The sequence below is a fragment of the Amphritea atlantica genome, assembly GCF_018860855.1.
GTDB lineage: Bacteria > Pseudomonadota > Gammaproteobacteria > Pseudomonadales > Balneatricaceae > Amphritea > Amphritea atlantica_A.
The window spans coordinates 21369-79039 of record NZ_JAHKQE010000041.1 but is presented as its reverse complement, the minus strand read 5'-3'; the positions used below and the strand labels follow the sequence as shown (position 1 = coordinate 79039).

Below are 57671 nucleotides of genomic sequence, written 5' to 3'. Positions count from 1 at the left end.
TTACCGTACAACAGGAAGAACGCGACAACGGGATAAACGACCAGCAACAGCGTTGCAACCAGTCCCTTCTTCGGCGTCTTCGGCAACACTAGCCAGATGATTGAGCCAATCAAAATAATAAAAGCGATTTGCACCCGCCAATGTTCCGCTTCTGGGTAAAACCCATAGAGAAACTGATCCAATCGATTGGCAATAAACACCCAGCATGCACCACCGCTGGTACAGGCATCACGGCTATCGCCGACCCAATCGGAATCGATAAAGATCCACTGAATCGTTGGCACCAGAAAACTGATCAGAAAATATCCGACCACTATCGTTGCTATCGAATTAACGGGGCCGTTAAACAAATTTTTCCGCAGCCAGCCGATAACACCAATCATGTTAGCAGGCGGGGGCAACGTGGGTTGTAGTTCGTATTTCATAGCATCCCCTCCTAACGTTCCGACAACTGAATTCTGGCGTTATACCAGTTCATAAAGAATGAGGTCATCAAACTCAGAGCTAAGTAGACAGCCATCGTCATGGAAATAACCTCAATAGCCTGCCCCGTCTGATTCAAAGTCGTCCCAGCAAAGACGTTAACCAAGTCGGGATAACCGATGGCGGTCGCCAGTGAGGAGTTCTTAGTCAAATTAAGATACTGGCTGGTCAGTGGAGGGATCACCACTCGCAGTGCTTGAGGGATCACAATCAGACGCAGGGTTTTCGCTTTTGACATACCCAGTGCGGTTGCCGCTTCCGTTTGACCATGAGATACAGCCAGAATACCTGCGCGAACCGTTTCAGCAATAAAGGCAGCCGTATAGATACTCAACGCCAGCCAGAGCGCAATAAGCTCAGGTATAACGGTGATACCACCCTTAAAGTTAAAGCCTTTCAGCTCCGGATGATCAAGCCCCAATGGCATTCCACTAAACAGGAATAGCACCAGAGGCACACCGATAATCAAACCAATGGTGGTCAGAGCTACCGGAAACTGCTGCCCGGTCAGCTCTTGCCGTTTTCTTGCCCAACGGGCAATCAACCAACTGGCTACAATCGCAGCGAAAAAACCGAAGGTAACCCAACCAAAACCTGCTTCAGGCACGGGCGCTGGGAAAATAAAACCTCGGTTATTAATAAATGAGCCGAAAAATTCGATACTTTGACGCGGTTGCGGCAGTGTTCGCAGTACCGCGTAGTACCAGAAGAATATTTGCAGCAGCAGAGGAATATTACGGAAAACTTCGATATATAGCGCAGAAAACTTAGCGACTAACCAGTTATCTGATAACCGCGCCACACCCAGAATAAAGCCAAGAATAGTCGCCGCAATAATACCCAGAACAGCGATCAATATGGTATTTAATAGGCCGACAATAAAGGTCATACCGTAGCTTGACGCTTCAGTATAATCGATAAGACTCATGGCAATACCGAAACCGGCTTCACGGCTTAAGAAGTCGAAGCCTGTCGTAATACCACGTTGTTCAAGATTGGTCAGTGTATTGTCAATTATGGTGTAAAAGACAAAACCCAAGATGGACAGTAACAGCACCTGAAACAGTAACGATCGTTTTTTCGGATCGTTCCAGAATTTTGGCTGACTCACCGGTGGTGCTTTTTGTTTGGCTGAGCCATCAGGCTTGTGACCTGAATTCGAAATGTCTGAGGACATTGTTAACTCCAGAAATCAGTACACAGATCTTTCTGCCCCAGGCAATACGCCTAGGGACAGAAACAAAAACGGCCAACCCTTAGGCCAGCCGTTGATCAGCATGTTTAACGCATTGGTGGAGCGTACTGCAGTCCCCCTTGGTTCCACAACGCGTTCAAGCCGCGATCCAGACCCAGTGGAGAATCTTTACCTACGTTACGCTCATAAGCTTCACCGTAGTTACCTACCTGCTTAACAATCTGGTATGCCCAGTCGTCAGCCAGATCTAGGCCTTTACCTTTAGGTCCGTCGATACCAACCAAACGTTTAACGTTTGGATCAGTGCTTTCAGCCTTCATCTTATCAACATTAGCAGATGTTAAACCTAGCTCTTCAGCGTTTAGCATCGCATTGTGTGTCCACTTGACGATATTAAACCAAGTATCATCACCCTGACGAACAACGGGTCCCAGTGGCTCTTTAGAGATAACCTCTGGCAGCGCGCCAACGCTTGATGGATCTTGCATACGGGTACGCAGGCCTGCCGCTTGCGACAAGTCAGTGGTGAACGAATCACAACGGCCACTATCAAACGCCTGTGCTGCCTGATCATTGGTATCAAAAACCACTGGCGTATATGAAATACCATTAGCACGGAAGTAATCGGCCATATTCAACTCAGTCGTTGTACCGGACTGAACACAAACAGTTGCACCATCCAACTCTTTAACGCTTTTCAAGCCCAGATCTTTCTTCACAAGAAAGCCTTGACCATCGTAGTAGTTAACGCCTGCAAAGTTGATACCTAGCTGTGTATCACGAGTCTGTGTCCAAGTTGTTACACGGGACAATACATCAATTTCACCAGACACTAGCGCGGTAAAACGCTCTTTCGCATTAAGCGGAATGAATTTAACTTTTGTAGCATCGCCCAGTACTGCAGCAGCAACCGCTCGACATAAATCAACGTCCAGACCTTTCCAGTTACCTTTATCATCAGGCACTGAGAAGCCAGGGACACCACTTGTCACACCACACTGAACAGCTCCACGTTCCTTCACTGTTTCTAAAGTACCTGCCGTAGCAGCACCAGTCATTGCGGTCATCAGGATGGCAGCAGAGATCAGGGTTTTCTTCATTGGATGCTTCCTCTCTTTGTAACAAATGAATGAATAATAAAAGTAGCGCCGTGTTGGCAACCTTGCCATACATCTAATCTAAGCAAGTAACATTCCACTTTTTATTCTTATATTCCAAATATTTAACTATAAGTGTAGCAACAGTTCCTCATCTGTACAGGAGATCGCTGCTACCGGCTGTAGTACTCTTTCATCATGTTGAAATAAATCTACAAAATAACTATCAAAAACGCTCGTTTTTTATAACATTTCCAATCAATGCTCTTTTTCCGCACCAAAAAAAACCACCCATGCGGGTGGTTTGTATATTTTTGACCAACTTTAGCGCTTTACTCAGCTGGGTTGATCTCTAACAATTCAACTTCAAAAACCAGTGTTTCATTAGGGCCGATCGCATCACCCATACCACCCGGTCCATATGCCAGTTCAGCTGGCAGCACTAGGCGCGCTTTGCCACCTGCTTTCATCAACTGCAGACCTTCTGTCCAACCGGGTATAACACCATTCAGCGGGAAAGAAACCGGCTCGCCACGGCTATACGAGCTATCAAAATCGGTACCGTCGATTAATGAACCACGGTAGTGCACTTTAACGGTATCTTCCGCTTTTGGACTATCGCCCTCGCCAGCGGTTAACTCTTCATACTGAAGACCAGACTCGGTAGTAACAACCCCATCTTTCTTAGCATTCTCAGCTTGATAGTCTTGACCTTTTTTCAGATTGCCTTCTGATATTTTGGCAAACTGAGCTTGCTGTTCAGCCATTTTAGCCTGTTGGAAAGCCATCATGGTCGCTTCAACCTCTTCAGGTTTCAGCAGCGGCTCATCACCGGAATAAACAGTTTCAACCGCGCGGCGCAGGGCATCGACATCCAACTCTTCAACATCCGCTTTCAGACGCTCTCCCAGCATCAGACCTAAGCTATACCCCAGTTTCTGCTGATCTGTTTCCAGAGTATAAGGCTTCTCTACCTCTGCCACGGCCTGCTCTTTATCAGGGCCACAACCGACCAATACGATACTTGCTACGGCCACGGCCACCAGCGTCTTCTTCATTGTCATTCCTTAAATTCTGGGATCATTTATGTGCTGTTAGTAAGCCATTAAACTGAAAAGTTCAGCCGATTACTACCGCACCTGCGGCTTTATCGCTTAATTGCCGTAAAAGAGCCGGTAAATCCCCTAAATTTTCTGCTGTTTTAGTCGTCACCTTAGCGGCTGCACAGAGATTCAGGTAACTCAGTTGAGTCAAAGCTTCGGCCCCATCCGCTCGCTCGACATCAGGACACAGATCTCGAAGATCATAGAGCAGTCCGATCTCTACCTTTTCGGCACTCAATTCTGCTTTTTTCAAGGCTTCATAGCAGTGCTGCTCGTCCTCTGATTGTTTTGATTGGCGCAGATCAAAACGTAATTTACGCAACGGTTCAAGCATCTTGCCACGCCACTGCCGGACCGACGGATCATCCAGTTCTTGCGGTAATCGCTTACCCTCCCGCGCCAGCCATAAACCAAAGAGCAGATCATTAACACTCAATTGATATTGATTTTGTAATGTTAGGCAAAGATCCGCCACCTCTGGGGTAGAATAGGTCTGTACTGCGTAGTTCCAAAACACATTATTATCTAACATCTGTGATAAAATCCGCCGCCATGATTCAGTTAAACCAGTTAAGCTTACAACGTGGACCCCTGCGCCTGCTAGACAGAGCGCAATTAACGATCCACGCCAATCAGAAAGTGGGCATTGTCGGCGCCAATGGTGTCGGTAAATCCTCGCTTTTCAAACTTATTCTTGGCCAGCTACAGCCTGATGAAGGTGACCTGCAACTGCCCGGTAATCTTACCATTGCCCACATGGCACAAGAAGTTGCCGACAGTGATGGTCGGGCGATTGACTATGTGCTCGATGGCGATCACCGCTTACGGGCGGTGCAGCAAGGGCTGGCCGACGCAGAGCAGTCCGGCAACCATCACCGTATTGGCGAGCTACATGCCCAGCTGGATGCTATCGATGGCTATAGTGCTGAAGCTCGCGCACACCAGCTATTAAATGGCCTGAGTTTCTCGACCGCTGATGCCCAGCGCCCCGTGAATACCTTTTCCGGCGGCTGGCGGATTCGACTCAATCTAGCCCAAGCGCTGATGAGCCACTCCGATATTCTCCTGCTTGATGAGCCCACCAACCACCTCGACCTCGATGCGACAATCTGGTTAGAGCAATGGTTACGTAATTACCAGGGTACACTGCTGCTGATCTCCCATGACCGAGATTTCCTCGATGCGGTCAGCACCCATATCGTGCACATGGCTCAGCAGAAAACGGAACTGTATAAAGGCGGTTACAGCGATTTTGAGAAACGTCGCGCCGAACGGCTCGCCCAGCAACAATCCCAGTTTGAAAAACAACAGGTGAGAATCGCTGAGATTGAGAGTTTTGTTAACCGCTTTAAAGCCAAAGCCACGAAAGCCAAACAGGCCCAAAGCCGAGTGAAAGAGTTAGAACGCATGGAGCTGATCGCCCCAGCACATGTCGACAGCCCATTCAGTTTTACCTTTCAATCATCGGATAAAATATCCTTCCCGTTAATGAGTCTTAACAACGCTCAGCTCGGCTACAGCCAAGCGATTCTGAAGGATGTAAAACTGACCCTGTCTCCAGGCGATCGTATTGGCCTGCTCGGGCCGAATGGCGCGGGTAAATCAACACTGATTAAAACCCTGACCCAAGACCTTCCCTTAATTGATGGCGTCTATCATGCGGGTGAGCATCTAAAAATTGGCTATTTCGCCCAGCATCAGCTTGAAGCGCTGGATCTAGAAGCCTCCCCCGCCCTGCATATTCAGCGTATCTCGCCGAAAGCCAGTGACCAAGAGATTCGAAATTATTTAGGCAGTTTTGATTTTAACGGTGACCGCGCCCTAGAACCGGTAAAACGCTTCTCCGGCGGTGAAAAAGCGCGCGTCGCACTGGCATTGATCGCTTGGCAACGGCCCAACCTGCTACTGCTCGATGAGCCAACCAACCACCTCGACTTAGAAGTTCGTCATGCTCTCACGCTGGCACTACAAAACTTCGACGGCGCCCTAATTCTAGTCTCCCACGATCGTCACTTGCTACGTAATACGGTAGATCAGTTCTGGCTGGTTGCTAATGGCCGTGTATCGCCTTTTGATGGCGATATGGATGATTATCAACAATGGCTGGCGGCGCAACGTCGAACACAAAATCAAACCGTAGAAGAACCAAAAGAGAACCGCTCACTTAGCGCCGCTGAAAAGAAAGAGCAAAAACGACTTGAAGCGGAAAGGCGCAACGCACTTCGGCCCCTACGCAAAGCGATTGATAAGCTTGAAGCGACACTCGACAAGGTGACTCAAGAACTACAGCAGGTAGAAACGTCACTGGCAGATGTCAGCTTGTATGAAGAGGGCAATAAAGAGCAGCTTAAACGTCAGCTACAACAACAGGGCGAGCTACAACAAAAAGCAGATGCGATTGAATCTGAATGGATGGAAAAACTCGAAGAATTAGAGCAGCTAGAAAGCGAAACCTCGCTTTAACGCCCGATAAGAACGCATCAAAAAGCCGTTGATACGCATCATCATTACGCGCATTCAACGGCTTTAAACAAACCAAGATTCAATCAACCTTCTGCAGCCCTAATGGCCACGCATGAAAGTATGCACCAAGGCATCCAACTCATCGGTATTATCTGCAATCAGAGCAACGGCTTTATCAACCTCCGCCCGATTTAACCCTAACTGTTGCAGCAAACTATCGGCAACCTCCTCAATCGGACCGTCAGCCAAACCGCGTCGACGCAATTCTCGGTTGACAATATAGATCAGCTTCGCCTCATGGCTCGCAATACCATCATAGCTAAGGTCATTATGATGACGTACCGCTTCCACCACGACTTCTGGCAACCCCCAATCATCTAACAACCATGCACCAATCTGCTCACGGGTAACATTCATCACTTGCTTTTCAACATACTCCAACGGCATATGAGGATTCGCCTCAATATAACGTGACAGCAGTGCGAAGTGCGGCGGAAACAGATGCGCCAACACCAGATAACCAAAGTTTTGCAGCAACCCAGCCAGATATACCAAACCCGCCTTCGGTCGGCTCTCAGCAGGGATTTTCTTGCAGATCAACTCCGCAGTCGCGGCGACATAAACAGACTGCTGCCAATAAGGCACGCCATCCCGCGGGGTATCATCAGGAATCGTTAGGGTTTTGCCCATCGCCACGCCCAACGCCAAATTGACCACCAGATCAAAACCCAGCACGCGAATCACCGCGTCTTCCACCGAATGAACTTCACCCGGCGCAGCATAGTAAGGAGATGCTGCCCAGCTCATCACCTGAGATGCCAACGAAGCATCACTGCACACCAACGGCACTAAATCATCAATACCCGCAATCGGATCAGAGCGCAGCTCAAGCAAACGTTTCATCGTCATCGGCAAGGGCGGCAAGCCGAGGGTATCTTCCAAGCGCTGCTGTATTCGCAACGTGGTAAAACGCTCAACCGCTCGTGTAATCACCTGCTCATCGCTACCGGCCGGCTGATACTGCTCAATCGTATGAGGTGTCAGCCCCAACGAGCAGTGGGACAGATGATCCCTAAACCACTCTTTATGTGCCTCAAAAGAGAGTCCGGTATATGCCTCAACTACATTGAAGTGTTCATACCCCTCAATCGAGCTATCAATGAAAACCGGCAGCTGAAATAGCTGTTCTTGGCCGTGCTCAATGCTTAAAGCTGTTTGACTAAAAAATTTAGTGGCATCCGAGCCTCTCACCGGTTGCAAATGCCGCCCCGAATGTTTCCAGATGCTAACCAAATTCAACAACATATTGGCCGGCAACAAGACCAGTGCTTTACCTTCATGGTCATTTAAGAGCACCATTCTAATGGTTTTAGCATCATCATCCGCGCTAGAAATAGATTTTACCGCTATGGACAAAGTGAATCTCCTAGTTGCTAGTGAGTCCTTAACTTAAGGGTATCGGCCTCAAACGCCTCATCTTTAACCAATGTTAGTATAAGGCCGTCAACAATTAGCCAACACAACTACACTACTCATTCCGAGCCGCCCCTGAAGAGACGCTTAGCCTCTGTTTATTCGCCGTTAACACCCTCAGATGCGCACTCCCCAGCCGATATACATTTCAATATAGACAGCGATAAAACGATGAACGAACTTTCAGCATAAATTTATGCTCGATAAACCGGCTTTATTCAAAAACCTGCGCCAATATCTGCTTTAATAACAACTCATATTATCTTCAACTATCCGCGATAGGCGCTTCAGGAATTGAATTATGCGAACACCTTATCTCTCTATTATTTTCGCCACACTCGCCTTCGTTTCATCATTAACCTATGCGGTTAATGAAGACCTAGCACCGGAATCAGCCACAGGCACGCTCCAGCAAAAAGTTATTACAGCACAGCAGCAGATGGTGGTTACGGCTCACCCACTCGCCACTCAGGCAGGCTATAACGTCTTACAACAAGGGGGGAGTGCCGTCGACGCCGCGGTAGCGGTTCAGGCGATGCTCACACTGGTAGAGCCGCAATCTTCCGGCATCGGCGGCGGTGCCTTTATGCTCTATTGGGATAACAGTACTCAACGCTTAACCGCCTTTGATGGCCGAGAAACAGCCCCAGCCTCCGCCGATGAAAACCTTTTTTTAACCGAAGAGGGAACGCCGATGAACTGGTGGGATGCGATGGTTGGCGGTCGCTCGGTGGGCACACCAGGCGTGCTCGCGATGCTCGAATTTAGCCACAAGCAGTATGGTAAGAAACCTTGGACTTCGTTATTTAGTGAAGCAATTAAAACCTCTGAATCAGGCTTCAGTGTCGGTGCCAGACTCCATCAACTATTGGCTTCAAAAATCAATCCGGGGCTGGGACGTTATCCCGAAGCTCGTGATTATTTCTTTACGCCCGAAGGAGAACCGCTACCTGAAGGATACCGACGGACCAACCCAGCACTCGCGCACTCACTGCAACAGATTGCACAACAGGGCGCTACTGCTTTTTATCAGGGGGAACTCAGCCAGAAAATTGTCGCCGCCGTGAAGCAAGCCACCGATAACCCCGGCAGGCTGCAACTGAGTGATCTACAAAACTATCGCCCGGTCGCACGGCAAGCGATCTGCCGACCCTTTCGGCAATATCGCGTTTGCGGTTTTCCTCCACCAACCTCCGGCGGTGTGACGACCCTACAAATAATTAAACTCATGGAATTGGCGGAGTCACAGCCACAACAACCGGACAGCGTAGCCTTTTATCATCTGCTAACTCAAGCGAGTCGACTGGCCTATGCCGATCGCGCCCGTTATCTAGCCGACAGCGACTTTATCGATGTACCGGTTGATGCCCTGCTAGACGAAGCCTATTTGCAACAGCGTAGCCAACTGATCAGCCCACTGAAAGATATGGGCCAAGCCAGCCCCGGTGAGTTGCCAAAAATCATCAGCCAGGCCGACGACCGCTCCCCTGAGCTCCCCTCCACCAGCCACTTTGTCATTGTCGATAAATGGGGCAATGCCGTATCGATCACCAGCAGTATCGAAATGGCCTTCGGCTCAACCCTGATGGCCGGTGGCTTCTTACTCAATAATCAACTCACCGACTTTTCCTTTATTGCCGAGAAAGATGGCAAACCGGTCGCCAACCGAGTGCAAGCCAATAAACGCCCGCGCAGTTCGATGTCCCCCATGATGGTGTTTGATCAGGATAACCAATTGGTTGCGGCGCTGGGCTCCCCCGGTGGCAGCCGTATCATCAGCTATGTTGCAAAAAACCTGTACCTTAAACTCAGCACAGACCTCAGCCTACAAGAGGCCTTCAATAGCCCTCATGTGGTTAACCGCAACGGCGTGACTGAACTGGAAGCGGGCACCTTTGCAGAAACACTCGCGGCCCCCTTACAAGCTCTGGGGCACCAAACCAAAGTCAAAGACCAAAACAGCGGCCTACATGGCTTTTTCCGGCAGCCTGATGGCTCATGGAGAAGCGCCGTCGATCCCCGCCGAGAGGGCACGGCGATGGGCGATTAATACCGCACACGGTTACGTCAGATTCTTTTCAACTAATCACTCGACCTAACACACACAAAAACACCGCGATCAACGCGGTGTTTTATTGGCCAATATCACTCAAGGCCGAGTATTTAGTCGACCTGTGCAGCGCTCAAATCGCTAACCGTCGCCGCTTCAGCAACCGCTTCCTTTTCGCCCAGTTCCTCTGGCAAAAGCAAACTTAGAATAATCGCTGCCATACCGCCGGTCGTAATCGGCGAACCAAATACGCTTTGCACCATCTTCGGCAGTTGATCCAGCAGACCTGGCGTCATGCTAACACCTAGCCCCATACCAAATGCCACAGCCATAATCAGAAGCTTACGGCGATCGAGGTGTTCCGATGCAATAATCTTGATCCCAGCAGCAGCCACTGTACCAAACATCACCAAGGTCGCACCGCCCAAAACGGGCTTAGGGATCTGCTGTAAGATACCGCCAATCATCGGAAACAATCCGAGCAACAACAAAATAGCGCCGATATACAACGCGATATGCTTACTGGCAACGCCGGTTAATTGAATCACACCGTTGTTCTGACTAAAGGTAGTGTTAGGAAAGGTGTTAAACACCGCCGCCAACAGAGAGTTAAAACCATCGGCAAACACGCCACCGCGAACACGAGCGATATACTCATCCCCTTTAATCGGCTGTTTAGACACCATACAGTTAGCCGTGATGTCACCTGTAGATTCAATGGCGGTAATCATATAGATCAACGCAATCGGTAAGAAAGCGCTCCAATCAAACGAGAAACCATATTTAAACGGCACTGGAATACTGATAACGGGCAAACTACTCAGGTTGGCAAAACTGATTTTGCCCATAAATCCGGCAATGACCATCCCGATCACTAGCCCTAACACGATCGATGACAGACGAATCCAGCTATTGCTAGAACGGTTTAGGGCAATAATACTGATCAGAACAATACCGCCCAGCATTAGATTGGCAGGATCGCCAAAGTCTTTCGCTTTAAAGCCACCCGCTAAGTCGGTCATGCCTACTTTAATCAGGCTGGCACCGATAATCGTAATCACAATACCGGTAACTAACGGGGTAATAATACGCTTGAGCTTATGAATAAACTGGCTCAGGAAAATCTCAATAAAAGCACCGAGCAAACACACGCCAAAAATAAGGGAGAGAATCTCTTCTGGACCACCGCCCTGCCCTTTGGCAATAAAACCTGCTGCGAGCACCGAGCTTAGAAAGGCAAAGCTGGTCCCCTGCACGCAGATCATCCCTGCGCCCATGCCTAATGGACGCCGGGCCTGAATAATTGTCCCCACACCGGATACCATCAACGCCATGCTAATCAGATAGGGCACATGCTCACCTAATCCAAGCACACCACCGATAATCAGTGTTGGCGTGATAATACCAATAAAACTGGCCAGCACATGCTGCAACGCAGCGAAACCTGATTCTAAAACACCGGGCTTAGCGTCCAGTGCATAGATCAAATCATTTGAGTTATGTATAGACATAAGACCTCCTTATGCGTTGCGGGACATGCCGCCCGCAACAATCCAATGAACGATCAGAAATGCCATTTCAGCAGTAATGACGCGTTACGCTCATCGATAGTGCTACCGTATTTATTGTTCCAATAGGCATACTCAATACCGACATAAAGAGGCGATTTCAGCCCCATATTTTTTCCGGCATTCCATTTTATCTGCGGCGTGAAGTTCATCTCAGATTCGTTAGTATCGCTGCTCGTGCTCCAGTCAAGGAAGCCATCAATCAGAAACTCTTGACTGCCCGCTTCGATAGGGTATGCCCAGGTCAGCGTCAGCTGCTCATCGTTATCCGCAAACTCGTTATTAGCCTTGTACACACTAGCGGTGAAATAACGGAACCCAGGAATATCGAGGTCAACACTCACACCGTAGAGATGATTATCAAAGCCATCGCCCGCCTCCCAAGTACCCGCCAAGTAGACATCCTTAACGAGGCCAAAAGAGAGATCGCTACCGGAGGCATAACCCAAGCTCAAACGGGGAGAGAACTCACCATAGAAACTACTATCGCCATCTTCAGGCATGGTGCGGTCAATAAATAGGAAGGTGTCGCCCCAGTTATGGCCGGTAGCATTTTCCAGTGTTACCACATCCATATTACCGGTGGGGGTGAACTTATAATCATCACCTTTCAAGTAACTCAGGCTGGTATTGGTCCAAAGCATCTCGGCGGACGCTGGAGTAGCGATAAAAGCACTTGCGGTTAGAGCGGCCAATGCGAGTTTACGTTTCATAGTGATCATCATCCCATTCTTTCATTATTTAATTATCAGGCTGTCTTACAGAGCCCTTTACTCTACTTGAGCAAAAAGCTGGCCAAGTGGTCAGAAAAATTAAAAGACAGGATAGATAGTGTTTTAAAACAGCGTGTTAAATAGGATAAATTTTATTAAAACGATTGTTTACGAGAAAAAACCTCTGCCTCATTACAAGGCACCCCCTTCAACCTATCTTCAAAAACGATTACTTTTAGTGCAAAAGTTAACACAATAATTAACCGTTATTGTATACAACTAGTCATGATCTCGCGGATAACCCTAGATCATCAAATAGTCCTGCACTTAACGTTAGAGCTTTAAACGAATGATCTTCAGACAAGGATCGACCGCCGCAGGCCATAACAACATCGTTGCTCTTTGACGATGACCCGAAGGGTGAGGAGCGTATTGAGTATCAAACCTGCTTGTCTATGAGTGTTCTCCGCTACAGTAAATACCAGAAAGAGGAAAGCGCTCTACTTCTGACCGATTTCGCCTATGGATTCAGAGGAACGTCACATCACTGATTTGTAATGATTGATTTCGATCACCCCTTGGAGTCCATCTATTGCTTGTTATCGGCGCCTTTAGCACGCCTTCACTTAAACTCCTTAACCTACTGATTTAGTACTCATTTTCCTCACTGACTCTAATAAACAATAAAGCTGGTTATTTTTTGAGCTTGACAACTCAACTACTTTTAACAATACTTTAAATATATTCTAAATATATTTAAGAAATATAGTGTGACTACCATGACATATACAGAGAACCTTCCATCCGAATTTAAGAACCAACTATCTTGCTTTGGCCTCTTTGATGTCATTGTCGTCGGCGGTGGACCTGCAGGTATTGCAGCAGCAGTAACTGCCAGCGAATGCGGCCGTAGTGTACTCCTGATCGAACGACTCGGTTTTTGTGGTGGTGCTGCTGTGGCAGGACTGTCCGGCACTATCTGCGGCCTGTATATGACCGTTGAAGACCCTCAAAAAAGGACACCGGAGCAAATCATATTTGGCTTTGCCGAACGATTTCGTGACGCACTATATCGTGAAGGTGGACTGACTGAACCACAGGTCTACGGCAACACATGGGTGGCCACCCATGACTGCGCAAAATACAAAAAAGTAGCCACGAATATGCTCCGTGCAGCCAACATCACCGTGCTATACCACACCCAGATGATTGATGTGATAGCGGAAGACGATGAACTGAAAGGAATGGTTTTGCATACCAAATCAGGCTTTACATCCGTCTATGCCAAGAAAGTAATCGATGCCAGTGGCGATGCTGATGTTGTTTACAAAATGGGCCTGAAGACCAGCAAGGGCAATAACGGCGTTATCCAGAATCCAACCATGATGTTCAAAGTTGGCAACGTACATATGGAGAAGTATCTGGCTTATTGGGGTGAGAACACGATATCCCCACCTAAAGTCGTCAGCATGTTAGAAGCTCATGATGATTTATTGCGTAAGAAAGTCTGGTTATTCCCGACAGTGAATCCAGGCGAACTACTGGTTAATGCAACTAAAATCACCGGTTTTGATAAACGCGCACTGGACGTTACCGACCCTGTTGATCATACCGAAGCTGAACAGTTCTCTATCTATCAGGCAGAAGCTTTCTTTAACTTTATGAAAGCAAACGTGCCCGGCTGTGAAGATAGCTACTTCATTGACTACGCCACTGAAGTAGGTGTTCGTCAAACTCGTACGATCGATGGTATGGCAACACTTAAAAATGATGATGTTATCAACAAGCGAAAGTTTAACGACGGCATTGTCAAAACATCATGGCCGATCGAGTTGCACTACGGTGCCAAGCCGAAAACCGAATGGTTGGTTAATGACTACTACGAAGTTCCGTTTCACACCCTAGTACCTAAAGTCGGTAAGAACATCATTGTCGCAGGTCGCTGCTTGAGTAGTGAGCACGAAGCCTTAGCCAGCTGTCGTGTAACCGCGCAGTGCTTCGAATACGGCAGAGCGGCAGCGCTGGCAGCAGATATTGCTATCAGCGAAGAAAAACCTTTTCAGATGATTGAAGGGACACACATCGCACAGCTGATGAAAAACAACTAATAACGCTTTCGGCCATTAATCATTGGCTGACTTCTAAACCTTAGATAATAAATATTACAGGTAACTCCATGAATATAAAAACTAAAGAGATTCCTAAGGATACAGAAATAACAGATACACCCGTGAAAACCGTTGAAACAAATCACAGGATGCAGGTTATCAGTCTGTTGATAATTGCTTCTGTGGCCATCCCCATCATTGCCTTCCCGGAAGCGGCAAAGGTAAATATAAACGTGGTCTTCAAGTGGATGACCAATACCTTTGATTTTGCTTTTCTAAGTATAGGTCTTGCCGCCCTTATTTTCCTGCTTTCTTTAGCTTTCTCTCGTCATGGAAGCATCAAACTAAGTGCCGATAAAGATGCGGCTCCGGAGTTTTCCAAAGGCGCTTGGGGGGCGATGGTATTTCTTGCAGGCATAGCCTCGGGTCTTGTTCTATGGGGTGGCACTGAATGGGGTTATCACTATGCATGGACGCCATTCGGACTGGAAGCAAAGTCTCTGGAAATGTACACAGTGGCTCAAGGCTATGGCATCTTCCACTGGGGGCCGACTGCATGGGCGCTTTACTGTGTACCCACCATCGCAATCTCTTACATTTACTATGTTCGGAAGAAGCACATCTACAAAGTCAGTGAGTCATGCCGTGGTGCATTGGGTAATCTGGTCGATGGTCCGTTAGGCACGATCATTAACTATACGTTTATTTTTGGTGTGCTGGGTGCTGCAGCAACCTCTCTGGGACTGGGTACACCAATGATAAGTGGCGCTCTAGCTGAAGTACTCGGTGTCAGTAGCGGTATCTATATGGATATGACCGTTATCCTGGTTTGTACTGCAATATTCTCTGTCAGCAGTGGTTTAGGGCTGTCTCAGGGTATTAAGCGTCTAAGTACATTTTCTACGCTATTAACACTGGCAATTGTTGCTTATATTCTTGTTGTCGGACCAACCAAATTCATTATCGGTCTCGGCATGGACTCCCTAGGTTATGCGCTTGAAAACTACATCAAGATGAGTACCTGGACAGATAGCGTAAACAAGAGTGGTTTCCCACAGGCGTGGACCGTTTTCTATTGGGCATGGTGGGTTGCTTATGCACCGTTCATGGGGATGTTTGTAACGCGAATTTCCCGTGGCCGTACGATTCGTGAAGTAATTACCGGCATGCTGACCTATGGTTCTCTCGGTTGCGCCTTATTCTATATGGTACTGGGCGGCTACGGTATTAACTTGCAGATGACCGACGTTTTACAGGTATCAGAACTTGTGAATAGCGAAGGCGTTGCCACTGCGATTATTGAGATATTCAAAACCTTGCCTGCCAGTGGTCTGATATTGCTCTGCGTTGCGGCATCAGGAATCGTTCTACTAGCAACAACTTTCGACTCTGCGGCCTATGTTATGGCCTGCACTACAACAAAAGAGTTGGATGAAGGTCAGGAACCGGAGCGCTCAAATCGTCTGTTCTGGTGTTTTGCCATCGCTATCCTGCCGCTGACCCTGATGTTCCTAGGTGGTTTGAAGAGCATGCAAACCGCTTCTGTACTTGTGGGTCTGCCGGTGATGGCCATTTTGGTACTGATGATGATCACTACTATCAAATACATCAATGAGGATAACGCTTAAATGACTCAACCTATTGTGAAGAAAATCGATCTTTTCGCAATAGGCCCTGATGGAAAGAAGGTCAGCTGGTCTTCTTTCCTAGGGCCGATGTGTGAAGCGATGATTGTCACCCGCATCACCTTTGATAATGGTCTGCAAGGCATTGCTGGCCTGACCACCTATACCGAGCATGAATTCGATCAAACCGCCTTTCACAGCGCAGCCTTAATGGCACCCTTTCTATTGGGCAAGAGGCTCTATGACATCCCTCAGATTTCTGCTGATATGGCTAGCAGATATGTTCCGCTGAAGCACCTTTCTATGTCGTTATTCGATATCGCTCTACACGATGCCAAGGCAAAATCACTGAACCTGCCAATCTATCAGATGCTCGGAGCCGCACAGGATAAAGTTCGGGCATATGCGTCCAGCCCGTTACTCGAGACTATCGAAGACTATGTCGAATATTGTCACCGCATGCTCGATCAGGGCTTTAATGCGATTAAGATTCACCCGCGCTGTATATTTGCAGAAGATGTGGTGTTGGTGAAAACCTTACAGACCGAATTTGCGGATAAAAATATCGGCTGGAGCCTTGATGTAGACTCCAATTACTCCTATCAGCAAGCCTTACAAATGGGCCGTCTTCTGGATCAGTACAAGTGGGATTTTTTCGAAGAACCCCTATCCGATTCCAACTTGGACGGTTATCAACAGCTGGCAAGTGCACTGGATATCGACGTGGTCAGTGGGGGCAACTCATTACCAAATCTGAACCTGATCAAATACGGTTTACAGAACCATTGCTGGGACCGCAGCCGTTTCGATGTCACTAGTATTGGCGGCTATACCGGTGCTACTCAAGTGATGGGGGTTACCCGTGCTCAAGGCCTTAATGCTGAAGTACAATCTTGGGGCTATACCCTAACTCAAGCAGCTAATCTGCATCTTATGCTGGCGTACGATAACTGTGAGTACTTTGAACAAGCAGCGCCCTATGAAAAGTATGAAGTAGGCGCAAAGCAAGTGTTCCGACCGGACAACGAGGGTTATATTCACCCAACCGATTTGCCCGGTTTAGGAATAGAACTGGACTGGGATCAACTTGAGCCTTTCGTTTATCAACACCGACAGTTTACAATCTAAGAGGCGACCATGAGCGTAAAAATAGAAGCCATTGAAGTATACTGCCTGCAAGACCCACAAGCAGATTTTGTTCGCTTTGAGGGAAGCTATCAAAACGTACTAGTCGTGGTCCGCGGAGACAACGGTCTGTACGGTATAGGTGAAAGTGACTCACCACCTCAGATCATCAAAGCGCTGATTGAATCAGCACCATATAATCACCTATCCAGCGGCCTCTCCAGCGTACTGGAAGGTGAAACCTTGGATGACCCCCGCCGTCTATGGCACAAAATGTACCAGAGCACTAACTGGCATGGCCGACACGGTATCGCAATCCATGCTATCAGCGCTCTGGATATTGCCCTCTGGGACCTGTTTGCACGTACCGAGCAACGCCCACTGTACGACTACTTTGGTGGAATGAAGCATCAGCAGATCCCGACTTACGCTACCATCTATCCAATGGCGGAAGAACGTGAAGCATTCCGGCAGCAAGTTATCCCGTACCTAGAACAGGGCTTTAAGCGAATAAAAATATGTGTTGAACCCTGGTGGGCTGACAAGGAAAAAACCATCCAGAACCTATACGACTTGCGGGCATTGGTCGGTAGTGAAACACACTTAATGCTGGATGTTGCGATGGAGTTTACACAACTATCCCAGTTAGAACCATTTATCGAGACTCTGCAAAAATTAAACTTTAAGTGGATTGAAGCACCCTTCGATCTAGATAATTTGCATGATCACCGGCAACTCCGATCCTTGACACAGATTCCCGTCGGGGTAGGTGATCTTGGCTTTACCACCTGCAAAGAATTTCTGCCGTATATTGAGGCAAATGCATTTGATATAGCACAACCGGATATCACCATGTTTGGTGGCGTCAGCGAGACGATAAAACTGCAACAACTGTTAATGCATAGCGGCAAGCGTATTATTCCCCATGCCTACAATACTGATTTGACCATCGGCGTAAATGCTCACTTTCTGTGCGCCCAGCAGGCAATTGAACCTTTAGAATACTCTACTAGTCCTTCGACTCTACGCCAGAAACTAATAACAAATCCTATCAGAGTCAAAGAAAACGGTATGATTTCAATAGAAAAAGATCAATACGGGCTCGGATTAGAGTTGAATTGGGATATAATCCGCGAATGCACAATTCCATAGAGAAAAAAACCAAAGCCGAAATTGCCGCCGAAAAACTTGAAGCGGCAATTGTCGATTGCAGGATCGCCCCAGGCGCTGTGATGACTGAAACGGAAGTCAGCGAGTATCTGGACATTGGCCGCACGCCGGTACGTGAAGCACTGATGAAACTTGCCAACGAAAACTTAGTTCGCCTGTCACGCGCCGGAGTGGTGATTCCTGAGTTAAATCCGCTAACAATGCTGAAGTTGCTAGAACCTCGCGCCCTGATTGAACAGCTGTGTATTGAAAAAGCAGTAGAACGGATCACCGTTGAAGATAAAGTTCAGATCAATATCATTATCGATGCACTACAAGGGCTGTCAAACGAAGACCGCAAGGGGTTTATGGCCGTCCTTCAGCAGATCCACGACATTCTCGCCCAATCATCCAAAAATGAGTTTATTCTTGCATCGATCAAAACTACCCAGGGGCTTTCGCGCCGTTTTTGGTGCTACTACGCCACCGACAAAGATCAGAACTATTGTATTAAACTCTATATAAGACAGATGCAAGCACTCCTTAATCAGGATGAGAAAGAAGCTCTAGGTGCATCAGCTGAGTTAGTCAAGTATTTGCAAGACTTCACTAAAGCACAGTTAGAACCTTTCAAATGAAGAAGCTGGTTCCTGTGATTAAGCGATATCGATAATCAAAGCCATTCGACCGCATAATCGTCAGCATTTGTTCGCTTTTTAATCATCTGCACACCGTTTTCGGACATTCAGACGGAAATACCGATCGATGGCGACGCTCTAGGTAAGCGTTCCATATCGAATTATAGGGGTTTACAGCACTACGTATTTTAATGTGCCTAACGATCAGAACTGTCGTTGCTGAAAAATTGTCTTCGCACGGTGCTGTTACCAGTTCCGCACGTACGAGTAGGAAACGGTTGGTGAAACAATCCGTTTCGTCAGGTAAACATACCCTGCGAAACAGTAATACATGCGACTTTCAGATCGCACAGCCAAAGAGCTATTGATTACCTTTTTTAACCTGATGCATCTCTGGTCACGCCACCCGCTTTATTTTTGGTTGAGCTGGGCGTCTCGATGATAGTGGCATCCATCAGGATACCCTCTTTGATCAGCACGCTAACTTCAGTCAGCCAGTTGCTTACTTCAGAAAAGACCTTTCTGGTAATGAGGCTCGATCACCGACTCCAGCCTCAGCCAAGGAATCAGCAATTCCATACGCTCCCGAAAGGTGTTCGATGGCGTTTAAAATTGAATCCACTGCCGGAGAAAATGAACGGCTGATCCATCAAACCCACCTCAAGTCATGAGGGTTAATATTATCTCATGCTGTGGACTTAATCACAGGATCCCTTGCGAACAGGGTTATCCACAGAATTTAGGGGCAATTAAATAATGATGTTTGCACCAGCTGTACAACAAAGAGTGAAAAATACTTTAAAGCAGAGTACAAAAAACTAATGCTGGAGGGGAATAACAAAAAATGGAGTAATGTAAATTGCAGCAAAGAATAGGAGACAGTGAGAAGGAGTTTGATCCCAGCCAGAACCCAAAAAAAGCCCTGCATTTGACTGCAAGGCTTAAAAGTATAAATGGTGCCCGGACTTGGAGCGATGGCCGCAGGCCATAACAACATCGTCGCTCTTTGACGATGACCCGAAGGGTGAGGAGCGTAGCGACGAATAATCGTGTGATCTAGTGACTGTATTGGCATATATAAGCGGGATTAACCGGGAAGAGACGGGAAATAGCGGGACGCCCATGAGCTGGGGGATTGAGGAAGATATCGCCGTTTGATTAAGCCCGTTAGACATTACGCGCTTAGCGATTTGAATAAGCGCGTTATCAAGAATTAGGCGCTGTTTTTGTCACCACGGACAAAAACAGCGCTAATCGCAACACTTCACTGCTAAATATCCTTTCCTATCCAGACTACCTTTCCAATCACCTCTAAGTCATTTAGCTGCCATGGACTCAGCGTCTCTGGGTGGTAGGCGGTATTATCACTTATCAGCATGATATCGCGATTTAGTAATGTCTGAACCCGTTTGACAACCAAGTGCGAATTAACACGAATAACATAGATAGCGCCGTCACTCAGCTCACGCTGGCCGGTATCAATCATCAGCGTATTATTATCGCTAATGGTTGGCTCCATACTATCTCCGCGAGCGAAAACCAATACCAGGTTCTTTTCGTTTAGCCCTTTGAATCTTAGCCACTTATGACGGAACGCTAAGCGGCGCGATGGAGCCTCATTGCTAGGAAACGCACCACTACCGGCCGCAACTTCTACGTTATAGCCAGGAATTAGCGCAAACTCATTAGCTAGCTCCGCCTGGGAACTAATCAACGATGCTAAATCCTTTATATGCTGTTCTTCAAACTCATATTTTGACACCCAGCTAGCAATCATTTGTCTCCAGTGCCTATCAATACCAACCCCGGCACTAGATAAAGCCTCATCAACAATGGGCATCGCCTCTTCAATACTGTCCATTCCCTGCTTTACGCGCTCTTCTCTTTGCGTATCAACGCTAGAATCGCCAGCTATCGATCTAACTGCCAACTCATTTGGCTGATTATCATCCGCTAACATAGAAACTTCACGCCCCGCCAACCAGGCGACAGAAACACCGGCAGCATCGGCCAAAGCGAGTAGCTTCGACAAATTCGGCTCAGACTCTCCCTGCCTCCACTTTCGGACAACAGACTCAGAAACGCCCGCCATTCGTGCGAGTGCAGCACCGCCTCCGGCCTTGTCACACAGCACGTTCATACGATCAGGAAACGAGTCACACTTGTTTTCCTGTGAGTGTGACCCATGTTGTGCTTCGTTTTTATGCATTTAAATATAACCTAACCTTTTAATATTTAAGAAACTTTAAAGCAAGCCGCATATTCAGACGATTATTTGCAAGCGTGACCGCATAAATGTGTTGATTTATCGTATATTCGTGCGTTATATTTAATGCAGACATAACGCATCGCACGAATAGGCGAAAATATCACAAAATAGGGGCAAAAAAATGAGCAACAACGCTACTCATCTAAAGCAAGACTGGCACCCAGCTGACATCAAAGCGGCCATTGAGAAAAAAGGCACGACTTTGGCAGAACTTGCTCGTCAGCACGGCTATAACCGTCCTACATCTTTCTATAACGCGCTCAAAATTCGATACCCGAAAGTAGAGCGCATCATCGCCGCTTTTCTTGAAGTCGAGCCAGAAGAGATATGGCCCTCTCGTTATGAAAAGAAGCAGATTGATTTTAAAACAAATCTGACCCACCCGCACTCGCGTCGTGTTGCTTGATGCCATTTAAACCACCTTTTCAATCAATGTATACAGCGTATCGCTCAGATTGAATAAGGAATAGAGGCAGAAAACCTTTTTATTTGGATGGTTAGTTAGTCGAGGTGGCACAAATGGCCCGTAAAGATTGGAAACACTTAAGAGCGCGAAGCATACCGCACGCGATGGAGCTATGCGTCGAGTACGCCCGTAGCAAGCAAAACCGCAGTGTGGAGCATCTAGCCGAACTGATGGGCGAAGCAAGTCATAACACGCTCTATAAATGGCTCGCGACCGGACGCATGCCCGCGATCAAAGTACGTGCTTTTGAAATGGCCTGCGGTATCGATTACGTGTCGCAGTATCTAGCTCATAGCGCCAATAAATTAATCGTTGAAATGCCGACAGGTCGAAAAGCTGAACACCGTCAGCTCAATGAACTTAGCTCATATAGCAATAAAGTTATCGCAATGCTCATCGATTTTTATGAAGACAGAAGCGAGCAAGAAGAAGTCTTAGACGCTATCACCGTACTGATCGAAGACTTAGCCCATCAGCGCGGCAATATTGAGAGATACCAGCAGCCTGAGCTGCTGTAAGGGTTTAATTATGAAACAGTGGTTTACAGCTAAGGAAATAGCCGAACATAAATTACCCGGCATCCCCGAGACAAAAAGCGGAGTCATACGCTTTGCTAAGTCTAAAAACTGGGAATCCCAAACGTCAATCGGTATTGGTGGTGAGTCCAATGAATACCATATTAGCAACCTTCCTACCGAGGCCCGTAACGCATTAGAAGCCCAACAGATACAAGGCATGCTACCTCGGTTGCACGAATCGACAGCCGCGATAGTCAAGCCAGCATCAACACTCCAAGCAGATACGGATTTAACCCATCGGCAGCGCAGCACCGCAGACGCCCGAGGCACCGTTATCAATGCAGTGAGCGCCATGTGCGAGAACGGCGTAACAAAAGAAGCCGCAATCACGACTTTATTGACACAAGCGCGTACTGGGCAGTTAGAAATACTCAATCCAGTGTTAGACGCAGCTTTACGTCTCGCAAAAGACCCGCGCGGCCGATCATCAGAGGCATACCCTAGCGCCCGCAGCATTAAACGCTGGTTTGCTAAAGATGTTAAAGCGCTAGCCCCAAAATCAAAACAGGAATTAAAAATCCCGACCTGGGCCAATGCCTTCCTGTTATGTTGGCAGCGTCCTGAAAAGCCGAGCGTTGAACATGCTTATCGGCAGTTTGTTAGCCAATACGAAGGGCAAGATCAACTGCCCAGCATTCATGCCGTGCGCCGTTTCATCAAAAAGATGGGCAGCGTCTCTCGGCAGAAAGGCCGAATGGGTGCCCGCGAATTAAAGAACATCCTCCCATTTGTTCGCCGTGACTTTAGCCAGCTGCTACCCGCTGACATCTACAGCGCCGACGGCCACACCCATGACGGAGAAGTACAGCATCCATTACATGGTCGGCCATTTCGCCCTGAGATCACCACCTTTATCGACATAGCAACACGCCGAGTAGTCGGCGTCTCGGTTGACCTAGCCGAAAGCAGTATCGCGGTACTTGATGCCCTCATCAGCTCATGCACCCAGGCGGTGCCCGCGTTGATCTATGTCGATAACGGTGGCGGCTATGCCAATGCGATGTTGAAAGATACTGCGACCGGCGTGTTAGCGCGCTTGGGCAGCACAATGACCCATTCACTGCCATATAGCTCACAGGCCCGAGGCGTCATTGAACGAGTTCACCAAACGTTATGGGTTGATGCCGCAAAATCGATGATCGGCTTTGTAGGCAAAGATATGGACCCAGAAGCCCGGCACGATCAATTCAAGCTCAGCCGCGCGGCAATAAAGCAGGATGGCGCGATGCCCCTGATGGGTTGGGAATCTTTTATGGCCTTCGTTAATGAACGCATCAACTGGTACAACGCTCGCCCTCACAGCAGCCTACCAAAGATCACCGACACCAGCGGTAAGCGCCGCCATATAACTCCGGATGAACTTTGGCAACAACACCAAGCAAACGGCTGGTCGCCCATGTTGCTCAGCAGTGATGAAGCCGCTCAAGTTTTCCGTCCTCGCACCAGCCGCACGGTAAACCGAGGCGAGATTAAGTTCATGAACAACATCTATTTCAGCCATGACTTAACCGAGTGGCACCGCGAGCAAGTACATATCGCCTACGACATTAACGATCCCGACGCCATCTGGGTGTATGAGCCAGAAACGGGAACGCTAATTTGCAAAGCCGAATGGAACGCCAACAAGGTCGATTACATGCCTAAGAGCGTAATGGACAACGCCCGCGAACAGCGCGCAATGGGCCGTAAACGACGCTTAGAAGTAAAACTGAATGAGGTTGAAGCGGAGCTGCGCGGTCGCCCAGCGCTCGAGCAAGAAGACCCTACTTACATCCCAGGCATTGGCGCTATCACCCCCGATTTGCTTAGCAATCGGATGAAACCCATCGCCGAAGAACCAGAGCCAATAACCACATCAGACCGCTCACCCGCAGAGATGACAACGCAAGAACGCATCGCCTTATATCAAGCTTACCAACAGGGGCTACCGGTACCAGAGGCACATCAATTTTGGTTTAAGAAATATAGCAGCAGCAAAGAATTTACCGCCTGGGCACGGCGAGAAGAAGAAATGGGACCAGAGGCTCGCACCCTCTGATCCCGGTGCCCATTCAAACACGCTAAAGGAGCAATATAAGCATGACAAGCATCAATCCACACGTCAACGGCGGCATCGCCAATATAGCCAACATCGGTCTGTGTGATGTGGCGTTAGAAAAAGCCATTGAACGCACCAGCAGCCTGCCCGGCATGGTGTGCCTTTACGGGCCATCAGGCTTCGGTAAATCAGTCGCCGCTACCTACGTCGCTAATCGTCGCCGCGCCTATTACGTCCAAGCCAAGAGCGTCTGGACGAAAAAGCATACCCTCGCCGCCATCCTCGCGGAAATGGGAATCAGGCCATTAGCAACAATCCCTGAAATGCTGGATCAGGCGGCGCAAGAACTCGCCATGAGCGGCCGCCCGTTGATTGTCGATGAGATGGATCATCTAGTCGATAAGAACGCGGTCGAACTAATCCGCGACCTATACGAAGCCAGCCAATCCCCCATCTTGCTGATCGGTGAAGAGCAACTGCCGAGCAAACTGAAACGCTGGGAACGCTTTCACGGCCGAGTGCTCAGCTGGGTGCCCGCACAACCCGTCACCCTCGCCGATGCCCGCAAGCTCGTGCCGTTATACGCCGGTGAAGTGCAAATCGAAGATGACCTACTCGAACACCTCGTTGAATTATCCGGCGGCAGTGTACGCCGGGTAGCGGTTAATCTCGAAATGATCCAAGACACCGCCCTCACCAGCGGCTGGGAATCGGTTGACCGCGCAGTCTGGGGCAAAACCGCGCTTTACACCGGCGAAGCTCCAAAGCGGCGACTATAAGGAGAACAGCATAATGACAGCCACTGCAGTAATCGAACGCGAAGGCCACCGCAAGCCCGCTCAACTAGAAATGATTGGCGGTAAATGTGCCCGTCAACGCATCTGGGAACAATTGCGTATTCAACGTGATGGGTTTCAGGTGCTGCCGATCGCACAGCACGCCAATGCCGAGATCGCCACGGTGCAAACCTATCTTCTGTGCTTAAAGGCTGGCGGCTACGTTGAAACCGTATCACGGGGTCATCTCAAAAAAGCGGTCTATCGATTGGTAAAAGATGACGGCTTAGAAGCCCCTCGGCTCACTCGCAACGGCGAACCAGTGAAGCAAGGACGGGTATCAGAGGCGATGTGGCGAACCCTGCGCATTCTCGACGTATTGGACGCCCGACAGATAGAAAATCACGTATCGGCTAGCGGGCTAGATGTGAAGTTGGCCTATGTAAAAACTTACCTGTCGATGCTTAAGAAAGCCGGTTATCTGCAAGTTGTACAAAAGGGTACACCGCACCGCTTAGAGCGTGTCCGTCTTAAAGCAGCCATGAATACCGGCCCACGGGCGCCCCAAGTGCAGCGCGTTAAAACAGTGTACGACCCGAACATTAACAAAGTGATGTTCGCCGAAGATCCGGAGGAACTTCAATGAATAACGTATCCGCGTGGGGTGATAACCCTCCCGAATTTATCCGCGTGCTAGCCCAACTGGTACGTGAAACCGGCAGCAAAAAAGCAGCCGCCGCCTGTATCGGTATCGATCGGGCCTCGGTCAGCACCCTGCTAGCGAATAAATATCCAGCCAATATCCGCCGGATGGAACAAAAAATAATGGCTTACCGCACCGCCGTTGAGTGCCCAATTTTAGGCACGATCGATAGCGGCGAATGCCAAAAACAGCGCCAAATGCCGTTTATCAGTAGCAACCCGCAGCGCATTGCACTCTATCGCGCCTGCAGAAGCTGCCCACGCAATCCAGAAAGTCAGGAGAACAGCCATGACTAACGCTCAGGTTGATTTACAAAATGCCTTTATTAAAGAACGGCTGGCCAAGGTGAACTTGGCGGTCAATACGTTGGCGGCTCTCGGGCTGACGGTTTGCTCGGTCAATATTGAAGCTACATCACCGCAAATAAAAGTGCGCACCGGCCGCGCTTGCGAGCAGCTTGAAAGCGCCATTACCCGTTATTACAGCGACGGAGGGAGCCGCCGCACCGAACGCGTCGCCTTTGTCGCCGATTGCCAAGTCCGTTGGGAGGAATATGCATGAACTATTTGATTATTAATCTGCCGATGACGCAGCAAGCACAGCAGCTGATCTTCTGGGGAGCTCGTAGCCACTTCGACACCCCAGACCCGCATAAAGCGATGGTGATCAATGAGGAATACGTGAACATCAACCTAGAGCGTTACGACAACGGTTCGACCACTCGCGCAGTGTCACAAAACGACGCGATTAACCGCCCTAACGAAATATTTAATGCGCTAGGCATCCCTAAATCAAACGCAGGAGAAGCGGCATGAGTAACCCTGAACAGCGCCACATTCCGGATGGCTACCTTGAAGATCAAGCGGGCCGGTTAGTGCCGGTGGCTAAAGTAAAACAGATAGATCTCACCCGTAATGAGTTGGTGAATAAGCTCGTTATTCGGGCGAAAGAGACCCAAACCCTACTGGCTAAATTCAAGCTAGATGCACTGGATGAACTCAACGCCTTTGTTGACCTTAGCGCGATGGAGTACGACATCGCTCTAGGGGGCAAAAAAGGCAATGTAACGCTCACCACCTATGACGGTCGCTATAAGGTCCAGCGCTCAATTGCGGATCATCTGCTGTTTGACGAGCGGCTGCAGGTCGCTAAAGAGCTGATTGATGATTGTATTCATCGTTGGGCTAAAGATTCTGCCGCCGAGATCCGAGTGCTTGTTGATCACGCCTTTCAGGTGGATAAAGAGGGCAAGATCAGCACCGGTCGTGTGCTAGGTCTGCGCCGCTTGGATATCAAAGATCGCGAATGGCTCAAAGCGATGGAAGCGATCGCCGACAGTATTCAAATTACCGGCAGCAAAACCTATATCCGCTTATATGAACGCATCGGCCAAAGCGATAGCTGGAAGCCGATTCCACTCGATATAGCCGCACTTTAGGAGACCGTTATGGGTATTCAAGTAGATCGATCTGACGCAGAGATATTCGACCTAGCGAATTGGGCAGAAGAACGCGTCATGCACGGTGAAACCGATCACGACGACGGCACCTATGAAGAAGGCGTCCGCGATGCCGTCCGCTGGTTACTCGGTGAAACAGACACCCGGCCTGATGAATAAAGCGAAACGCCTCACCGAGGCGTCTATCCAGCGTAGCGGCTGGGTACTGATGAGCAGCTAACAACTAAAGGAAACCATGATGAACAAAGCAGAACTTGTTAACGCTATTGCCAATGCCAGCAATTGCACTAAAACCCTGGCCGATCACATGCTCGTTGCGTTGGGCAACATCACCACCGCCGAACTTATACACGGCGGTGAGGTGACATTACCAGGGCTAGGTAAGTTAGCCGTAGGCGATCGTGCAGCCCGCACGGGCCGCAACCCGCAAACGGGTGCCCCGATGGATATTCCAGCCGCTAAAGTGGCGAAGTTTAAACCGCTGAAAGCACTGAAAGACGCGTTGAATTAAAAGAAAGAGTGCCGCCCCTTGCGGGGCGGCTGGATCGGCCTTCCGTGGCCAGGACTTAAACATGGAAAGTTATATTAAAAATCTAGTATTCAGATGCAATTAGATAAATAGGAAAAAGTCTTAATTTCTTATTGATATAAATACGAAGGATGCAACAGAAGCCAATGCCAAAAGACCCACGAAAAGCAGCCATAGTTCAGATCCACATCGCTAAAAAACAGCTGGGTCTAGATGACGAAACCTACCGACAGATGCTGGCCGTATTAACCGGTAAAAACAGCTGCGCTCAAATGACCATCAACGAACTGAAATGGGTCATCAGTCACCTCAAAAAATGCGGCTTTAAAAATAAACCACAAACTTATGGGCAGCGGCCTAATCCAGGCGCAAGCCGCCGAGCCTTGATGAATAAAGTAGAAGCCCTACTAGCAGATAACGGCCTACACTGGAACTACGCCCACAGCATGGCCGCCCACATGTTTAAGGTCGAAAAGGTCGACTGGCTAGACCCTCACCAGTTACATAAATTGGTCGCCGCGTTAGAAATTAACGCCCGACGCCAGGCGGCAAAACAGAGAGCATCAACCGATGAGTGAAGAACAGCGCGATTTGCTAGGTGATGAATCATTCTCCAGCGACCTACTCAACCATCTAGATGCGATCCCGCCCGAAGTGCAAAAAAAATGGCCACGCGATTTGTCCGCCCTCGTTGATATCTACAGCGCGGCACTGGAACGGCTAGGCTATACCGGTGAAGAGGCTCAGAAAATCAGCCACACCCTTCTCGCAGAACAATCGATGTATTGCGGCGGCCGCTACTTCTACCTGCCCAAGTTAGACGCGCTCAAAAAGGCAATACGCGATGTCGAACTGCACCGAGATTGGAGCGAGCGAGGCGTTCAGCCCGACGAACTGGCAGACAAGTACAAGATTTCCGCAACGCACGTCTATCGAATTATCAAAGAACAGCAGGCATACTATCGCAAACGGATACAGCCAGAACTATTTTGAATCCCCCAGTTTCTAGCTCCATTCAATAGAGCCTCACCAATACATGTTCTGTAGCAATCAACACGTTTACTGCGGTATAGTTAAATTCGATGGGTAACTGGAGTACCCGTATAGTAGTCTGTAATTTTGATTAACCTGCGCAGCTCAGGTAACTCAGGCGGATATTCAGGATGAATACCATTGATCCTTTTTCCTCTCTGTCAGCCCTTGCCTTTGCATATTTAGTCACATATTCCTGATACTTACGGCTTCTGCGATACATCTTTTACTCGTCTCTAGGTATAAATGTACCTTACAAGGTAGCAGAGCTTGCAAGCTTTGCTACCTTGTATGGGCGCAATAATAAATTGTTACACGTCAGTCACAACATGAAGTATCAACTAAAAAATGGATGTCATAGATGAATAGACTTTCCCAAAAAGAAAGGGTCGTATCACTAGGGATAGATCTTCTTCTGCTTTTAATCATTTGCGCCATAGCATTCGGTAATATATACCCACCAGTAGGGGATAGTGGTTTCTGGTTTTATGCCGCATTGCTGAGCGTTCTTGTTGGCTCGAAGATAGTAACCCCATTTTATGTAAAACCTGTTGATGCTATCTCATATTCAGTCCCTGCATTTGTATCACTAATGCTTGTGAATAGTTGGGCTACGTGGTCTATAGAAACAAAGGTTGCTTTTTTTGCAGTATCATTTTTATCTGCATCAGTTTTAGTCTTTGCCTTGCTAGCTGTCATTCTGAATAATTGGGGTGATGAGAAGATACAAGAGGTCTCAAATAAAATACGGATATTCCTTGAGGTATTTGCAAAACCTCAAGTTATTTATACTCCAATTATTATATTTGCTATGTATTCCTATCACATAGGAAAGCCAAATGAACTAATTCTAATATCTATTGCCATGTTACTCACGGTAGCTATGTCGGCGGGTGATGTTGTAGTTAAGACATTCAACAGGATTAGAAAAACAACTAAGATTGGTCAGCGCGTATCTAGCGTTGCAGAAATTGCTGCTTACCAGCAGCCAAATATCATTCTACTTCGTCAAGTTAAAGACAACGATTTACCACTTAAGAAGATCGTCTACGTAAAAGACAAACATTCTAATTCTAAGTTGGCTCTTACACTTGATTTAGTCGGGCGAGATAATGGCGTACTGACTCGGTCAGTTGAAATAGCAAGCCTCCAAGCGGGTAAATATAAAGAACTAGAATCAGTTGTTGCAAACGACTCTGTCGCGGTAATTGAGGATGAATATCTTCAAGAAATCTGTGCATCAGAAAACATAGATTTAACGCAGCGAGATAGTGTAGTCGGAATTGTCGCACCGGACTCCTCAATTGAAAGGTTGTTCTTTGAGGTCGTTGATAATTCTAATGTTGAAGAGGGGCGCCTTGTTACAGTAATTGTGCAAAATCAAAAAGTTCTCTATCAAATCGTTGGAGGTTTGACCAAAGAAGAGGTTGTTCATCAAAAAAATACTTACGGATATTTGCGAGCTCAAGCTCAGCAGGTGGGTATTTGGAACGAAGATCGGAGAAAGTTTACTCAGTTTAGTTGGCTGCCTAACATAAATGAACCAGTATACCTTGAGGCACAAGAAAACTACGCTATCGAACCAGACACCGTAGGCCACTTTCCTAATAGCAATTACCAAGTGAAAATTGGAAATATCAACCATTTAGTAACTCATAATACTGCGATCCTTGGGATTCTTGGTGTGGGAAAGTCTATGCTTGCCATAGAGTTGCTAGAAAGGATGATGTCAGAAGGAATAAAAGTTGTATGCCTAGATCTAACAGATCAATATTCATCAGAATTATCGGATTATTATAATGCCCCCTATGAAGAAGCATGTCTTCAAAGACTAAGAGCAGCTACTGATCAAGATCGAGATGAGTGGCAAGAAAATCCGGAGCAAGGCGGTAGTTTACCTAATTTGAAGAATGCATTTTTCGAAGATTTAAATGGGTTCATTAACAATGCAGATGGGCATCTTCTAAAAATATATAACCCAGCAGAGTTTGTTGCAACACGTCAAGATCGAGCGCCAGGCAGCTTTCAAGCTGCTGGTCAGTGGCAGCGAGGCGCAGCACTATTTAGTGTAACTCCCGTAGAAATAACAAAAATTGTATCAGAGGCTGTTCTTGATATTCTATCAGCCGAAATGTCAGATAATGCTAAGGTTTGTTTAGTTTATGAAGAGGCTCATTCGCTTGTTCCTGAATGGAACTCCGTTGTTGCAGAAGGTGACAAGCACGCAACCAGTGGAACAGCTAGAGCAATTCTCCAAGGAAGAAAGTTTGGACTTGGCTGCTTGCTCATTACGCAAAGAACCGCCAATGTTACGAAAACTATTCTCAACCAATGCAACACTATATTTGCTATGCGTACATTTGATGATACTGGAAAGGACTTTCTAGGTAATTATATCGGAAAAGATTATGCTCAGTCTTTGTCTTCAGTTAAAGAGCGCCACGCAGTGTTCTTTGGTAGAGGGTCTAGTTGTGAAAACCCAGTTTTGATGAAAGTAAATAATAGAGATGACTTTTTGAGATCATACAGAGAAGAGCATCACCCGCCTGAATTCCCTCAAGCGGACGCTATTCCTGTTCCAGAAGAGCAACAGCCAGAACCTGCATTCGATGACGATGTGCCGTTCTGAAAAAACGTGTAACAAGTCAAAGCACTCGGACTTGGTAAAGCTGCCCCCTTTTTTGTTTCAAAAAAGCCGCCAACTTCACCAATCCGGTGTTTGAGGCGTTAATGTCTGCTTTGTGTCAAAAAATGCTTCTCAAGGCTACTGATGTAAGAGCAGAGTCTGGGCCATTATAAACATCTAACCTAGGTTAAACCCGCCCTCGCTAGATCCCCGTTAATCTGGAGTCCTACGAAATCAATGGACTTCAGGTTAACGGGGATTTTTTATGTCTGAAAATACTAGCGGTGGCCCATTCGTGTTGGGACACCGTTCCAACCAGCGGTTGGAAGACGCCCATCCCGATTTACGCGCCGTTGTCGCAGCGGCAATAAAGCTCAGCAGTGTTGACTTCACCGTTATTGAAACCCTGCGCACAGAACAGCGTCAGCGCCATATGGTCCGCCAAGGGAAATCGCAAACTAAAAACTCACGTCACCTTCCACGGGTGCCAAAAAACGCGCCAGAATTGGGTGCCATCGCCCACGCGGTTGATCTTGGGGCGTGGGTGAATAACACCGTTAGTTGGGACTGGCAGTATTACTTTGCCATTGCTGATGCGATGAAGGCGGCGGCTGAAGCCCTGCGGGTGCGCATTAAGTGGGGCGGCTGCTGGGATTATCTCGACCATTACAACAACGCCGAGCAAGCCTATCACGCCTATATACAGCGCAAGAAGGACGCGGATGAGAAACCGTTTCCTGACGGCCCTCACTTCGAGTTGTGCTGGGAGGCCTATCCCGTATGAACGCTTGGAGCTTATTAACAGGCTTAATCGAGCCTGTTACTCATCTCATTGATGAGCTGCACACCTCAGAAGAAGAACGCCTACAGATTAAATCCGGTCTGTTTAAAGTTCAGTCCGAAATGGCGATGAAGGTAATGGATTATGAAGCCCGGCTGGTGGAAGCCCAAGCCAAGATAATTACTGCCGAAGCACAGGGGGCTAGCTGGCTACAGCGCAATTGGCGACCCATTACCATGCTGACCTTTTTAGTATTAGTTGTTGCCGATACTTTTGGGTTGACGGCGTTTCGTTTAGCAGACCAAGCATGGACGCTGCTGCAGATCGGTCTGGGTGGGTATGTGATAGGCCGTAGCGCAGAAAAGGTGGTGCCTAAAATTACCGAAGTCATGAGGAAAGATTAGTGCCCGATATTCTCGATGAAGCCAAAGAGCTGGAAATACGGCATCGCCAAGCGGCGCTAGATAACGCCCTGCAGCGCACCGAACCCGAACAGCAAACACTAGACGGCCGAATTATTTGTATCGATTGTGACAGCCCTATCGCTCACGCCCGATTAGCCGCCAAACCTAATGCCGCCCGCTGCGTTCATTGCCAGCTAATAGAGGAACAAAAACATGGACGTTAACTGGGACGCCGCCAAATTTTGGCTCGACGTTATGCAATGGATTGTCACCATCAGCATCGGCGTGGCGGTTTGGATTCGCACCGGCCGCAACCAAAACCGCAGCGATATTAAAGCGCTAGATGACCGCCAAGATGAACTAGAGCGGCGCGTACTGTCCGCCGAAGAGAACCTAAAACACGCGCCCACCCATGAAGATATCGCCAAGCTGCAATCTCAATATTCAGCACTCGATAGCAAGCTCGACAGGGTAACCAACACTGTCGATCGAATTCACGATTACCTAATGAATAACAAGGGGTAAACCATGCCATTTGCCAAGTTTGAACAAGAAGACCGGCGGCTGGTATTGCTGCGACTGTTAGCCGAAGACACCGATTACAAAATCAACAGCAGCATTCTACAACAAGGGCTAGGAATGTACGGCCACAGTATCAGCCGCGACAAGCTTCATTCAGAAATAGCCTGGTTAACCGAGCAAGATCTCGTTAGCTATGAAGAGCTAAACAGCGTTCAAGTAGTCACCCTCACCCAACGCGGCCTCGATGTCGCCCAAGGGCGCGCCGTGGTACCGGGCGTCAAGCGCCCAGGACCGGGAGCCTAATGATGGCGCGTAAATCCTCAATAGACCGACTACCCGCCGAAATCCGTGATGCCCTGCACGCTTTATTGCGCGACCCCGCCGTCGGCCAAGTCGAAACGGCGCAACGGGTCAACGAACTGCTCGCCGCTGAAGGGATTGAACAGCGGGTCAGTAAATCGGCGGTTAACCGTTACAGCATGCGCATGGACGCGATCGGAGCCAAGATGCGCCAGTCCCGCGAGATCGCTGACATGTGGATAGGTAAACTCGGCAACCAACCCCAGGGGCAAGTCGGCAAGCTGCTAAATGAATTCACCCGCACCATGGCCTTTGAAACCTCCCTCGCTCTCAGTGAAGGTGAAGAGCCGGTGCCGCCGAAAATGCTCAAAGAGCTGTCGCTAGCCATTAAGCACCTAGAACAAGCCGCCAGCGTTAACGAAAAACGCGAGCAAGAGATCCGCAAGCGCGCCACCGAAGAGGCGGCCGATGCCATCGATGCGGTTGCTAAGCAACAGGGGCTAACCCGCGAGGGTGTGAAAGCGATTAAAGATCAGATTCTAGGGATCGCCTAATGAGCATTCACCAGCAACCCCTCGGTGCTATCGCCGAAAGCGACTTTCAGACGTTACAGCAATTTGATGCCTCAGCGGTATTACTGGGCTATCAGAAACGCTGGATCGCCGATGAGTCGATGCTCAAGATTGCCGAGAAGTCACGGCGAACCGGCCTCACCTGGGCGGAGGCCGCCGACGCCACACTGTGCGCCGCCACCGCCAAACCAGAAGGCGGTTGTAACCACTTTTATGTTGGCTCGAATAAAGAGATGGCGCGGGAATTCATCGAAGCTGCCGCCATGTGGGCGCGCGCGTTTGATAAAGCCGCCGGGGATATCCAAGAAGAGCTGTTTATTGAAGATGGTAAAGACGGCAAAGAGATTCTTACCTTCACCATCTACTTCGCCAGTGGTTTCAAAATACAGGCGCTCTCCAGTAACCCATCTAACCTGCGGGGTATGCAGGGCAACGTCACCATTGATGAGGCCGCTTTCCATGAGCGCCTAGCCGAGCTATTAAAAGCCGCGCTTGCTCTCACCATGTGGGGCAGTAAAGTACGCATCATCAGCACCCACAACGGTATTGAAAACCTCTTCAATCAGCTGATTATTGATAGTCGAGCGGGTAAAAAGCGTTATAGCGTGCACACCATCACGTTAGACGACGCCTGCCGCGAAGGGCTTTATCAGCGGATATGCCAAATAACCCGCAAAGAGTGGAGTCAAACCGCCGAGGATGAGTGGAAAGCCGGTCTATTAAAAGACACTGCTACTGAAGAAGACGCCCTAGAAGAATATTATTGCGTGCCCAAAGCCGGTAGCGGTATCTATATCAAACGCACCCTGGTTGAACGGGCGATGGTATCCGACCGTTCTATCCCCATCATTCGCTGGACCGCCCCCAAAGACTTTGAATTAAAGCCCGAAGGCGAGCGCACCCGCCTCATTACCGAATGGTGTGAAAACGGATTACAGCCGTTGCTCGATAAGCTCAACAGCAACTATCGACACGTTTTCGGGGAAGACTTCGCCCGCAAAGGCGATTTGTCCGTCTTTTGCCCGTTAACCATCCGGCCAGATCTCACCAAGCGGGTGCCGTTCGTTGTCGAACTATCAAACGCCCCCTATGAAACCCAGCGCGCGGTGCTCTTTTACCTGCTCACCCGTTTGCCCCGATTTACCGCCGCCGCATTCGATGCCACCGGTAACGGCGGCTATCTCGCCGAAGCCGCTCGGCTTAAATGGGGTACAGAGATTGTCGATGCCGTGATGCTAAATCAGCCGTGGTATCGCGAATGGATGCCCAAACTGAAAGCCGAATTTGAAGACGGCAATTTAGAGATCCCTCGGCACGAAGATATCCAATCGGATATGAATAAGATCCAGGTTAAAAACGGCATTCCTCAAATAGAGAAAGGCAGCGGTACCGGCAGCGATGGCCAACAGCGCCACGGCGATTTTGCGGTGGCTTTAGCCATGGCGATCCGCGCTAGTTGGATGGAAGGCGGCAGCATCGATTTTACCCCGCTGCCCGGTAAATCCGACCCGTGGGGCGGTGCCGATGATGACGACAATGATTATCCCCGTATTTCAGAACAAGGAGCCTGGTAATGGCTAAATCCTCCATTGTTGATATTAACGGGCAGCCCTTTAGTCTGTCCGATCTTGTCGAGCCGCAAACCAGTGCCGATGCTAAGTTAGCGCAGCTGCACCGGCACTATGGCGATCACCCCTCTAGCGGGCTAACCCCCGCCAAGCTGGCCACCATTATGCGCGAGGCAGAGCAAGGTAACCTGATTCGTCAATGCGAGCTGGCCGAAGATATCGAAGAGAAAGACGCGCACGTACAAAGCGAACTCGGCAAGCGTCGCTTAGCCATGCAGGGGCCAGACTGGAATATTATCCCACCAGCCAACGCCAGCGCCGCCGAACAGCGCGATGCTGAAATGATCGAAGAGCAGCTGCGTTCGGCCACTTGGCTGGATGAGGCTATTTTTGATTGCGGCGATGCCATCCTTAAAAGTTTTTCTAATCTTGAGCTATCCTGGGCATTTGAAGATAAAACCCACTTTATTGCTGATGTTGAATGGCGCGACCCGAGCTGGTTTCAGGTTAACCCCAATCAGCGCGATCAGCTGACGTTGCGCGACGGTAGTTATGAGGGCGAGCCGCTACGCCCGTTCGGTTGGATAAGCCATCAGGCAAAGGCTAAATCTGGCTATCTGGCGCGCCGGGGTTTAGTGCGTGTTTTGGCATGGCCGTTTCTATTTAAAAACTATTCTGTGCGCGATCTCGCCGAGTTCTTAGAGATCTACGGCTTACCGTTGCGATTAGGTAAATACCCCGAAGGGGCCAGCGAACGGGAAAAGCTCACCCTGTTGCGGGCGGTCATGAGCATCGGCCATAACGCCGGTGGCATCATCCCTAAAGGGATGGAAATTGAGTTTGAGAAAGCCGCCGATGGGGCCAGTGATCCGTTCATGGCAATGATAGCCTGGTGCGAAAAGAGCCAATCTAAAGCGATATTAGGCGGTACGCTTACCAGTCAGGCCGACGGTAAAAGCTCAACCAACGCGCTAGGTAATGTGCATAACGAAGTGCGCCAAGAGATCCGCGATGCCGATTTGAAGTCACTGGCGGCTACCCTCACTCGTGATGTCGTCTACCCGATGTATGTGCTTAACGGCACCTCGTTCCGTAACCCCCGCCGTATTCCTCGGCTTGAGTTCGATCTAAACGAGCCGGAAGATCTGCAGCAGTTCGCCCAGCCATTAAGCGGGTTGGTTTCTCTAGGTATGAAAATCCCCACAAGCTGGGTCTATGAAAAGACCAAAATTCCGCAACCCAGTGAAGGCGAAGAGGTGTTGCAGCTATCTCAAAGCGCCGGGCCAGCGTTAGGGGCGCAAGCGCAAGGTGCTGAAGAGGTCGCGCTCGCCGCACTAAAAGCAGAGCCCTCAAGCAACGATGAGATCGATACGCTGGTTGATAACGTGCAAGCTCAGGCCGACCAGCACACCGACGACCTGTTAGATACGCTGCGCCAGCTGGTCGACAACGCCGACAGCCTAACGCAGCTGCGCGAACAGCTGATGGCGCTACAACTGGATAACGCCGACCTGACTGAGGTAATGAGTCAGGCGCTCACCGTCGCCGCGCTGGCGGGCCGTTATGAACTATTGCAGGATGCCGAATAATGCCCGCCTACGGCAGCAAGCCTTTTAAAGAGGCGATCGATTATCTGCAGCAGAAGGTGCCCCTGCCCACTAGCGGCTGGGCCGACGTTTACGGCCAGCAACATGATCACGCCTTTATGGTGGCAGGTGCCAAAAAGACCGCCATTGTTGAAGACTTTCTAACGGGCGTTCAGGCCGCAATTAACGACGGTGAAACCCTTCGCGACTTTCAAAAACGCTTTGACACCATCGTTGAAAAGCATGGCTGGGATTATAACGGCAGCCGAGGTTGGCGCTCACGTTTGATCTATGAGACCAATATTCGCCAAGCCTACAACGCCGGGCGCGAAGCCCTGGCGGAAGAGCCGGGGTTTAAAAAACTGTTCCCCTATATGGAGTATCGTCACTCGGGGGCCGAGAACTTCAGGCCGCAGCATAAAGCCTGGGATCATCTGGTGTTAGCGTCCGACGATCCTTTCTGGGGTGCGCATAGCCCGTCGAACGGCTACGGCTGCAAGTGTAAGAAATTTCCTAAGTCTGAACGAGCCATGCGTCGAATGGGTAAGGCTGGGCCAGATACGGCCCCCATCGACCAATATAAAGAACATTTAGATAAGCGCACCGGCGAAGTACGGCAGATCCCTTTAGGTATTGACCCCGGCTTTGAGCACACGCCGGGTAAAAGCTGGCTTAGGCAAGCTACGCCTCAAGTACAAGAACAATGGCCCGCGACGATAAAGCCGGTGCCGATTGGCCCCGTGGCTAAACCGCCACTGCCTCCGGCAACGGCTGTGTTAGCAGAGTCTGTGATGCCTGAAGGGCTGACCGATGCACAATATGTTCAGGCATTTTTGGGCGAATTTGGCGGCACTGAACGAGTGTTTCGTGATGTATTGGGGGAGCCGCTGGTGATTAATGACTATCTGTTTAGGAAGGCTGACGGCCAATACGCCATACCCAAGAATAATGACTACCGTCGACATATAAAGCTGCTAGCGCGGGCGCTAATCGAGCCGGACGAGATCTGGTCGATTTTAGAACCCGACCACGCCAGAGCAGGCAAATATCGTTTAAAGCGCCGTTATATTAAGTGTTGGGTGATAAGCGGTGAACAAGCGACACAAGGCGTCAGCACTTTTGAGCACGGTCAGGGATTGTGGACGGGCCAAATAGCACTAACACCTAAGCTAGGGCCACAAAGCAACGACCCCCTTTTAAAACAGCTGCGGCAAGGCGTGTTGCTATATCAGCGAGACGAACACTAATGGCCGGAACTCAAGACATTATCAGCATCGACTATGACAGTCAGCCCGTGGCAGATCTGCTAGACAAGCTGTTAACCAAAGTAGATGACCCCAAGCCAGCCATGATGGAGATCGCCACCTTCCTAGAAGAGCGAACCCGTGACCACTTCGATAATGAAGAAGACCCCGACGGTAATGCCTGGGCACCACTCACCGCCACCACTTTAAAACGTAAGGTGGCCAAGAGCACTCCGACAGATAAGATCCTGCATGGTCTGAGTCTGCACCTACGCGATACCATCTACCCCTTCTGGTCTGCCGATCAAGCGGGGGTCAGCACCGGCCCAGGCACAGAAGCCTACGCCGCCACTCATCAATTCGGCGATGATGATCGTAATATCGATGCGCGCCCATACCTAGGGCTCAGTGACGATGACGAGGCGGAAGTGGTCGATATTCTAAACGAGTATTTAGCGGGTGATATCTAAGGTGGGCCGAGCGCCTTAGCCGCGCTGTAAGGGATTGCAACGGCTATGGGCTATGATGGGGCGTGGAAAATTGATATGTTGTTTCTAACGCGGGTCTAACGCCTAGGGGGAGGTTAATAACTTGCTATAGTCAAAATAATTATATTTGATGTCGAATAGAAGAATTTATCGTAAGGGAATACTCATGCACTTAAAAATTCAACCGCCAAATCCGAAAGCAACCTTCCAGAAAGAGGATATCTTCCAGAGGAAGAATTTTGCAAATACTTTAACTAAGATCATTTGCAGTAGTTCAGATCCACTCGTTATTTCTTTAGAAGCCCAGTGGGGTGATGGAAAAACCAGCTTTATCTATAAATGGTGTAATGAATTAAAAGAGGCAAGTGTATCAGTACCTCACATCTATATCGATGCATACAAAGGAGACTTTCATAGTGATGCTTTTTTGTTTCTGGCATCTGAAATCTATGCTTTTGCTAAGGAAAAATTAGTAAACGATGATGAATTACTTACAAGCTTAAAAGACAATATCAAAGCTGTTGGCGGCGCTCTGTTAAAAGGTGCGTCGAAAACCGCTCTACAAGTGCTGACTGGTGGTATGTTTGATAGTAAAGCCATGGATAATTTGGAAGCTAATATTTCAGATGAAATGTCCAAAGCTACTGATTTATTTATTTCTGATTCCCTTGAAAGCTATCAAACCAGAAAGGATGAAATCAATGACCTGAGTGAAACGCTTACACTATTATCCAACTCTTTAGCTGGTGATAAAAAACCACTAGTTATCATTGTCGATGAGTTAGATCGGTGTAGGCCCTCTTTTGCACTAGAGCTTTTAGAGGTGATTAAGCATCTTTTTACTGCTAAATCCGTTGCCTTTGTGCTTGTAAATAATTCAGAGCAGATGAATGAATCGGTCAAGGTCAGGTATGGCAGTGGCGTGAATGCAGGGGCGTACCTAAGAAAATTTTATGATCTGTCTTTTTCTCTTCCTAAAGGGGAAGCTTACGATGTGACAGACACAGAAATCGAACACTTTGCGCTAGAGAACATAATACATGCAAGTGAAGTGGAATTGATTGGAAGCAATAAAATAGCATTTTATATCCGGCTGCTACACCGACACATCGATTTATCTCTAAGAGACATTGAAAAAATTGCTGTTGTAATAGCTATTATGTCTAAAACAACCTCATTCAGATTGTCTGAAATTCCAGCTGTTTGTTGTTGTATCGCTGTAATATTCTTGAAGGATAGGACTCTTCTTCAACGGGTTTATTATGATCAAATTACTCGCAATGAGATCGATACGTTCTTCAAATATTCACACCTAGTAACTAAAGATGAAGATTATGATGCTATGATGGAGCTCTTCTTCTGTTTTGCTGATCCTAGGCATGTCCCTACAGGACTTGCAGGAGATCTTGGAGACAAGGTTAAGAAAAGCAGAGTTTCAATAAGATCTTCTGTATTAGCAGGCTTACTAACAATGCAGATATAGGTATCTGTTTTGCAGGGCATAATTGCAGTCTGGCTTTTTACGATAAAACATCTAACGAAGGTTAAACCCACTACCCCCTCCATGCCGCTAATCTGGCGGCATGAAGACGAATCAATTACCTCACTCAATTGCTGCACTATCAGCCACCCACACCGCTAATCTCGGCGTTGTTGCGCTGTCGTTTGAACTAAACGACGCCGATGCGGGTTGGTGCCAGCTGCTACCCGCCGGACAGTTCAGCGCCGTCGACGGCCGCCCCTTTGATGTGCCCAGCGGCCAATGGACGCTCACCGCCGATATCGCACAACGCCTTATCTCAATTGCCCAAGCTGCCGCTAACGAGCTGGTTATTGATTACGAGCACCAAACCCTCAACGCCGATAAAAACGGTCAGCCTGCGCCCGCAGGCGGCTGGTTTAAAGAGCATATGGAATGGCGGGAAGGTTCTGGCTTATGGATTAAGCCGACCTGGACCGCCCGCGCCCTCGAATATATCAAAGGCAAGGAATACCGCTTTCTGTCTGCCGTTTTTCCCTACGACAAACGCACCGGCGAACCCCTCTTCATTCACAGCGCAGCGCTGACCAATCGTGCAGGCATCGATGGCATGCAAGATCTCGAAGCCCTTTGCGCCCAAATCGTTCCTCACCCTAACCAAGATAACCAACCCCAGGAGAATCCTGTTATGAACGAAGCGATGCGTAAGCTGCTGGCCAAACTCGGCATTGAGCTGAAAGAGGGCGACCAGCTCACCGACGAACAAGGCACGGCGGCCCTGAGCGCGCTGGATGCAATGGCCAAAAAAGCCGCTAATTCAGACACTCTAACCACTGAGGTTGCTGCGCTTAAAGCGAAAGATAGCGACATCGATCTATCTAAGTATGTCCCCGCCGCCACTTACAACGCCCTGGTCACACAGATGGCCGTGCTCAAAGCCGGATCTGATGAGGCCAGCCTAGAGCAACTGCTGAAAGACGCCAAAACCGAAGGCAAGGTGCTGGCCGCCGAAGAGGACTACCTCACCCAGTTTGGCGAACAACAAGGCGTCGCTGCACTAAAAGCGATGCTTGATAGCCGCCCCTCACTGGTGGCGCTAAAGGCTCAACAAACCGACGGTAAAAAGCCTGCACCTCAGAAGGACGACGAGCTAACGCCTGAAGATCTCGCGGTGCTCAGCGCCACCGGACTGGATAAAGACGTCTTCCTCAAATCAAAACAGGAGCTAAATCAATGACCGCTATCGCAGAACGCCTAGGCCGTAAGCGTGCCTACGGAGTTAAAACCGGCGTCACGCTGAACGCCAATACGCCCGCCGTCTTAGTCAGCGGTTATCTCACCTCAGTGACCGACGGCGCGGGGGCGGGTATCAGCGCAGGCGTCACCACCTTTGAAGTGGATAACAGCGCCGGCGCTAACGGCACCATCTTGGCCGAAGTTGTCGCGGGTGAACACAAGTTTGCCAACAGTGGTGATATCGCCGTGACCGATGTAGGGGCCACCGCTTACTTCGTCGATGATGCCATCGTGTCGGCCTCGCATGACACCAACAGCCGTAACCCAGCAGGCAAGATCATCCAGGTGGACGGCGATGGCGTTTGGGTAAATCTGGGGCAGTAAGCCGGGTTTAACTCTTAATTTTAAGGACAGGATCACACGATGAATATTACCCCTAGCACGCTTAAAGCGCTGTACGCCGCCGTTAACGCAGCGTTTCAGATCGGCCGCAGCTCTTACACACCACTCTGGCCTAAAGTTGCCACCTTGGTGCCCTCAACGACAGCCCAAGAAGATTACAGCTGGCTCGGCGAGTTTAGCCGCCTGCGCGAATGGATCGGCGATCGCCAGATCAACCGCATGAAAGTGTATGACTATTCGCTGAAAAACAAAAAGTTCGAAGCGACCGAGGGTATCCCGGCCGAACGTATCGAAGACGACAATTACGGCATTCTCAACCCTAAGTTTCAGGATATGGGCTACGCCTCATCAACTCACCCCGATGAGCTGATCTTTGCCCTGCTTGCCGCCGGTTTCACGACAACCTGCTATGACGGCCAGTATTTCTTTGATACCGACCATCCGGTAGGCGAAGACGGCCAGGAGCAATCTGTCAGCAACTTGCAGGCGGGGTCAGAAAGCCCTTGGTTTCTACTGGATACCACCCGTCCCCTTAAGCCGTTGATCTATCAGCGCCGCCGTGATTATCGCCTGCTAGCGAAAACCGATGCCGGTAATTCCGATCACGTCTTTATGGCAGATGAATACCTCTACGGAGTCGATGGCCGGGGCAACGTAGGCTTTGGTTTTTGGCAGCAGGCCTACGGTTCAAAAGCGGCACTGGATACCACTAACTTTGATAGCGCGATCGCCGCGATGGGGGCGCTTAAATCAGATAAGGGTCGCCCGCTAGGCATTATGCCGAACATGCTGATTGTCGGCCCAAGCAAACGCGCCGCCGCGAAAGCCGTAGTTGAAGCTGAATACAAAGCCCAGGGCGAAAGCAACACCAACTATAAAGCGGTTGAAGTCGTCGTGGTGCCTTGGCTGGCCTGATAAGCGACCTGAACTAACACCGCTGGGCATGGACGCCCATCACCTTACCTGAGAGGAAACCATGCAATGTCTAAAGCAACGATTGTCATTATATGTAGCGCTGGTACGGGCTATCGCCGGGCTGGTGAAGTTTTTCAGCAGGGCCGTAATGAGTTCCCCGTTGATCATTTTACCGAAGCGCAATTGGAGCAGCTGCGTAACGATCGACGCACCGAACTGCTGGAAGGCGAAACAGCCGCGGATAGTGAAGCGCAAGGGGCCGTGGATGCGCAGCGTCTCGCTGAGCTTGTAGCTCATATCGGCACGCTGGATACCGAAGACAAAAGCCTCTGGAAAGAAGACGGCAGCCCTAAAGCCAGCGCTTATCCCAAAGGCACCACCGCTGAAGCGCGTGATGCTGCTTGGGATGTTTTCATCGCTGATCTGGATAAGGCATAAGCCATGTACGCAACCCGCAGCGATATGACCAATCGTTTCGGTGAGGAGGAACTCATCCTTCTCACCGATCGGGATGGCACCACCGGAGCCATTGACGACACCGTGCTAAACCAGGCTCTCGCGGATGCCAGTGCCGAGGTTGATGGTTATATCGGCGGACGTTACACCCTGCCGCTACCTACCGTGCCTGATGTGCTGGTGCGTATCTGCTGCGATATTGCCCGCTATCTGTTGCACGACGAGCACGCGCCCGAACGTATCGAAAAACGTTACGACAATTCGATCAACTTTCTCGGCAAGCTAGGCAGCGGCAAGATCTCCCTCGGCATGCCCGATGAAGGTGGCGCTAGCCCCAGTAATAACACGGCTCAAATGTGCAGTGATGGCCGCGTGTTTGGCCGTCAAAACAGTAAAGGGTTTATCTGATGTTTCAGCTAACCGATAACTATTTGATCGCCGAAGACCATCTAGTGCAAGCGCTAGAAGCGGTCTCCGGCCTGCGCAAGGTATATCGCAGCTGCGACTTAGCCGAGATGAAAGAGCGCGGCCAAGTAACCCCCGCCGCGCATGTTATCTATGCAGGTGACGCTGTGCCAGAAACATCGCAAGGCGGCTTGCAAGGTAATGTTACCCAAACATGGATGATCGTCATTGCCGTCAGCCTACGGGACGCCAACAAAAGCGGCCCGTTACTGGCATCAGTGATTCACGCCATGGCGGGGCTGCACTGCGAGTTAGGCAACTTTGTGCGCAAGAACGCGCCCTCCCGGCCGGGCTTTTCTAACGGCTTTGGCTACTACCCATTAGCGTATCAAATTAAATTCAAAACCAAAGGAGCACGCCCATGAGCGGACTACTGTTAGCAGGCGACGTTTACTTCGATCGCTTTGATGATACCGGCAACCCTACCGGTTTAATTGGGCCGTTAAACGCAACCCAGTTGCAGATTAACACCCCTTCTGAAACCAAAGACCGCGAGTCAAAGAAAAAAGACTCATACGGTCAGGCGTTAGATAGCGTCACCATTGCTAAACCATCAGAGATTGCGATCGCGTTTGATGATCAACCCGCTGAGATGTTGGCGATGGCAATGATGGGGGATACCGCTCCGATCCATCAAGGGGCCGACACAGTCTCCGATGCGCCAATCACAGTATTAAAAGCAGGTTTATGGACCAAGCTACCTCATAGCAATATTGCGGCTGAAGGGCTTAGCGCCGTGCTCGCTTCCGATGATAGCGCGATTGCCGCGACTGCCTATGAGGTTAACTATGCCGCCGGTCTCATTCGGGCCACGGCAGGAGGCGCGCTGGCCGCCGGTGATGACATTAAATTGAGCTACGAGTATGCCGCCATCAGTGGTTCACGCATTAGCGGCGGTGTTCGCCCAACCATCAACGCGCGCATATTCCTAGATGGCACTAACCTCGCCACCGGCAAGCCGGTTAAATGCGAGATACCTAAAGCCTCTCTCGCCCCCTCCGCCGCCGTGGATCTGCTGGCCAGCGAGTATGTATCGACCACCCTGGGCGGCAAGTTAATCCTAAAAACAGGTGAGGCAGCCCCCTTCTATCTCGACCAAGAAAGCTAACTTAACCCGTCAACCGGAGGGCTGCGGCCCTCTTTTCATCGTTCTGTTAATCGGTGCTAGAAATGAATGCCAAAGAGATCGCTCTCAATCTACTGATTAAAGCCAAAAACATGGCCAGCAAGCCGCTATCTGAGCTTAGCGATTCACTGGAAGACACTGATGAGCGTGCCACTCAGGCGGCAAAATCAGTCGATAAGTTTGGCAATGAGTTAACCGGTACGGATAAAGCGGCCGAACAGCTTACCGATAAAAACAGTCGACTTAGCAAAGCTAGCGAGACCTATTCTAAGAAAACGAAAAAAGCCACCACCGAAACCAAAAACTTTAAAAAGCAGCTAAACAATACCTCTAAAGATACCAAAACCCTGACCGGCCGTGTCGGTAATCTCAATAGTAAGCTGAAAGGTTTTCTGCTGGGCGGAGCCGTTGCCGCAGGCTTGGGTAAGTTGTTTAGTGGTGCGCTCAGCTCAAGCGCTCTATTTGAGCGTCAGATGAACCGCGTGAAAGCAGCATCATCGGCAACCACTCAAGAGATGCAGCTGCTGACCAAAGCGGCAGAGGAAGCCGGAAGCACCACGGAATTCACCGCCACTCAGGCGGCTGAAGGGTTAGAGATACTGGTTAGGGCGGGCTTTGACGCGGCTCAAGCGGTTGAGTTACTGCCATCGGTGCTAGCGGTAGCAACCGCTGAAGGTGTCGGCCTAGCTGAAGCGTCGGGTTTAATCTCCGATACCTTATCAGTGATGCAGCTAGAGATTAGCAAAGGCGCATTGGCTACCGATGTACTGGCCCGAGGCTCCTCTCTCGCCAATACCAAAATGCTCGATTTAGGCGGAGCGATCAGTTACACCGGTGCCTTTGCCCGTGAGGCGGGTCTCGATTTAGAGCAAGTCGTTGCCATACTCGACGTGTTAGCCAAAAACGGCCTACGGGGTGAGCGCGCGGGTACCGGTTTGCGGGCCGTCCTTGCCCAATTGGCAGATCCTGCTAGCAAAGCCTCGAAAGCGGTCGCTCAGCTGGGAATCCCAACGGATAACTTTATACAGCTGGTAGAACAGTTACGTCAGAAAGGGCCAGCTGCGGCCACCGCCATTAATGCCTTTGGTATCGAGGCTGGCCCAACACTGCGAGCGCTGATCGCTGAAGGATCAGAGGGTATTACTGACTTTGAAGAGCAACTGCGTGGTGCAGAGGGTGCGGCCAAGACAATGGCCGATACTGCCAGCGATGACCTGATCGGTTCGGCCAAAGGTTTTCAGAGCGCTTGGGATTCACTGCGTAAAACCCTAAGTAACCCACTGCTTGAACCCCTAGCAGGCCTGCTGGATCGTGTGGCGGGCAAGTTCCGCGAGATGAAGGACGCTGGGAACCTACAAGTATGGGGGGAGATTATATCTTTCACGCTTAATCGCGTATCAGGTGCGCTGCAGATTATATTCAATACTCTAACGTTCTCCACGAAAGCGATCGGCACTTTTATTGCTCAAATCACCGTGTGGGTGACCGAGGCAGAATATCAGATCGCCAGGCTGATGAATAAAGTCGGCTTAGTCAGCGATGAAACCGTGCGCGGGCTTGAGATTCAGGCCGGTGGCGTTCGGGCTGTGCTAGACGCCTTGGTTAAAGAGGCCGCACAAGACCTTGACGATATGGGTGATGGCTGGGATCTGCTCTCCGGCAAGGTCACCCTTAGTCAGCAAGTAGCAGCTGAAGCCGCCGCTCAGGCGAGCGAAGAAGCCAAAAATACCGCCAAAACGGTGGCCGGTGCTGGCGATAGCGCGGCCAGTGCGTTAGACGTTGCAACGCAAAGGATTGTTAATAGTTTTACCCAGGCACAAGCCGAAGGAAAAACCGCTGCCGAAGCAATTGATCAGGCGTTTCAGGAGGTCGATCTCGCCAGCAGTGAAGGCATTCAGGCGTTGGGCACGGCTCTCGTTGAGATATCAGAGCAAGCAGGCGGGCTTGATACTGAGCTACAGGACGGCTTAACCAAAACGTTAGAGAGTATGACCGCTAACGAATTGGATGCCTTCCGTCAGAAAGCGATCGAGGCATTTTCTGGCGCTGAAAATGGCGCAGCCAAACTAGACCGCTTACTCAGTGGTGCACTCGAGGTTAGCCTTAAACGCTTGGGTGTCGATACCGAAAAGCTAAAAAGCGGCATGTCGAGTACAGGTGCAGAAGCCGTTACCGCCTTTAAAAACGTTCAGGATGAAATCACCAGAACCGGCACCAGTAGTAAAGACGCGGCGGCCACCTTGCGCGCATCGTTTGAACAGGCGTTAGGTAAGGTCAACACAAAGGCTGGGCTGGATAAACTAAAAGCAAGCATCAAGGATGCGGCTGACGCAGGAATTATCAGCTGGGGCGATTATCAAAAAGCCCTGGAAGCGATAGAGGCCCAATATAAGAAAGTTGAAGCCGCCGCAGAAGAATCAATTTTCAGACAAAAAAGCGGCCTATCAGGTCTGACTGCAGAGGCCAATAAAGCGGCAAAAGCGATTGGTAATAAAGCAGCCCAAACAAAAAAAGACACTAACGAAACCAAGAAAAACGATGAAGCTAGCCGTAACCAATTGGCCAGCTATTCTGGTGTGCTAAAAATAGCAGACAAAACAAAATCAGAATGGGACTCACTTGGTGACGCAATGACCGCCGCGTGGGCCGGTATCGGCGACGGATACGACCGCATAATGAGCAAGTTTCATGGCGGGACATTGCTTTATCTGAAGACCATAAAAGAGGCTGATAACTACCGCGTTAAGCAAGGTAAGGACGTTGTCGCATCATACGAACGACAATCAGCCGCCGCCGACCAACTAGCCGAAACCTTAGCCCGTGGTGGAGCCCAAGCCGCTGCTTTGGCTAAAAATGCCGACGCATCGCTAGCCAGTTTCGATCTGCTTGATAAAACCCGCCTCGATAGTTTGCGATCAGCGATGACTGCGATTAACAACGAAAGCCAGCAGCTCACTGATAATTTGAGCAATACCGTTGCTAGCCTGCAAGACGAGCTAGCAGCGTTAAAAGGTGATAACGCATCCATTGAGGTTAACCAATACCAGCGCCAATTAGCAGAGCTTAAAGCAGCGCAAAACACCGCGCAGACGTCCGGCAACAGTGACGCCTTAAAAGAAGCGCAACAGGCTATTCAACTGCTCAACGAGGCCCACCGTTTACGCCTATCAAATATAGAAAAAGAGCGTGAAGCGGCAGCTGCCGATACCTCTAAGGCTTCCACACCTACAGCAACCGACGCAGCTAACAGCATCGATTCACCCGCAAGAGTGACAAAAGTAGTGCAATTTATGGCACCAAGCGGCAAAGCGGTTAACGCTGAATTCCAAGACGACAACGCCGCCAACGACTTTTTACAACTTCTCAATGATGTGGGGGCCGTATCACGATGATCACACTCAACGGAATCGCCCTGCCCGACGACCTGATCTGGGCCAACGAGTTCGCTTGGTCGGCAGTACGCCAATCAGCAGAGGTGGCTCTAACCGGCGCGCTGATTGTAGAAGAAGCGGCACAACAAGCGGGCCGCCCTATTACGCTAACCGGCGGTTGGGCCACACGGACGCTAGTCGAACAGCTATACGCGTTAGTTCAGCTGCCGGGACAAAGCTACTCGCTACAGATCAATGATCAGACCTATAACGTGATGTTTCTGCATACCGACAACGCAATGACGGCAGAGCCTGTGCTCGCAGTAACAGACCCCGCGCCAACCGATTCCTATTATTTAACACTTCGATTCATGGTGGTTTGAGCATGGCAATTTTAGACACCGATATTAAATTAATGGCCTCAGAACGCCTAACCGATGACGACGATGGCGGCGGGATGATGAGTGCCGTTGAAGTTCAAGACGGCGTTGTTAATAACCTATTTCCCGACATCAGCCGGCTAAATAGAACCTATGGCCGCGTCGATTTGCGCAAATGCTACGCCGCCGTGCTGACAGCCAACCAGGATATTTATTATGGCTCCCATGTAATCGTGACAGACACCCCAGACGACCCTCGGGTTTCCGTGATGATGTTCACAACAGGCAGCTATACCGACGAACGAGCGGCCGCACAGAATCACATCGAGAGCTATGTGGTAAAAGGCCCAGTATCGGATTACACCCTGCTGGGCGACCAGCTCGAAGGTCAGCGCATGGTGAAAGTCTACTCACGGATTGACGCAAAGCTGCCAGAGATCGGGCAGGTTTACATGCTAAGCCTGGAAGACGAAGACGGGGAATCAACCGGCGGCTTTCAGTACATCCGCGTGACCACGATAGAGCATGAAATACTTGAATTTGAAGATGACAAGGGGATTTATCAGCGCCGTGTTATCACTCTAGGGATCGGCTCCGCACTGCGCGAAACTTTCGCCGGGCCGCAAACAGCTAGCCGATACTCTGCCGTTGAAACTGATACCGTCTTTAGAACAACGCAGGTCGCCGACGCCAGCAAATACTATGGACAGGTAAAAGTAAGCGAAGCGATCAGCAACAGCCCTATGAGTATCAAGCTAGATAGCATTTATGGGCAGCTAGTCCCAAGTGCGACCGTTGAAAGCCCCGTTGCAAACGTGGCCGCTGGTGTAGAGCGGCTTAATATCGTGGCCGCCGGTGCCCCCTATTCGATCACCACGGCGAACGCATCAACATTTTCATTCGGCCGGGCAATCACCGAAGGATCAGTCACCGTGAATTATGGCGGAAGGGCGACGTATGAAGATGACGGCAACGGCGCGCTAATTTGCACCTACACCACAAGCAGCAGCTATGGCGTTGTCGGTGCACAAAACGGGTCAATCGATTACGAATCAGGCACGGTGACAGGCTTTAGTGTAGGAGGCAGCTATACCATCACTATGACCGCGACCCCGGCGGCCGCGATCTATGACACTGCTCACACAGACCATGAAAAAATCGAACTAATCAATCGCGGCTATAACTACGTTAAAACACTACGGCCCATGCCGCAGCCAGGCACTCTGTTTGTGGATTATATGGCACAGGGCGAATGGTACCGGATGCAGGACAACGGCAGTGGCGTGTTAGAAGACGAGGCCGGCGGCGCTGGGACTATCGATTATGCAACCGGAACCGTTGTGGTAACGCTGGGAGCGTTGCCCGACACCGACAGCGAGGTGATTTACACTTGGGCCAGTCCTTCACATTACGAGATCAGGACAGCAGACCCAGATATTGAGACAGGTTATCTTTATTTTACCGTTTCAGCCGGGGAGTTTTTGCCCAACTCGCTATCATTCAACTACGACGCCGGCGGCGTTGTTAGAACCGTAACCGACGACGGCAGCGGCAACCTGACCGGCGATGGCACAGGCCACGTCATCTATGGGCTGGGGCAAGTAGGGCTCAAACCCACCTACCTGCCAGATTCAGACTCAGTTTTAACCATCAACTATGACAAAGGCACAATCCAGCAAGAAACGCTGACCAGTTACGGCATGAGCGGCGATGATGCCACGTTTACTGTCGCCGGCAAACCGATTAAACCGGGAACATTTGCCGCAAAATTTAACCAGGACTGGGACTGGGAGCGAGACAGCCCTTATTCATCAGACAAGCACAACACCGGCACCCGAGAGGTGACCGTATCAGACAATGGCGATGGAACACTAAGCAACGGTGGTACCATCAATTACATCTCCGGCGCGGTATCAATGCCGGTTAACTACAGCAACTCAAACTCAAAACAATGGTGGGGCGGCGGTTACCATACAGAAACCAGTATCGGCATCATCAACGGCAACATCGATATTTATTACCAGCTCGACAGCGTGATCCCCGACGCCGTGACCGAAAGCGCCACCATTCCTAACGTCACTATCGACCTAACGCCGACAACCCTGCGGGATATAGTGCCGGGCAGTGTAGAGTTTATATGGGGCGGCAAAACATACATCGACAGAAGCGGCGAGATATACACAGACTGGGATCGTCAGACCGGCGCAGCTAATGCCGTGGGCGTTATTGACTATTCAACCGGCATTATTTCAATGAATGAATACACCGGCGGCGGTAACAATTCACTAACGCTGAAAACCATGCTGACAAAAATAGGCGCCTGGTACGCATACAGCATTTATTTCAGAACGCCGGGCGCTCCTATGCGGCCACTATCCATGTATTTCATGGCAACCAAACCCGATGGCTCAACCATCGGCATGACACCAAACGGACAAGGGGAGATCGACACAAACGACGCCCAGGGCCACGTCGATTATGAAACCGGCATCACTAGCATCGAGTTCGGGCGGTACGTGCTAGAAACCAGCCTGACGGCCGATCAGCGGGCCGATTTTTGGTATGACGCGGCCAACATACAGGAAGACGGAACGATCTGGGTGCCAGACCCCGTGGAACCGACAACAATGAAATATAACGCCGTTGTTTATTCCATGATGCCGCTAGATGAATCGATATTAGGCCTCGACCCAGTGCGCCTGCCGATTGATGGCCGAGTGCCAATTGTGCGCAGCGGCGATGTTGGTGTTATCCACAACACAAAACGCCAGGAGCTACCCAGCCCCATCAGCGCCGGGCAGACCGTGACGCTGGCGAGGGATGAACTGGCCGCCTGCTACCTAGTAGACCAAAACGACACCGTCGTTGACGCCGCACAATACAGCACAGACCGCGAAGCCGGCACCATAACAATGGCCGACCCGATGGATTTAACTGGGCTAGTCGAGCCGTTGGTGGCCGTTAATCGGATAGAAGATATGGTGCTGGTGAACGAAGCACAGATCAACGGCCAGATCACCTTAGTCGGCGCAGTCGAACGGGACTATGACTCAACCGATACCTATTTTTCAACCGCGCTAATATTTAACAATATCGCCTCAAGAGCGCATCACTTATTCAGCCAATCGACGTGGACAAGCGTATGGGAAGACACCCGTATCGGTAGCAATACAACCGCCCAATACAACGACCGGCTTTATCCAATACAGGTGGACAACAAGAACGCTATTCGGGAGCGCTGGGCGATTATTTTTACTAGCTCTTCATCGTTCAATGTCGTTGGTGAAGTGTCCGGACAGATAGACTCCGGTAGTACCACTATTGATTGCGCACCTATAAATCCGATAACAGGTGAGCCATATTTCACTATTTTAGCCGATGGCTGGGGCAGTGGTTGGAGCACAAACAATGTGATTCGATTTAATACAGACGCGGCCCACGCACCGATATGGATTGCGAGAACAACGATCAGTGGCAAGCCAACAAAAGAAGACGACAGCTTTAAGCTTCAGATAAGAGGAGATGCAGACTAATGGCTATCACAGATTTAAACGATCCAGCATTAATAGAAATGTGGACAATGGCCAACACGAACGTGGGAGTAACAACACTATACGGCGAAAAAGGGGTATATAACGCTTCAATAAGTGGCGCTATTTCAGTTGATGGCGTCATGGGGGACGCTATATATATTTCAGAAGGACGGGCCGACTTCGGCACAGCAATTATTCCTGCAACTGGGGACTGGGCAATATGTGGCTACATAATTTTTCCAGAAATTCCAGAAATAGAAAAAAACATTTTCGGACAATATGAGCTAGGTCATTCTGGTAGGCTTCTTGGCCGGATTAGTGCTCAAAATTATGAAGTCGGATCACTTAGCTTATTTATTGGCGGGATAAGTGTTGGATCAAGGCTTGTTACTATTGGAAAGCAGCACTTTTTTATGATGTACAGAAGAGGAGGGATTATAGGTGTAGCCGTTGATAACCTTGAATGGGAAGAGGCAGCAGTAAGCGCAAGTTTGTCTATATATCAAGGGCGGACATACTTCTTTGATGAAGACTCACTGACAGACCAAGACATAACGTGTGTCGCCGAAAGATGGCGGATGTTAAATCGCGTACCAACCGAAGAGGAATACTTCAAATTAATGGCGGAAGCTCGGCCATACACGATAAGAGGTGTTATTGATGTTGATGCAATACCGCATGTAGGGAAAGTATATGCGGTTGATGGGAGCACGGGTAGCTTAATAGCCAGCACAACAACAAATTCCAGCGGCGAGTACGAGTTTTTTATAACCAAAGAGGATGATATTTTAGTTATTCCAGAGCCGCCGGACGGATACAAAGCAAAAATTGCAGGGCCAATAACACCAGCATTGAGGACTTTTGAATGACTATCCGAATAACAACAGCGCTAAGAAACGCTAGAGCCACGGCAATTATTGACGCGCTGGACGCAGCAGTTACACCGGCAGCTTTTGAACAGTACAGCGGCGGCCAACCAGACCCAGACTCATCTATTGATTCAATAGCTGCTCACGCGACTGCGACCGCGTACACCGCAGGCGATTACGTTACTGGGGCCGGTAACTACTACCGAGCTGGAAACGACGGGACAAGCGACGCAGCAGCCCCAACTTGGCCGAACGACGGCGGAACCGTGACCGACAACGACATTACATGGCAAGACATGGGGGAAATTCCTGTTTTATTGGGAACGCTAACCCTTAGCCAGCCTGCAGGAACCGTGGCCGATGGAGTGCTGACGTTTGACGCATGGACAGAGGACAGCAGCGCAGACGCAAGCAACACGGCCACATGGGGTCGGTTCAGAGATGGCGACGGCAATAACGTGCTGGACGGCAGTATTGGCACTGCAGGATCAGGGGCCGACTTCACCATCAACACAGCCGATATTGTGGCCGGCGGCCCTATTCGCATCAAAGCCGGCACAACGCCCCAACTTATCGAGCCAGGCGCTTAAATGAGCTACACCCCACCAACCGGCGACGCGGTAAACTTCAGCTTTACAGAGCTTTATACTCCGCCCGCCGGCGACGCGGTAAACTTTTCGTTTATCGATTCATCAGCGTTTGAACTAACGATTAATCCGACGCTGCCGGAGATAATAAGCGCCCTATCGGTTGAGCATGCGTCGCCGGTTGATGTTGAAATATTGGCCCAGATCCCTGAGCTAAGTGCCGCAATAAGCCTGATATTAGATAACGCTCGCGACCTAGATATTAAACCGACCCTGCCAGCCCTGCAGGCAGACGTTCAAATCGCAAGAGGGGCCATTTTATCTATTGCCGCCGAAATGCCAGCCATACAAACCGGCATAACTCTGCAATGGGGCGAAACTATACCCGCCGCAACGGTCACCAACAGCGGATCAGATGCAGGTAAGGGCTTTGCCTGGGGGATAGCATCAACGGCCCAAGCCGAGCCAGCAATCCCGTTCAACGAGATACCCGAAAAGCAACACAGCACCCAAAGCGACTGGGACGCAGGCGAAGCCCACGACGGAGAGCCAGAAATGCTATTCGGCCTATTCCCCGAAAAAAGCCGCGAAAGCATAGCGCCGTGGGACAGGTTCGAGCAGCAGCTTTATGCTGATGACGAAATGCCGAGCAACTACCCACAGCCGACAGATTTAAGCAAAGCAACGCCATGGGATAGTTTCGAGCGCACTATCGACGAAGACCATACAGACCCGTGGAACTGGCCGCCGCCGGTTGATGTAGACAGCCTTTACCCGTTCCGCCGAGTTGATCTATTCGGCGAACGCCAAGTATGGGACACCCGGAATTATACGCCACCCCCAGGTAATGCCGTGAATTTCAGCTTTACCGAACTTTATGTGGCGCCTGAGCACGACTCGGTGAATTTCTCATGGGGAGCCGCAAACCCTTACACCGAAGAGCCAGCACGACCGGCCGATATGGGCGTTATTATCCCGCACGATAACCCCTCAGCAATAAATGAAAACAACCGTGTAGTTTGGGGCGACGGTAGCTGGACGCGCCCGGCCCCTGATTACGAATACAGCCCAGGATGGCAGGCCGACGCCGACGAAGATGAAGCCGAGCGACCCGAGCAACCAGAAATAAAAAGGGTTTATATTTTTATGCCTAATCTAACGCTATATAGAACACCCGACGGGGCTGAAATAGAGGCGACTAACGTTAGCTGGGCTACTGACAGCGATAGTTGGGGCTGGCGCTTTACCGCCACGATTAAAAAGCAATCAGACCTCGCATTACTAAAACCCAATAGTAATGGTCCCAGAGAGATCACCTGCGAGATCAACGGCCACACATTCTCGGGCATTGTCGAAAGCTATAGCGTCTCACGACAGTTCGGACAAACAGGAATATCAATCAAAGGGCGCAGCCTAAGCGGCTATCTATCCGATCCATACGCCCCGAAGCGAAGCAAGGCCATCACCGCCGCCTATACCGCGCAGCAGCTAGCCGAGCAGGAATTAGACGCAACAGGCTGGACGCTAGACTGGCAGGCCCAAGACTGGCTAATACCAGGCGGTGCTTATAGTTATCAAGAACTAGACCCTATTGCAGCTATCAAGCGGCTAGCCAATACCGTAGGGGCTATCGTGCAGAGTCACCCCACCGATAAGCGATTGATTGTTAAATCACGCTACCCTATCAGCCCTCATAAGTGGGGCGATGCAGACACAGTGTTAGATGCCATTCTCCCCGCCTCCCTTATGGAGCAAGCAGGAAGTCAGTTTAAAACACTGTCAACTTATAACCGAGCCATCGCTGCTGGGGGTAAAACTGGCGGAGTTATTGTCACCCTCACCCGCGACGGCACTGCGGGTGACGAACTCGCCCCGCTAGTAACCGACGAGCTAATAACACATCAAAATGCAGGCTATGAACGCGCCCGCATTGAAATAGCCAAAGGCGGCACTTGGGAAGAAATGACCTTCACCACCTGGCTAACAGAGCACGGAGTTGCCCCTGGATTACTGTTACCCGGTCATTTGGTAGAAATTCAAGATATCGACGAAACCTACCCCGTGCTGATCTCGGGCACGACTATCAGCGCCCAAAGCACCGCTGACACATTAACCGTTCGCCAACAACTCGCCGCCGATAGGAGGGTTAATGTCTAACATCTGGACGCAATTTGAAAACTTATTAGAAAAAGATAGTACTCAGATCGCCACCATTATCAGCACTGACGGCACAGAGAGTACTGTCGAGCTACTAAGCGGCGACCGGCTAAAAGTCACCGGCACTGGCACCACAGGAGGAGCCGTATATATAAAAGGAGGAGAGATAAAACAAGCAGCCCCAACGCTGCCGCAATACAACATGATTCTTTATTAAGAAACATTAAACAGAAGGAAGCGACCCAATAACGCGGCAACGTTATTGAGCCGTCAGAACACGTAAGCCATCTACGTGAACCAACCCAGGGCTTCCCCGCCTCGCGAGGCAGGGCAAGCCTACCAGATTTTAGGTAGGTTCACATGCAAGACATACGTTGTCAGCGCTGTAATAAGCTGTTGGCTAAAGCAATTTATCAAGTTTTAGAAATAAAATGCTCCCGTTGTGGAGTAATCAACCAGAGGGCCGCGAGCCCCATAGATATGAAAGGTACATATCATGGCAAAGCCCCTCATTCCTTGGATCGGCGGAAAACGTAAACTAGCTGATCACATTCTGCCGCTGTTCCCTGAGCACTCATGCTACGTTGAACCGTTCAGTGGAGCTGCGGCTCTATTCTTCCTAAAAGAACCGAGCCAAACTGAAATTCTAAATGATGTTAACGGCGACCTAGTGAACCTTTACCGGATTGTTAAACATCACCTGGAAGAGCTTTATAAACAATTCAAATGGATACTCACCAGCCGCCAAAACTGGCAGTGGATGCAGCAGACGCCACCAGAAACACTGACCGATATCCAACGCGCAGCCCGCTTTCTCTATCTGCAGAAACTGGCCTTCGGCGGTAAGGTAGAAGGTCAAAGCTTCGGCACCAGTACCACAGGTAGACCTAGGTTTAATATATTCACACTAGAACAAGATCTCGCCGATGCTCACTACCGGTTGTCTAATACAACAATTGAACACCTTGACTGGAAGCACATCATCAAGAAATACGATCGCCCCGGCACCCTTTTCTATTGCGATCCACCCTACTGGCAGACAGAAGGCTATGGCGTTCCCTTTGGCTTTGAAGAGTATGAAGAGATGGCCAGCCTAGCCCAATCGATACAAGGCCACATGATCATCAGCATCAACGATCACCCAGACATCCGAAAGGTATTTGCAAACCTCCCCGTGGTCGAAGTAGATTATCAGTACACCGTTGGTGGTTCAGACAAGGCCCAAGATTGTATAGAGCTTATCTTCGGAAACTGGAAGGAGCAACCAAGACCAAAGGGACAGCAGGGGTTATTTTAATGGATAAGAATTGGAAAAAGTTTTTCACTAGTAACATGTTAAGTTACATTCCGCCAACATCAATTGCCTTCAAAATAGTTCTGATGTCATCAATTTCATTCACTCTGTCATTCATATTCTGGGATTACATTTCCGCTAACCATGAACAGATAAGAAACATCGGCTTAGTGTCAGCGGCTCTTATCGGTTTCCCTATGTTGATTTGGCGTACTCGCATTGCCGATAAGCAAACTCAAATATCCAATAGGCAAACAGAAACATCTGAAGCAAGTCATATTGCAGATGTTTACACCAAGGCTATAGAGCAACTAGGTGCAAAAGATGGTGAGGGCAAGCCGCATCTGGAACTGCGCTTAGGTGGTCTTTATGCTTTAGAAAGGATCGCCAAAAGCAATGAAATATATCATCCGCAGATAATGGAAGTGCTCTGCGCCTACGTACGGATGCGTTCCGGCCAAGTCGCTGCTAATAAACCAAACGAAAACAAAATGGAGAGTCAGCCTGAAGCTCATGACGAACAATCATATAAAATCATCCAACCGGAAACTGATATTCAGGCAGTCATAACGGTTATTGTTCGCAGAAATTCTGATTTTGATGGTTTATTGCAACTGGATCTTTCAGATGCACAATTATCGCGTTATGACCTCAACGGAGCCAATCTCA

Annotated in this window: 58 protein-coding genes, 1 other RNA gene and 1 pseudogene (1 of these 60 only partly in view); 50 read left to right on the top strand and 10 right to left on the bottom strand. The window is 49.6% G+C overall.

Features of this window, described 5'->3' with window-relative positions:
- The 5 genes from KO512_RS16785 to KO512_RS16765 form a co-directional block, all read right to left on the bottom strand.
- Positions 1-425 carry the 5' portion of an amino acid ABC transporter permease gene (locus tag KO512_RS16785; protein WP_215953502.1) on the bottom strand. It extends 676 nt beyond the left edge of the window, so only the first 425 of its 1101 coding nucleotides appear in the window; its start codon is at positions 423-425; its stop codon lies beyond the left edge, outside the window.
- Between the two features lie 11 nt (positions 426-436).
- Positions 437-1660, bottom strand: a complete 1224-nt coding sequence (locus KO512_RS16780; RefSeq protein ID WP_215953501.1) for an amino acid ABC transporter permease — start codon at positions 1658-1660, stop codon at positions 437-439.
- 104 nt (positions 1661-1764) lie between these two features.
- Positions 1765-2778: an amino acid ABC transporter substrate-binding protein gene (locus KO512_RS16775; protein ID WP_215953500.1), complete on the bottom strand. Its 1014-nt coding sequence runs from the start codon at positions 2776-2778 to the stop codon at positions 1765-1767.
- Between the two features lie 329 nt (positions 2779-3107).
- Entirely contained in the window at positions 3108-3833 is a 726-nt protein-coding gene (locus KO512_RS16770; protein ID WP_215953499.1) for an FKBP-type peptidyl-prolyl cis-trans isomerase, read from the bottom strand.
- A 61-nt stretch (positions 3834-3894) separates the two neighbouring features.
- Positions 3895-4410, bottom strand: a complete 516-nt coding sequence (locus tag KO512_RS16765; protein WP_215953498.1) for a TIGR02444 family protein — start codon at positions 4408-4410, stop codon at positions 3895-3897.
- Between the two features lie 20 nt (positions 4411-4430).
- Between KO512_RS16765 and KO512_RS16760 the strand changes: the two genes are divergently transcribed.
- The gene (locus KO512_RS16760; protein WP_215953497.1) at positions 4431-6341 is read left to right on the top strand and encodes an ATP-binding cassette domain-containing protein; all 1911 of its coding nucleotides are present in this window, start codon (positions 4431-4433) and stop codon (positions 6339-6341) included.
- A 99-nt stretch (positions 6342-6440) separates the two neighbouring features.
- On the opposite strand, the gene KO512_RS16755 is transcribed toward KO512_RS16760, so the two are convergent.
- On the bottom strand, positions 6441-7757 hold the full coding sequence (locus KO512_RS16755; protein ID WP_215953496.1) for an HDOD domain-containing protein: 1317 nt from the start codon (positions 7755-7757) through the stop codon (positions 6441-6443).
- A gap of 358 nt (positions 7758-8115) precedes the next feature.
- Here KO512_RS16755 and ggt point away from each other — a divergent pair, with 358 nt between their 5' ends.
- On the top strand, positions 8116-9864 hold the full coding sequence (gene ggt / locus KO512_RS16750; protein ID WP_215953495.1) for a gamma-glutamyltransferase: 1749 nt from the start codon (positions 8116-8118) through the stop codon (positions 9862-9864).
- Positions 9865-9977: 113 nt separating this feature from the next.
- Here the strand turns inward: ggt and KO512_RS16745 are convergent, their stop codons facing one another.
- Complete coding sequence (locus tag KO512_RS16745) at positions 9978-11375, bottom strand: uracil-xanthine permease family protein (protein ID WP_215953494.1); 1398 nt, start codon at positions 11373-11375, stop codon at positions 9978-9980.
- A 53-nt stretch (positions 11376-11428) separates the two neighbouring features.
- Entirely contained in the window at positions 11429-12145 is a 717-nt protein-coding gene (locus tag KO512_RS16740) for an outer membrane protein OmpK (RefSeq protein WP_215953493.1), read from the bottom strand.
- Positions 12146-12924: 779 nt separating this feature from the next.
- Here KO512_RS16740 and KO512_RS16735 point away from each other — a divergent pair.
- The 5 genes from KO512_RS16735 (at position 12925) to KO512_RS16715 (ending at position 18790) form a co-directional block, all read left to right on the top strand.
- Positions 12925-14253 carry an FAD-dependent oxidoreductase gene (locus KO512_RS16735; RefSeq protein WP_215953492.1) on the top strand — a complete coding sequence of 443 codons (1329 nt, stop codon included), beginning with the start codon at positions 12925-12927 and terminating at the stop codon, positions 14251-14253.
- A gap of 167 nt (positions 14254-14420) precedes the next feature.
- Positions 14421-15881 carry a BCCT family transporter gene (locus KO512_RS16730; RefSeq protein WP_215953491.1) on the top strand — a complete coding sequence of 487 codons (1461 nt, stop codon included), beginning with the start codon at positions 14421-14423 and terminating at the stop codon, positions 15879-15881.
- Positions 15882-17006, top strand: a complete 1125-nt coding sequence (locus tag KO512_RS16725; protein WP_215953490.1) for an enolase C-terminal domain-like protein — start codon at positions 15882-15884, stop codon at positions 17004-17006.
- A gap of 9 nt (positions 17007-17015) precedes the next feature.
- The gene (locus KO512_RS16720) at positions 17016-18155 is read left to right on the top strand and encodes a mandelate racemase/muconate lactonizing enzyme family protein (protein WP_215953489.1); all 1140 of its coding nucleotides are present in this window, start codon (positions 17016-17018) and stop codon (positions 18153-18155) included.
- The gene (locus KO512_RS16715; RefSeq protein WP_215953488.1) at positions 18140-18790 is read left to right on the top strand and encodes a GntR family transcriptional regulator; all 651 of its coding nucleotides are present in this window, start codon (positions 18140-18142) and stop codon (positions 18788-18790) included. The genes KO512_RS16720 and KO512_RS16715 overlap by 16 nt, the downstream gene beginning before the upstream one ends.
- A gap of 364 nt (positions 18791-19154) precedes the next feature.
- Here KO512_RS16715 and KO512_RS20635 read toward each other — a convergent pair.
- Positions 19155-19314: pseudogene (locus tag KO512_RS20635) on the bottom strand (IS5/IS1182 family transposase); the annotation flags it as partial.
- 746 nt (positions 19315-20060) lie between these two features.
- Entirely contained in the window at positions 20061-20999 is a 939-nt protein-coding gene (locus tag KO512_RS16710) for an XRE family transcriptional regulator (protein ID WP_215953487.1), read from the bottom strand.
- A 181-nt stretch (positions 21000-21180) separates the two neighbouring features.
- Here KO512_RS16710 and KO512_RS16705 point away from each other — a divergent pair, with 181 nt between their 5' ends.
- The 43 genes from KO512_RS16705 to KO512_RS16495 form a co-directional block, all read left to right on the top strand.
- The gene (locus tag KO512_RS16705; protein WP_215953486.1) at positions 21181-21465 is read left to right on the top strand and encodes a helix-turn-helix domain-containing protein; all 285 of its coding nucleotides are present in this window, start codon (positions 21181-21183) and stop codon (positions 21463-21465) included.
- Positions 21466-21578: 113 nt separating this feature from the next.
- Complete coding sequence (locus tag KO512_RS16700; protein ID WP_215953485.1) at positions 21579-22043, top strand: hypothetical protein; 465 nt, start codon at positions 21579-21581, stop codon at positions 22041-22043.
- Positions 22044-22053: 10 nt separating this feature from the next.
- Positions 22054-24141, top strand: coding sequence for a Mu transposase C-terminal domain-containing protein (locus KO512_RS16695; protein WP_215953484.1), 2088 nt, complete (start codon positions 22054-22056; stop codon positions 24139-24141).
- Between the two features lie 41 nt (positions 24142-24182).
- Positions 24183-24920, top strand: coding sequence for an AAA family ATPase (locus tag KO512_RS16690; protein ID WP_215953483.1), 738 nt, complete (start codon positions 24183-24185; stop codon positions 24918-24920).
- A gap of 13 nt (positions 24921-24933) precedes the next feature.
- Complete coding sequence (locus tag KO512_RS16685) at positions 24934-25563, top strand: hypothetical protein (protein ID WP_215953482.1); 630 nt, start codon at positions 24934-24936, stop codon at positions 25561-25563.
- Complete coding sequence (locus KO512_RS16680) at positions 25560-25916, top strand: hypothetical protein (RefSeq protein WP_215953481.1); 357 nt, start codon at positions 25560-25562, stop codon at positions 25914-25916. The genes KO512_RS16685 and KO512_RS16680 overlap by 4 nt, the downstream gene beginning before the upstream one ends.
- Positions 25909-26181 (top strand): hypothetical protein, encoded by a 273-nt coding sequence (locus KO512_RS16675; protein ID WP_215953480.1) that lies wholly within the window; start codon positions 25909-25911, stop codon positions 26179-26181. The genes KO512_RS16680 and KO512_RS16675 overlap by 8 nt, the downstream gene beginning before the upstream one ends.
- Entirely contained in the window at positions 26178-26435 is a 258-nt protein-coding gene (locus KO512_RS16670; RefSeq protein ID WP_215953479.1) for a hypothetical protein, read from the top strand. Before KO512_RS16675 ends, KO512_RS16670 begins: the two co-directional genes overlap by 4 nt.
- Complete coding sequence (locus KO512_RS16665) at positions 26432-27058, top strand: DUF3164 family protein (RefSeq protein WP_215953478.1); 627 nt, start codon at positions 26432-26434, stop codon at positions 27056-27058. The genes KO512_RS16670 and KO512_RS16665 overlap by 4 nt, the downstream gene beginning before the upstream one ends.
- 9 nt (positions 27059-27067) lie before the next feature.
- On the top strand, positions 27068-27238 hold the full coding sequence (locus tag KO512_RS16660) for a hypothetical protein (RefSeq protein ID WP_215953477.1): 171 nt from the start codon (positions 27068-27070) through the stop codon (positions 27236-27238).
- Positions 27238-27301, top strand: an RNA gene (locus KO512_RS16655) — hammerhead ribozyme type II. The genes KO512_RS16660 and KO512_RS16655 overlap by 1 nt, the downstream gene beginning before the upstream one ends.
- Positions 27302-27317: 16 nt before the next feature.
- Positions 27318-27590 carry an HU family DNA-binding protein gene (locus KO512_RS16650; protein WP_215953476.1) on the top strand — a complete coding sequence of 91 codons (273 nt, stop codon included), beginning with the start codon at positions 27318-27320 and terminating at the stop codon, positions 27588-27590.
- A 164-nt stretch (positions 27591-27754) separates the two neighbouring features.
- Complete coding sequence (locus KO512_RS16645) at positions 27755-28186, top strand: gp16 family protein (RefSeq protein ID WP_252735084.1); 432 nt, start codon at positions 27755-27757, stop codon at positions 28184-28186.
- Positions 28179-28601, top strand: a complete 423-nt coding sequence (locus KO512_RS16640; RefSeq protein ID WP_215953474.1) for a Mor transcription activator family protein — start codon at positions 28179-28181, stop codon at positions 28599-28601. The genes KO512_RS16645 and KO512_RS16640 overlap by 8 nt, the downstream gene beginning before the upstream one ends.
- A gap of 400 nt (positions 28602-29001) precedes the next feature.
- Positions 29002-31269, top strand: a complete 2268-nt coding sequence (locus tag KO512_RS16635; RefSeq protein ID WP_215953473.1) for an ATP-binding protein — start codon at positions 29002-29004, stop codon at positions 31267-31269.
- Positions 31270-31531: 262 nt separating this feature from the next.
- Positions 31532-32050 carry a hypothetical protein gene (locus KO512_RS16630; RefSeq protein WP_215953472.1) on the top strand — a complete coding sequence of 173 codons (519 nt, stop codon included), beginning with the start codon at positions 31532-31534 and terminating at the stop codon, positions 32048-32050.
- Positions 32047-32451, top strand: coding sequence for a 3TM-type holin (locus KO512_RS16625; protein WP_215953471.1), 405 nt, complete (start codon positions 32047-32049; stop codon positions 32449-32451). The genes KO512_RS16630 and KO512_RS16625 overlap by 4 nt, the downstream gene beginning before the upstream one ends.
- Complete coding sequence (locus KO512_RS16620; RefSeq protein WP_215953470.1) at positions 32451-32675, top strand: TraR/DksA C4-type zinc finger protein; 225 nt, start codon at positions 32451-32453, stop codon at positions 32673-32675. Before KO512_RS16625 ends, KO512_RS16620 begins: the two co-directional genes overlap by 1 nt.
- Positions 32665-32976 (top strand): DUF2730 family protein, encoded by a 312-nt coding sequence (locus tag KO512_RS16615; RefSeq protein ID WP_215953469.1) that lies wholly within the window; start codon positions 32665-32667, stop codon positions 32974-32976. Before KO512_RS16620 ends, KO512_RS16615 begins: the two co-directional genes overlap by 11 nt.
- A 3-nt stretch (positions 32977-32979) precedes the next feature.
- A complete protein-coding gene (locus KO512_RS16610; protein WP_215953468.1) occupies positions 32980-33276 on the top strand; it encodes a VpaChn25_0724 family phage protein in 297 nt (98 codons plus the stop codon).
- Complete coding sequence (locus KO512_RS16605; protein ID WP_252735083.1) at positions 33276-33827, top strand: DUF3486 family protein; 552 nt, start codon at positions 33276-33278, stop codon at positions 33825-33827. The genes KO512_RS16610 and KO512_RS16605 overlap by 1 nt, the downstream gene beginning before the upstream one ends.
- Positions 33827-35419 carry a terminase large subunit domain-containing protein gene (locus KO512_RS16600; RefSeq protein WP_215953467.1) on the top strand — a complete coding sequence of 531 codons (1593 nt, stop codon included), beginning with the start codon at positions 33827-33829 and terminating at the stop codon, positions 35417-35419. The genes KO512_RS16605 and KO512_RS16600 overlap by 1 nt, the downstream gene beginning before the upstream one ends.
- Complete coding sequence (locus KO512_RS16595) at positions 35419-37002, top strand: DUF935 domain-containing protein (RefSeq protein ID WP_215953466.1); 1584 nt, start codon at positions 35419-35421, stop codon at positions 37000-37002. The genes KO512_RS16600 and KO512_RS16595 overlap by 1 nt, the downstream gene beginning before the upstream one ends.
- On the top strand, positions 37002-38246 hold the full coding sequence (locus KO512_RS16590; RefSeq protein WP_215953465.1) for a PBECR2 nuclease fold domain-containing protein: 1245 nt from the start codon (positions 37002-37004) through the stop codon (positions 38244-38246). Before KO512_RS16595 ends, KO512_RS16590 begins: the two co-directional genes overlap by 1 nt.
- The gene (locus KO512_RS16585; RefSeq protein ID WP_215953464.1) at positions 38246-38713 is read left to right on the top strand and encodes a phage virion morphogenesis protein; all 468 of its coding nucleotides are present in this window, start codon (positions 38246-38248) and stop codon (positions 38711-38713) included. Before KO512_RS16590 ends, KO512_RS16585 begins: the two co-directional genes overlap by 1 nt.
- Positions 38714-38897: 184 nt before the next feature.
- Entirely contained in the window at positions 38898-40214 is a 1317-nt protein-coding gene (locus KO512_RS16580) for a KAP family P-loop NTPase fold protein (RefSeq protein WP_215953463.1), read from the top strand.
- 100 nt (positions 40215-40314) lie between these two features.
- Positions 40315-41448, top strand: coding sequence for a phage protease (locus KO512_RS16575; RefSeq protein WP_215953462.1), 1134 nt, complete (start codon positions 40315-40317; stop codon positions 41446-41448).
- A complete protein-coding gene (locus KO512_RS16570) occupies positions 41445-41831 on the top strand; it encodes a hypothetical protein (RefSeq protein ID WP_215953461.1) in 387 nt (128 codons plus the stop codon). Before KO512_RS16575 ends, KO512_RS16570 begins: the two co-directional genes overlap by 4 nt.
- A gap of 39 nt (positions 41832-41870) precedes the next feature.
- Complete coding sequence (locus KO512_RS16565; RefSeq protein WP_215953460.1) at positions 41871-42764, top strand: Mu-like prophage major head subunit gpT family protein; 894 nt, start codon at positions 41871-41873, stop codon at positions 42762-42764.
- 66 nt (positions 42765-42830) lie between these two features.
- Entirely contained in the window at positions 42831-43202 is a 372-nt protein-coding gene (locus KO512_RS16560; RefSeq protein WP_215953459.1) for an HI1506-related protein, read from the top strand.
- Positions 43203-43205: 3 nt separating this feature from the next.
- On the top strand, positions 43206-43628 hold the full coding sequence (locus KO512_RS16555) for a gp436 family protein (protein ID WP_215953458.1): 423 nt from the start codon (positions 43206-43208) through the stop codon (positions 43626-43628).
- Positions 43628-44050 (top strand): phage tail terminator protein, encoded by a 423-nt coding sequence (locus KO512_RS16550; protein ID WP_215953457.1) that lies wholly within the window; start codon positions 43628-43630, stop codon positions 44048-44050. The genes KO512_RS16555 and KO512_RS16550 overlap by 1 nt, the downstream gene beginning before the upstream one ends.
- Positions 44047-44793: a hypothetical protein gene (locus KO512_RS16545; RefSeq protein WP_215953456.1), complete on the top strand. Its 747-nt coding sequence runs from the start codon at positions 44047-44049 to the stop codon at positions 44791-44793. Before KO512_RS16550 ends, KO512_RS16545 begins: the two co-directional genes overlap by 4 nt.
- A gap of 62 nt (positions 44794-44855) precedes the next feature.
- On the top strand, positions 44856-48203 hold the full coding sequence (locus tag KO512_RS16540) for a phage tail tape measure protein (protein WP_215953455.1): 3348 nt from the start codon (positions 44856-44858) through the stop codon (positions 48201-48203).
- Positions 48200-48565: a hypothetical protein gene (locus KO512_RS16535; RefSeq protein WP_215953454.1), complete on the top strand. Its 366-nt coding sequence runs from the start codon at positions 48200-48202 to the stop codon at positions 48563-48565. The genes KO512_RS16540 and KO512_RS16535 overlap by 4 nt, the downstream gene beginning before the upstream one ends.
- A gap of 2 nt (positions 48566-48567) precedes the next feature.
- Positions 48568-52095 (top strand): hypothetical protein, encoded by a 3528-nt coding sequence (locus KO512_RS16530; protein WP_215953453.1) that lies wholly within the window; start codon positions 48568-48570, stop codon positions 52093-52095.
- Positions 52095-52964 carry a hypothetical protein gene (locus KO512_RS16525; protein WP_215953452.1) on the top strand — a complete coding sequence of 290 codons (870 nt, stop codon included), beginning with the start codon at positions 52095-52097 and terminating at the stop codon, positions 52962-52964. The genes KO512_RS16530 and KO512_RS16525 overlap by 1 nt, the downstream gene beginning before the upstream one ends.
- Before the next feature lie 266 nt (positions 52965-53230).
- Complete coding sequence (locus tag KO512_RS16520; protein WP_215953451.1) at positions 53231-53554, top strand: hypothetical protein; 324 nt, start codon at positions 53231-53233, stop codon at positions 53552-53554.
- Positions 53555-55708: a hypothetical protein gene (locus KO512_RS16515; RefSeq protein WP_215953450.1), complete on the top strand. Its 2154-nt coding sequence runs from the start codon at positions 53555-53557 to the stop codon at positions 55706-55708.
- A complete protein-coding gene (locus tag KO512_RS16510) occupies positions 55701-55925 on the top strand; it encodes a hypothetical protein (protein ID WP_215953449.1) in 225 nt (74 codons plus the stop codon). Before KO512_RS16515 ends, KO512_RS16510 begins: the two co-directional genes overlap by 8 nt.
- A gap of 143 nt (positions 55926-56068) precedes the next feature.
- Entirely contained in the window at positions 56069-56245 is a 177-nt protein-coding gene (locus KO512_RS16505) for a Com family DNA-binding transcriptional regulator (RefSeq protein ID WP_215953448.1), read from the top strand.
- Complete coding sequence (locus KO512_RS16500) at positions 56205-57005, top strand: DNA adenine methylase (RefSeq protein ID WP_215953447.1); 801 nt, start codon at positions 56205-56207, stop codon at positions 57003-57005. The genes KO512_RS16505 and KO512_RS16500 overlap by 41 nt, the downstream gene beginning before the upstream one ends.
- Positions 57005-57671, top strand: a 667-nt coding sequence (locus KO512_RS16495; RefSeq protein ID WP_215953446.1) for a hypothetical protein, incomplete at its 3' end; no start/stop codon positions are given. The genes KO512_RS16500 and KO512_RS16495, both read left to right, overlap by 1 nt.

Coding starts and splice junctions, on each gene's coding strand:
- KO512_RS16780 (WP_215953501.1), bottom strand. CDS start 1,660: ATGTCCTCAGACATTTCGAATTCAGGTCACAAGCCTGATGGCTCAGCC.
- KO512_RS16775 (WP_215953500.1), bottom strand. CDS start 2,778: ATGAAGAAAACCCTGATCTCTGCTGCCATCCTGATGACCGCAATGACT.
- KO512_RS16770 (WP_215953499.1), bottom strand. CDS start 3,833: ATGAAGAAGACGCTGGTGGCCGTGGCCGTAGCAAGTATCGTATTGGTC.
- KO512_RS16765 (WP_215953498.1), bottom strand. CDS start 4,410: ATGTTAGATAATAATGTGTTTTGGAACTACGCAGTACAGACCTATTCT.
- KO512_RS16760 (WP_215953497.1), top strand. CDS start 4,431: ATGATTCAGTTAAACCAGTTAAGCTTACAACGTGGACCCCTGCGCCTG.
- ggt (WP_215953495.1), top strand. CDS start 8,116: ATGCGAACACCTTATCTCTCTATTATTTTCGCCACACTCGCCTTCGTT.
- KO512_RS16745 (WP_215953494.1), bottom strand. CDS start 11,375: ATGTCTATACATAACTCAAATGATTTGATCTATGCACTGGACGCTAAG.
- KO512_RS16740 (WP_215953493.1), bottom strand. CDS start 12,145: ATGAAACGTAAACTCGCATTGGCCGCTCTAACCGCAAGTGCTTTTATC.
- KO512_RS16735 (WP_215953492.1), top strand. CDS start 12,925: ATGACATATACAGAGAACCTTCCATCCGAATTTAAGAACCAACTATCT.
- KO512_RS16725 (WP_215953490.1), top strand. CDS start 15,882: ATGACTCAACCTATTGTGAAGAAAATCGATCTTTTCGCAATAGGCCCT.
- KO512_RS16720 (WP_215953489.1), top strand. CDS start 17,016: ATGAGCGTAAAAATAGAAGCCATTGAAGTATACTGCCTGCAAGACCCA.
- KO512_RS16715 (WP_215953488.1), top strand. CDS start 18,140: ATGCACAATTCCATAGAGAAAAAAACCAAAGCCGAAATTGCCGCCGAA.
- KO512_RS16710 (WP_215953487.1), bottom strand. CDS start 20,999: ATGCATAAAAACGAAGCACAACATGGGTCACACTCACAGGAAAACAAG.
- KO512_RS16705 (WP_215953486.1), top strand. CDS start 21,181: ATGAGCAACAACGCTACTCATCTAAAGCAAGACTGGCACCCAGCTGAC.
- KO512_RS16700 (WP_215953485.1), top strand. CDS start 21,579: ATGGCCCGTAAAGATTGGAAACACTTAAGAGCGCGAAGCATACCGCAC.
- KO512_RS16695 (WP_215953484.1), top strand. CDS start 22,054: ATGAAACAGTGGTTTACAGCTAAGGAAATAGCCGAACATAAATTACCC.
- KO512_RS16690 (WP_215953483.1), top strand. CDS start 24,183: ATGACAAGCATCAATCCACACGTCAACGGCGGCATCGCCAATATAGCC.
- KO512_RS16685 (WP_215953482.1), top strand. CDS start 24,934: ATGACAGCCACTGCAGTAATCGAACGCGAAGGCCACCGCAAGCCCGCT.
- KO512_RS16680 (WP_215953481.1), top strand. CDS start 25,560: ATGAATAACGTATCCGCGTGGGGTGATAACCCTCCCGAATTTATCCGC.
- KO512_RS16675 (WP_215953480.1), top strand. CDS start 25,909: ATGACTAACGCTCAGGTTGATTTACAAAATGCCTTTATTAAAGAACGG.
- KO512_RS16670 (WP_215953479.1), top strand. CDS start 26,178: ATGAACTATTTGATTATTAATCTGCCGATGACGCAGCAAGCACAGCAG.
- KO512_RS16665 (WP_215953478.1), top strand. CDS start 26,432: ATGAGTAACCCTGAACAGCGCCACATTCCGGATGGCTACCTTGAAGAT.
- KO512_RS16660 (WP_215953477.1), top strand. CDS start 27,068: ATGGGTATTCAAGTAGATCGATCTGACGCAGAGATATTCGACCTAGCG.
- KO512_RS16650 (WP_215953476.1), top strand. CDS start 27,318: ATGAACAAAGCAGAACTTGTTAACGCTATTGCCAATGCCAGCAATTGC.
- KO512_RS16645 (WP_252735084.1), top strand. CDS start 27,755: ATGCCAAAAGACCCACGAAAAGCAGCCATAGTTCAGATCCACATCGCT.
- KO512_RS16640 (WP_215953474.1), top strand. CDS start 28,179: ATGAGTGAAGAACAGCGCGATTTGCTAGGTGATGAATCATTCTCCAGC.
- KO512_RS16635 (WP_215953473.1), top strand. CDS start 29,002: ATGAATAGACTTTCCCAAAAAGAAAGGGTCGTATCACTAGGGATAGAT.
- KO512_RS16630 (WP_215953472.1), top strand. CDS start 31,532: ATGTCTGAAAATACTAGCGGTGGCCCATTCGTGTTGGGACACCGTTCC.
- KO512_RS16625 (WP_215953471.1), top strand. CDS start 32,047: ATGAACGCTTGGAGCTTATTAACAGGCTTAATCGAGCCTGTTACTCAT.
- KO512_RS16615 (WP_215953469.1), top strand. CDS start 32,665: ATGGACGTTAACTGGGACGCCGCCAAATTTTGGCTCGACGTTATGCAA.
- KO512_RS16610 (WP_215953468.1), top strand. CDS start 32,980: ATGCCATTTGCCAAGTTTGAACAAGAAGACCGGCGGCTGGTATTGCTG.
- KO512_RS16605 (WP_252735083.1), top strand. CDS start 33,276: ATGATGGCGCGTAAATCCTCAATAGACCGACTACCCGCCGAAATCCGT.
- KO512_RS16600 (WP_215953467.1), top strand. CDS start 33,827: ATGAGCATTCACCAGCAACCCCTCGGTGCTATCGCCGAAAGCGACTTT.
- KO512_RS16595 (WP_215953466.1), top strand. CDS start 35,419: ATGGCTAAATCCTCCATTGTTGATATTAACGGGCAGCCCTTTAGTCTG.
- KO512_RS16590 (WP_215953465.1), top strand. CDS start 37,002: ATGCCCGCCTACGGCAGCAAGCCTTTTAAAGAGGCGATCGATTATCTG.
- KO512_RS16585 (WP_215953464.1), top strand. CDS start 38,246: ATGGCCGGAACTCAAGACATTATCAGCATCGACTATGACAGTCAGCCC.
- KO512_RS16580 (WP_215953463.1), top strand. CDS start 38,898: ATGCACTTAAAAATTCAACCGCCAAATCCGAAAGCAACCTTCCAGAAA.
- KO512_RS16575 (WP_215953462.1), top strand. CDS start 40,315: ATGAAGACGAATCAATTACCTCACTCAATTGCTGCACTATCAGCCACC.
- KO512_RS16570 (WP_215953461.1), top strand. CDS start 41,445: ATGACCGCTATCGCAGAACGCCTAGGCCGTAAGCGTGCCTACGGAGTT.
- KO512_RS16565 (WP_215953460.1), top strand. CDS start 41,871: ATGAATATTACCCCTAGCACGCTTAAAGCGCTGTACGCCGCCGTTAAC.
- KO512_RS16560 (WP_215953459.1), top strand. CDS start 42,831: ATGTCTAAAGCAACGATTGTCATTATATGTAGCGCTGGTACGGGCTAT.
- KO512_RS16555 (WP_215953458.1), top strand. CDS start 43,206: ATGTACGCAACCCGCAGCGATATGACCAATCGTTTCGGTGAGGAGGAA.
- KO512_RS16550 (WP_215953457.1), top strand. CDS start 43,628: ATGTTTCAGCTAACCGATAACTATTTGATCGCCGAAGACCATCTAGTG.
- KO512_RS16545 (WP_215953456.1), top strand. CDS start 44,047: ATGAGCGGACTACTGTTAGCAGGCGACGTTTACTTCGATCGCTTTGAT.
- KO512_RS16540 (WP_215953455.1), top strand. CDS start 44,856: ATGAATGCCAAAGAGATCGCTCTCAATCTACTGATTAAAGCCAAAAAC.
- KO512_RS16535 (WP_215953454.1), top strand. CDS start 48,200: ATGATCACACTCAACGGAATCGCCCTGCCCGACGACCTGATCTGGGCC.
- KO512_RS16530 (WP_215953453.1), top strand. CDS start 48,568: ATGGCAATTTTAGACACCGATATTAAATTAATGGCCTCAGAACGCCTA.
- KO512_RS16525 (WP_215953452.1), top strand. CDS start 52,095: ATGGCTATCACAGATTTAAACGATCCAGCATTAATAGAAATGTGGACA.
- KO512_RS16515 (WP_215953450.1), top strand. CDS start 53,555: ATGAGCTACACCCCACCAACCGGCGACGCGGTAAACTTCAGCTTTACA.
- KO512_RS16510 (WP_215953449.1), top strand. CDS start 55,701: ATGTCTAACATCTGGACGCAATTTGAAAACTTATTAGAAAAAGATAGT.
- KO512_RS16505 (WP_215953448.1), top strand. CDS start 56,069: ATGCAAGACATACGTTGTCAGCGCTGTAATAAGCTGTTGGCTAAAGCA.
- KO512_RS16500 (WP_215953447.1), top strand. CDS start 56,205: ATGGCAAAGCCCCTCATTCCTTGGATCGGCGGAAAACGTAAACTAGCT.